Below are 57671 nucleotides of genomic sequence, written 5' to 3'. Positions count from 1 at the left end.
GAGCGGGCCGGGGGCGCGTCGGCGCAGGTGGCGGGCCTGGCGGCGGTGGACGGCGGGATGGTCGCGGTGGTCCTGTCCGACGCGGGCGGAGCGGCCTGGTTCTCGACGGACGGTGGCGGCTGGTCGCCGGTGCCGGTGCCGGCCCCGTTGCCGGTGGGGGCGGACCGGTCGGTCGCGGTGGCCGGGGCGGGGGACCGGGTGTTGCTGCTGGTGGATGGCGCGCGGGGCGCCGGGGTCTGGTCGGCACGAATGCCGGACGGGCCCGGGTGAGCGTGCCGGTGGTTTGTTTCCGGACAGTGTCGGATGTCGGCTTTTACCCGATCCTCCCGAGTGTGTGTTACAGCACTTCAGTGAATCTGGCCACTCAACGTAACGGTTAGGTCAACCCCGCTTCTCAGGTCTTACGGCGTGCCCTGCTGGTGGGATAACGTCCCGCCCCAGACCGGGTTCGCGGTCGGTTCGAAACCCCTCCAGCAAGAGCCAATTTCCACATTGCGGCGGGTGATTCGGGCCTTCGGACGGAGGAGGGTACGAGCCGTGAGGCAGAAGCTCGCACGGGTGCTCGGTGGCGTAGCCATCAGCGCGCTCGTTTTCAGTGGCACGGCCGCGTGTAAGGCCGACAGTGGCACCGAGGAGGGTGGCAGCTCCGCCGCCTGTGACCTCAAGATCGGCTTCTTCGGCCCGCTCACCGGCGACGCCGCGGGTCTCGGTATCCACATGCGCAACGGCACCAAGCTGGCGATCGACCAGTACAACAAGGAAAACGCGGACTGCAAGGTCAACCTCGAGCAGTACGACTCGCAGGGTGACCCGGCCAAGGCCCCGCCGCTGGCGCAGAAGGCGGTGGGCGACACCAAGGTCGTCGGCCTCGTCGGCCCGGCGTTCTCCGGCGAGTCCGAGGTGGGCGGCCCGATCTTCGACGAGGCCGGCCTGCCGGTCATCACCCCGTCGGCGACCAACCCGACTCTGACCACCAAGGGCTGGAAGGTTTACCACCGGGGCGTCGGCAACGACACCTCGCAGGGCCCGGCCGCCGGTCGCTACATCAAGAACGTGCTGAAGGCCGAGAAGGTCTACGTCGTCGACGACCAGTCGGCGTACGGCACGGGCCTGGTGGGCGAGGTCAAGAAGGTTCTCGGCTCGGTCACCGGCGAGGACAAGATCCAGGTCAAGCAGACCAACTTCTCCGCGGTCGTCACCAAGATCGTCGGCAGCGGCTCGACCGTCCTTTTCTTCGGTGGCTACTACACCGAGGCGGGCCTGCTGCTCAAGCAGCTCAAGGGCGCCGGCTGGAAGGGCACCATGGTCGCCGGTGACGGCGTCAACGACGCCCTCTTCATCAAGGTCGCCGGCCAGGCGGTCGCCGAGGGCACCGTCCTGACCTGCCCCTGCGCCCCGGCCACCGCGGCCAAGGGCACCTTCGTGACCGACTACAAGGCGGCCTTCGAGAACGCCGAGCCGGGCACCTACGCCGACGTGTCGTACGACATCGCCAAGATCTACCTCGAGGGCATCAAGGCCGGCAAGGTCACCCGCGCCGATCTCCTCGCCTTCGTGAAGGCCTACAACAAGGCCGGCACCGCCACCGGTGTGACCTACAAGTTCGAGGCCAGTGGCGAGCTGGACCCGGCGCAGGTGGTGGTCTGGGCGTTCAAGGTCAACGCGGGCAAGGTCGTTCCGGACATCGAGATCCCGAAGGCCTGACCGGTTCTCCGGTCCCGCCAGGGATACCAAACGATGCGGCCGGGAGTCATCCTCCCGGCCGCCTCGTTTGGCCGCACAGTTGGAGCCCCACTTGAACTTCGATGAGTTGTTCGGGAATTTCCCGGCCCTGACCATCACCGGGCTGGAACAGGGCGCGATCTACGCCTTGGTCGCCCTCGGCTACACCCTGGTCTACGGCGTCCTTCGCCTGATCAACTTTGCCCACTCCGAGGTCTTCATGGTCGGTACCTTCACCGCCTTCTGGACCTGGGAGGCCCTCGGCTACGACCAGAATTCCGCCGCGCCGGCCCTCGGCCCGCTGATCCTCGCGCTGGCGGCCGGCCTGATCGTGGCGGGGGTCGCCTCCGCGGCGACGGCGGTGACCGTGGAGCTGGTCGCCTACCGGCCGCTGCGGCGGCGCAACGCGCCACCGCTGGCCTTCCTCATCACCGCGATCGGCGCGTCGTTCGTGCTCGCCGAGTCCTTCGGCATCGGCACCTCCCGGGCGCCGTTCGGCATGCCGACGCTGCTCCCCTCCGAGACGCTGTTCACCGTCTTCGGCGCCGCCGTCACCAACGTCCAGCTGCTGATCCTCGGCGTGACGCTGGTGATGATGGTCGGCCTGGACCAGTTCGTGAGCCGCAGCCGGCAGGGCCGTGGCATCCGGGCCGTGGCCCAGGACCCGGACACCGCCGCCCTGATGGGCGTCAACAAGAACCGGGTGATCCTGCTGGTCTTCGTGCTCGGCGGCCTGATGGCCGGCGTGGCGGCGCTGCTCTGGGACGTCCGCTACGGCTACACGAAGTTCAACGTGGGCTTCATGATCGGGCTCAAGGCGTTCGCGGCGGCGGTGCTCGGCGGCATCGGCAACCTGCGCGGCGCGATGCTCGGCGGCCTGCTGCTCGGCGTGGCGGAGAACTACGCCGCCGGCCTGTTCGGCGGAGACTGGAAGGACTTCACCGGCTTCGTGCTGCTGATCGTGCTGCTGATGTTCCGCCCCACCGGCCTGCTCGGCGAATCTCTCGGGAGGGCGCGCGCATGACCGCCACCGTGGACAAGGGCCGTGTCTCGGCCTTCAAGGGCCGCTGGGCGGCCATGCCCAAGCAGATCCGGTGGGCCGCCCTCGCGGCGCTGATCGTCCTGCTCTACATCCTGCCCAACAAGTGGTTCTACGAGTACCTGGGCTTCCCGATCGGGAGCGAGTACTTCGCCCTCTACACCACCCGGTCGGACTTCGCGGGCGTGCTGTTCGACACCGCGGTCTTCGTCCTGCTGGCCGTGGGGCTCAACGTGGTGGTCGGCTTCGCCGGCCTGCTCGACCTGGGCTACTTCGGCTTCTACGCGCTCGGCGCGTACACGGTCGCGTTGCTGACCTCGCCGGAGAGCCGCCTCGGGACGGACTGGCCGTGGCTGGCGGCGGTGCCGATCGCGGTCATGGTCGCGATGATCTCCGGCGTCGTCCTCGGTGGCCCGACGCTGCGGCTGCGCGGCGACTACCTGGCCATCGTGACCCTCGGCTTCGCCGAGATGATCCGGCTCTACGCCGCCCGCAACGAGGGTGTCCTCCAGGGGCAGCGGGGCATCCCGGGAATCCCGCACCCGCCGGGCTCCGGCTCGGACGGCAAGCCGCTGTTCGGGGTGGTGGACGCCCGGCCGTACTACTGGCTCCTGCTGACGTTGATCCTCCTGGTGATCGTGCTGGTCCGGAACCTGGCCAACAGCCGGGTCGGCCGGGCCTGGGTCGCGACCCGCGAGGACGAGGACGCCGCCGAGGTCATGGGCGTGCCGACGTTCAAGTACAAGCTCTGGGCGTTCGCGATCGGGGCGGCGGTGGCCGGCCTGACCGGTGCCGTCTTCGCCGGCAAGCAGACGTTCATCAACTCCGACCAGTTCGTGCTGGAGAGCTCCATCCTGGTGCTCGCGGCGGTCATCCTCGGTGGTGTCGGCAACATCAAGGGCGCCATCGTCGGCGGCGCGATCACCTGGTACCTGCCGGAGTGGTTGCGCGGCGTCGGCGAGCTGCTGGGGGTGGAGTTCGACGCGGCGGAGTACCGGATCCTGATCTTCGGCCTGGTCGTCATCGTGATGATGATCTTCCGTCCGCAGGGTATCGTGCCCAACCGGCGGCGGGCGGCGGAGTTCGCCGACCGGCGCCAGGAGGCGGTTCCGCAGGAGAAGGTGCCCAGTGAGTGACCCGCAGATGAAGAGCGAGCGCGACGCCAGCAGCGACCGCGACGTCACCGCCGACGGCCGCAGCACGGTTGGCGTGCCGCCGGAGAAGGGCCCCGACGGGCCCACGTCCACCGCCCCGGCGGCGCGGGACTCGGCGGGGCGGGAGCCGTTGCTGGAGGTCGACGACGTCACGCTGCGCTTCGGCGGCGTGGTCGCCCTCGACAAGGTCAACTTCACCCTCTACAAGGGGGAGATCCTCGGCCTGATCGGCCCGAACGGCGCCGGCAAGACGACCTGCTTCAACGCGATGACCGGCGTCTACCGGCCCACCGAGGGCGAGATCCGGTTCAAGGGGCAGCGCACCAACGGCAAGCGGCGGTCGTGGATCACCAAGGCCGGCATCGCCCGGACGTTCCAGAACATCCGGCTGTTCCCCGAGATGACGGCGCTGGAGAACGTGATGGTGGGCGCGGACGTCCACCACAAGACCAGCGTCATCTCGGCCATGCTGCGCCTGCCGCGGCACTGGCGGGAGGAGCGGGAGGGCCGGGAGAAGGCGTACGAGCTGCTGCGGTTCGTCGGCATCGAGCGGCGCGCGAACGACCTGTCCCGCAACCTGTCGTACGGCGAGCAGCGCCGGCTGGAGATCGCCCGGGCTCTCGCGACGGACCCCGCCCTGCTCTGCCTGGACGAGCCGGCCGCCGGCTTCACCCCGGCGGAGAAGGAGGAGCTGCTCGGCCTGATCCGGTTGATCCGCGACAACGGCACGACCGTGCTGTTGATCGAGCACGACATGCGGCTGGTGATGGGCGTGACCGACCGGATCGTCGTGCTGGAGTTCGGCAAGAAGATCGCCGAGGGGCTGCCGGCCGAGGTCCGGGACAACCCGAAGGTGATCGCCGCGTACCTGGGGGTGCCGACCGATGCTGCTTGAGATCAAGGACCTAACCCTGCTGTACGGGCGCATCCAGGCGCTGCACGGGATCAGCCTGGTGGTCAACGAGGGCGAGGTGGTCGCGCTCATCGGCGCCAACGGCGCGGGCAAGACCACCACCATGCGGGCGATCTCCGGGCTGCGTCCGGTGGCCCAGGGCTCGATCGTCTTCGACGGCACGGACGTCACCCGGATGCGGGCCGACCTGCGGGTGACCCGCGGGATCGGGCAGGCGCCCGAGGGCCGGGGCGTGTTCCCCGGCATGACGGTGATGGAGAACCTGGAGATGGGGGCGTACACCCGCCGGGACAAGGCGGAGATCGCCAAGGACCTGGCGATGGTGCTGGACCTGTTCCCCCGGCTGGCGGAGCGGCGCAAGCAGGCCGGCGGCACCCTCTCCGGCGGTGAGCAGCAGATGCTCGCCGTGGGTCGGGCGCTGATGGCCCGGCCGCGGTTGCTGCTGCTCGACGAGCCGTCGATGGGTCTGGCGCCGAAGCTGATCCAGCAGATCTTCGAGATCATCACCCGGATCAACGAGCAGGGCACCACGATCCTGCTGGTGGAGCAGAACGCCCAGCAGGCGCTGTCCCGCGCCCACCGGGGGTACGTGCTGGAGACCGGCCGGATCGTCAAGGAGGGCACCGGCCGGGACCTGCTGCACGACCCGGCGGTCAAGGAGGCGTACCTCGGCGTGGCCTGACCTCGCACCACCGGCGGCCGGCCGTCCCCACCCGGGGGCGGCCGGCCGCCGGCGTCTGCCCCTTCCGGGCCCGGGGCAGACGCCGGGGCGAATCCCGGCTCCGCCGGCCGTGCCGCCCGGCGGCGATGTCGGGCGTACGGGCTAGAGTCGCGGGCGTGACAGCTACGACGCCGCGCCTGCTTCTCGTCGACGGACACTCCATGGCATACCGGGCGTTCTTCGCCCTGCCGGTGGAGAACTTCTCCACCACGACGGGGCAGCCGACAAACGCCGTCTACGGCTTCACCTCGATGCTGATCAACGCGCTGCGCGACGAGCAGCCGACCCACATCGTCGTCGCCTTCGACGTGTCCCGCCGCTCCTTCCGCACCGAGAAGTACGCGGAGTACAAGGCGGGCCGCAGCGAGACCCCGGCGGACTTCAAGGGCCAGGTCAGCCTGGTCAAGGAGGTCCTGGCCGCGCTCCAGATCCCGGTGGTGGAGATGGAGGGCTACGAGGCCGACGACGTCATCGCCACCCTCGCCTGCCAGGCCCGTGACCAGGGCATGACGGTGCTGATCTCCAGCGGTGACCGGGACGCCTTCCAGCTCATCGACGACAACATCACGGTGCTCTACCCGCGCAAGGGCGTCTCCGACCTGGCCCGGATGGACGCCGCCGCGATCGAGGCGAAGTACGGCGTCGGCCCGCAGCGCTACCGCGACCTGGCCGCCCTGGTCGGCGAGACCAGCGACAACCTGCCGGGCGTGCCCGGGGTGGGGCCGAAGACCGCCGCCAAGTGGATCAACCTGTACGGCGGGGTCGACGGCGTCATCGCGCACGCCGACGAGATCAAGGGCAAGGCCGGCGACAGCCTGCGCGAGCGGCTCGCCGACGTGATCCGCAACTACGAGATCAACTGCCTGGTCTCCGACCTGGAGCTGCCGGTCCGCCCCGAGGACACCCGCTGGGCAGGCTGGGACCGGGAGGCGGTGCACCAGGTCTTCGACACCCTGGAGTTCCGCATCCTGCGCGACCGGCTCTACCAGTACCTGGAGGCCGTGGAGCCGGAGGCGGAGGCCGGGTTCGACCTGACCGGCGAGAAGCTCACCGAGCCCGGCGCGCTGGCCGGCTGGCTCGACGCGCACGCCCCGGCCGGCGTCCAGGTCGGCGTCGCGGTGAAGACGCCGGCGAAGCCGACCACCCCCCGGGAGCGGTACGAGCCGCAGCTCGACGGCGTGGCCCTCGCGCTGGCGGCCGGCCAGGCGGCCTGGTTCGACCCGGCGCAGCTGGCCGAGGCCGACGAGCGGGCCCTGGCCGGCTGGCTGGCCGACCCCCAGCGACCCAAGGTGGTGCACGACAGCAAGCACGCCCGGCTGGCGTTCGCCGCCCGCGGCTGGGACTTGGCGGGGGTGGCCCGCGACACCGAGTTGGCCGCCTACCTGGCCCGCCCCGACCAGCGCTCCTACGACCTGACCGACCTGGCGCTGCGCTACCTGCACCGGGAGCTGCGGGTCGACGCCCCGGAGACCGGTCAGCTCACCCTCGACGGCCTCGGGGACGACGGCGAGGCCGAGCAGAACCTGATGCTCCAGGCCCGGGCCACCCTCGACCTGGCCGACGCGATCGACGCCGAGCTCTCCCGCGACGGCGAGCAGTCCGCCCGGCTCATGGCGGGGGTCGAGCTGCCGCTGTCGGAGGTGCTCGCGACGATCCAGCGGGTCGGCATCGCCGCCGACCTGGACTATCTCCAGGAATTGGAGGCGCACTTCGCGGGCGAGGTCAAGGCCGCCGCCCAGGGCGCGTACGCCGCGGTGGGGCGGGAGTTCAACCTGGGCTCGCCGAAGCAGCTCCAGGAGCTGCTCTTCGGCGAGCTGGGGCTGCCCAAGACCAAGAAGATCAAGACCGGCTACACGACCGACGCCGACGCCCTCCAGTGGCTCTACGCGCAGAACCCGCTGCCGGTGCTGGAGCACCTGCTGCGCCACCGGGACGTGGCCAAGCTCAAGTCGACCGTCGACGGCCTGCTCAAGTCGGTCTCCGACGACGGCCGCATCCACACCACGTTCAAGCAGACGGTGGCGGCCACCGGCCGGCTCTCCTCGACCGACCCCAACCTGCAGAACATCCCGATCCGCACCGAGGAGGGCCGACGGATCCGCCGGGCCTTCGTCGTGGGGCAGGGGTACGACTGCCTGCTCACCGCCGACTACAGCCAGATCGAGATGCGGATCATGGCGCACCTGTCGTCGGACGACGCGCTGATCGAGGCCTTCAACTCCGGCCGGGACTTCCACGCCGCCACCGCGTCGTCGGTGTTCGGGGTGCCGGTGGAGGCGGTCACCGCCGACCAGCGCCGCAAGATCAAGGCGATGAACTACGGCCTGGCGTACGGGCTGAGCGCGTTCGGCCTGTCCCAGCAGCTCGGGATCACCGCCGAGGAGGCGCGCGGGCTGATGGAGAACTACTTCGCCGGCTTCGGCGGCGTCCGCGACTACCTCAACGAGGTCGTCGCCCGGGCCCGGCACGACGGCTACACCTCCACCCTCCTGGGCCGCCGGCGATACCTCCCCGACCTGGTCAGCGACAACCGGCAGCGCCGGGAGATGGCCGAGCGGATGGCGCTGAACGCCCCCATCCAGGGCTCGGCGGCCGACATCATCAAGGTCGCCATGCTGCACGTCGACGCGGCGCTGCGCGACGCCGGCCTGCGATCCCGGATGCTGCTCCAGGTGCACGACGAGCTGGTCTTCGAGGTGGCCCCGGGCGAGCGGGACGCCCTGGAGGCGCTGGTCCGCAAGGAGATGGGCGGGGCGCACCCGCTGTCGGTGCCGCTGGAGGTGTCCGTCGGGGAGGGCCGCGACTGGAACAGCGCCGACCACTGACGCTCCACCGGGTCGCCGTGGCGGTCGGTCGACGTGCACCGGGGCCGCGGCCCGTCTCACTTGAGCGGGTCGTGGCCCCAGTTCATCAGCGACCACCGCCACTTCGTGTCGCGCACGTTCCCGGACGGCCGCTGCGCCATGTGCCGGCGGACGTACCCGACGACCTTGCGCATGTGCTGGTAGTCGGCCTCGGACAGCCCGGCCCGGCCGCGCCGCAGCAGGTTGATGATCTTCCGGCCGGACTCGTGTCCGACCGACTCGCCGCCGCCCGCCCGGCCGCCTTTGTGCGAGCCGACCTGCTTCGACTCGTCGGTCTCCAGCCACGTCGACAGCTCGTCCGGCTTCATGTTCACCGCCTCGGCGAACTCCCGGTACGTGTCGCGTCCCCGCTCAGCCCTGCTCACGACGCAGCGCCTCCGGCCGGTGGGCGACGTCCCGTCCCGAGTCGTCGACGCGGATGCGGTACTGCGGCTCGTCCTGCGACGCGTTCACGGCGTGCCCGCGCACGTGCGTCCGCTCGGTCAGCTCCTCCCGCACCACTCCGTGGGCGCGGCCGCTGTGGCTGGCCCAGGAGACGTGGTCGCCCCTGCGGAACTTGTTATCGGCCATGAGGCTGGCTACCCGGGGCTTCCCCGGCCAAACGGGCGGCGGCTACGCGGTGAGCTCGGCGACCGGCAGTTTGATCTCGAACGGCTCGGTCAGCTCGATCAGGTCCGCGCTGTCGGCGACCAGCTCGTACTGCCGCTCACCGCTCAGGCTGAGCTGGCCGCTGAGCCGGTACGCGTACACGTGCACCGGGTCCTGCTCGATGCGCCAGTAGAACGGAATGCCGGCGGCGGCGTACTCGCCCGGCTTGGCGAAGCGGTCGACCCGCCGGGTGCCGGGGGACACCACCTCCACCGCGAGGACGACGTCCTCCGGCAGGAGCAGGGAACGGTCGGACCGCACCTCGGCGCGGCGCAGCAGCACGTCCGGCTGTCGGCTGGTGTTCGCGTTGAGTGCCACCCCGACGGCCTGCGTGGCGCGGAGGTGGTCGGGCGCGTGTTGCAACAACCAGCGGGCCAGGAGCAGGGAGATGTCCTGATGGCCCAGGGTGGGGGAGGGTGTCACCTGGATGACTCCGTCGACGAGTTCGACGCGCGGGGCGTCGTCCGGCAAATTGGGCAGGTCTTCCAGCGTGTAGTCGGCACGCTGCTGCCGGATCGGGTCCGGACACCAGGGGCCAGGTGGTGTCGCGATCGGTTCGGCGCTCACCCGGTCAGCGTAACCCCGGCCGCTGCCCGGGGCGTCGCACCCGCTGTGCGACACCGCTCAGCCGGCGGGCTTCTCCGCGACGAAGATGGCGGTGCCGGGGAAGAGCCGGCCGCGCAGCGGGCTCCACTGCCCCCAGATCCCCTCGTGCCCCTCCGGCCACTCCGGCTCCACCAGGTCGACCAGCCGGAACCCGGCGCCGACCAGCTCGCGGACCCGGTCGCCGAGGGTGCGGTGCTGCTCGACGTACGTCGCCGCGCCCGACTCGTCCTGCTCCACGTACGGGGAGCGGTCGAAGTACGAGTGCACGGCCGTCAGGCCGCCCTGGCCCGGGTCGTCGAGGAAGACCCAGCGCATCGGGTGGGTCACCGAGAACACCCACCGGCCGCCGGGCCGCAGCACCCGGAACACCTCGCGCATCACCGCCGCCGAGTCGGCCACGAACGGGATCGCCCCGAACGCCGTGCACGCGGTGTCGAACGCCGCGTCCGCGAAGGGCAGCGCGAGCGCGTCGGCCTGCACCAGCGGCACCCGTACACCCGAGCGGTCGGCTGCCGCCGCGGCGTGCCGCAGCATGCCGATGGACAGGTCCAGCGCGACCGGTCTCGCCCCCGCCGTGGCCAGCCAGCGGGCGACGGCCGCCGCCCCGGCACCCACCTCCAGCACCCGCTGCCCGGCGACGTCGCCGAGCAACCGGGCCTCGGACTCCCGTAGCCCCTCGGGGCACCAGACGAACTCCACATCGCCGAGGAACGCGCCGTGCTCCGCCTGGTAGTCGTCGGCGTCGGCGTCCCACCAGCCACGGTTGGCCCGGCGGCTCTCCGCGTCGGTGACCGGGCGCCGCAGCACGCCCTGCGGGTCGGCGTGGTCGGCGTGGGTGGCGGCACCCGCCCGATCGTCGGTCATCGCGGCAGTCTAGTGGCCATCCGGCCTGGTCCCCGGTTCCGCGCCGAGGCGGCCCGGCGCCCGGCGCGGCGCCGGCCGGACGGGGGCAAAACACCGCCTGTCGGGACGTAAGAGACGGCGCATCGCGAAAGCGGGCTGGATCACTTATGCCCGGGGCTTGCACGCTGTGGTAATGCACACGGTAGGCTGGACGATGCGCTCGCGGATCGTGTGCCTCGGCAGGGAGCAGGTGCGCGGTCGACGGAGCTACATCAGGATCTCACTCAGCGATCGTTCGGTGTACCCGGCGACGGATCCGTTGGCGCGAACAGGTCACCGCGACACCAGCCTGCTGTGACAACCCAAAACCCATCCGACCGGAGCAACCGCCCACATGACGAGCAGCATCGAGGCCCCCTCGAGCGCCACCCGGGTCACCCACGACGATCTCGGTTCCGAGGAGGCTTTCCTCGCCGCGATCGACGAGACCATCAAGTACTTCAACGACGGCGACATTGTCGAAGGCACCGTCGTCAAGGTCGATCGGGACGAGGTCCTGCTCGACATCGGCTACAAGACCGAGGGCGTCATCCCCTCTCGTGAGTTGTCGATCAAGCACGACGTGGATCCCGCCGAGGTCGTCTCGGTCGGTGACCACATCGAGGCCCTGGTCCTCCAGAAGGAGGACAAGGAGGGTCGTCTGATCCTCTCCAAGAAGCGGGCGCAGTACGAGCGGGCCTGGGGCACGATCGAGAAGATCAAGGACGAGGACGGCGTCGTCCGCGGCTCGGTCATCGAGGTCGTCAAGGGTGGCCTCATCCTCGACATCGGGCTCCGCGGCTTCCTGCCGGCGTCCCTGGTCGAGATGCGGCGGGTGCGTGACCTGCAGCCGTACGTCGGCCGCGAGCTCGAGGCCAAGATCATTGAGCTGGACAAGAACCGCAACAACGTGGTCCTGTCCCGCCGGGCCTGGCTGGAGCAGACGCAGTCCGAGGTGCGCACCGAGTTCCTCAACAAGCTGCAGAAGGGCCAGGTCCGCAAGGGCGTCGTGTCCTCGATCGTCAACTTCGGCGCGTTCGTCGACCTGGGCGGCGTGGACGGCCTCGTGCACGTCTCCGAGCTGTCCTGGAAGCACATCGACCACCCGTCCGAGGTCGTCGAGGTGGGCCAGGAGGTCGAGGTCGAGGTCCTGGACGTCGACCTGGACCGCGAGCGGGTCTCGCTGTCGCTGAAGGCGACCCAGGAGGACCCGTGGCGGCAGTTCGCCCGCACCCACGCGATCCAGCAGATCGTGCCGGGTAAGGTCACCAAGCTGGTGCCGTTCGGCGCCTTCGTCCGGGTGGACGACGGCATCGAGGGCCTGGTCCACATCTCCGAGCTGGCCGAGCGCCACGTGGAGATCCCGGAGCAGGTCGTCCAGGTCGGCTCCGAGGTCATGGTCAAGGTCATCGACATCGACCTGGAGCGTCGCCGGATCTCGCTGTCGCTCAAGCAGGCCAACGAGGGCTTCGTCGAGGGCGAGGAGCACTTCGACCCGACCCTCTACGGCATGGCCGCGACGTACGACACCGAGGGCAACTACATCTACCCGGACGGCTTCGACCCCGAGACGGGCGAGTGGCTCGAGGGGTACGACAAGCAGCGCGAGACCTGGGAGAACCAGTACGCCGAGGCCCGTCAGCGCTGGGAGGCCCACACCAAGCAGGTGCAGACCTCCCGGGCCGCCGACGCCGAGGCCGCTGCCAACCCGGCTCCGCCGGTGTCCGCCGGTGGCACCACCACCACCTCGACCAGCTCGGCCCCGAGCCGGCAGGCCGAGGAGCCGGCCGGCACCCTGGCCACCGACGAGGCGCTCGCCGCTCTGCGGGAGAAGCTCGCCGGCGGCAAGTGACCCGCTGACGACGACGGGCCCCGTCCCCGCGATCCGGTTTCACCGGGTCGCCGGGGGCGGGGCCCTCGCCGTGCCCGGCCCTGCGGGAATGCCCGGCCCCCGCATGATCGAGCACGATCGTGGGCCACCAGCCGGTGCCGGCACCCGGCACCGGCCGTCGGGCCGGTTTGGCGCGACGCCCGCGATCCGGTTGACTGGTCCGGTGTTGATGGTGGGACTGACCGGTGGAATCGCGTCCGGCAAGAGTGCTGTCGCGGCGCGGCTGGCCGCGCTCGGCGCGGTGTTGATCGACTCCGACCGGATCGCCCGGGAGGTGGTCGCCCCGGGTAGCGAGGGACTGGCGGAGATCGTCGCCGCCTTCTCCGACCGGGTGCTCGGCCCCGACGGCGCACTGGACCGGGCCGCGCTGGGCGCGGTCGTCTTCGCCGACGAGGCGGCCCGCCGCCGGCTGGAGGCGATCACCCATCCCCGGGTCCGGGCCCGCAGCGCCGCACTCGTCGCGGCGGCGGCCCCGGACGCGGTCGTCGTCAACGACGTGCCGCTGCTGGTCGAGGTCGGGCTCGCCCCGACGTACCACCTGGTGGTCGTCGTGCGGGCGGAGCTGGCGACCCGGCTGACCAGGCTGGAGCGCGACCGGGGCATGGACCGGGCGGACGCCGAGCGGCGGATCGCCGCGCAGACCGACGACGACCGCCGCCGGGCGGCGGCCGACGTGGTGCTGTCCAACGACGGCACCCTCGACGAGCTGCACGCTGCGGTGGACCGGCTGTGGCAGGACCGGCTGCTGCCGTACGAGGCGAACGTGCGAGACCGGCGCGCGGTGCGCCCCGAGCGGGTGAGGCTGACCGAACCCGACCCCACCTGGCCCCAGCAGTACGCCCGGCTGGCGGCCCGGATCCGGCACGCGATCGCCCCCGCCGATCTGCGGATCGACCACATCGGGTCGACCGCCGTGTCCGGCCTGGCGGCCAAGGACGTCATCGACATCCAGCTCACGGTGCCGAGCCTGGCCGAGGCGGACGGTTCGCTGGCGGACCGACTCGCCGCCGCGGGGTTTCCCCGACTGCCCGGCCAGTGGTGGGACAACCCCCGGCCGGAGGGCTGCGACCGGTGGGAGAAGCGTCTGCACGGCAGCGCCGACCCCGACCGGCCGGTGAACCTGCACCTGCGTCCGGCGGGCTCGCCCGGCTGGCGCTACGCCCTGCTGATGCGGGACCACCTGCGCGCGGACCCGGACCAGCAGGCGGCGTACCTGGCGCTCAAGCGGGAGCTGGCGGCCAGCGCGCCGGACACCGTGACGTACACCACCGCCAAGGACCCGTGGTTCGACGAGGAGCACCACCTCGCCGAGGAGTGGGCCGCACGGAGCGGCTGGCGGCCCTGACCCGTCGTATCCGTGCTGTGCCCCGGTCAGGACGGCGACCGGGCGTCAGCGCCCCGGCTAGCGGGCGGGCGGGACGGGCGAGGGCAGCGCCGGCGCCCGCCCCGGCACGAGGTCGAGCTGGGCGTACGTGCCGAGCCGGGTACGCAGCTCCAACCGGCGGAGCAGGCCGGTCTTGTCGATCCAGTAGCGCAGCCGGCCGTGCCGGGCGTCCACCTCGATGACGTCGACGGTCCGGTCGGCGAGGCGGTCCCCACGGATCCGGGTGGCTGGCCGGGGCAGACTGGTCGCCGAGCCCACCCGCAGCGCGGCGGCCAGCAGCACGCCGACGTCGTCGGCGCCGGGCCTGCCGCGTTCCCAGGTGTGTCCGGCGCGTGGGGGCGGCAGCGGCGGCGCGACGAGCGTGTCCCCGGCGTACGGCGCCGACCAGACCCCGGCGGCGTCGTAGCGGCGCAGGGTCCGCCCGGCGGGTGCGTCGCGGGTGCCGACCGACAGGTACGCGGCCCGTTCGGTCCAGCTGATCCAACCCGCGCCGCGCAGGGTGACGCCTGGGGCGACGGGCGCGGTGAGGGTCGCAGCCGCGCCATCCGCGGCGCGCATCCGGGCCGCCGCTCGCGCGAACCGGTCCTCCTCGGGCCCGGTGAGCGCTCTGGGCAGCCCCGCCCGGCCGCCCAGCGCCGCCACCGGCCACAGCACCGGCCGGTTGGCCCGTTGCAGTTCCACCGTCACCGGCACGCCGCCGGGGAGGCGTCCCTCCAACCGGTGCAACCGGGCGTCCCGGTCGAGCCACCAGCGTGCGGCCCCGTCGAGGAGCGCGGTCCCGGCGGGCCTGGCGGCTGCGGCCGGCAGGCTCACCGCCGGGCCGGGCCAGCCCGCGGGCCGACCCGCGGTGCCGGATCGCGGTGGGGACGCCGTGGGCGGGCCCGTGGGGCCGGACGGGTGGGAAGCGGTGCGTGGGGTCGACGTGGCCGGTCGGCCGGCTTCCGGGGCGTCCTGCGGTCCTTGCCGGCCGGCGTCGTCGGGCAGCGGGGCCTGGAGGACGTCCACGGGCTGCCTGCCGGCCTCGGCGCGGGCCAGCCACCGGGCGGTGCCGGCAGGGATCGCCCCGGCCGGCTCGGTCCGGGGCGCGGCGAGCGCGAAGAGCAGGTCGAGGGTGGGGCGCAGGGGGCGGGCGGCGGACCCGTCGACGACCCGCCACCCGTCGACCGGGGGCACCATGGGCGGGGATGCCGGGGCCGGCACCGCCGTGGGGTCGGGCCGGGCCATCAGCAGCCCGGGGGTGGCCTGGACCAGGCCCCGGCCCCGCCCGGCCCCCGGGCCGCCGACGTCCACGTAGGCCAGCGGCCGGGACCAGTCCACCCAGCCCACCACGTCGGTGCGGGCGGCGGCGGTGCCGATCGTGATCCGCAGGCCGGACCGGACGTCCCGGTGGTTGGTGACCCGGACGGCGGCGAGCCGTTCCGCCTCGGCGGGGGTCAGCGGCCGGGCCGGCTCCGGGGCCGCCGGTGCCCAGGTCAGCAGACCGGCGGCCAGGCCCGCGGCGGAGGCGACGGCGATCACCCCGAGGGCGACCACGGTGGTACGCCGACGCTGGCTGTCGCGCCGGTCGCCTGCGCCGTCGGTTGCCGAAAGGTGACTGTTCCGGTCGGGTACGACGTCGGCGCCCGGCTTACGCGGGTCCCGGTCGAATTCGGTGCCGCAGGCGCCCGGTGGGCGGCGGTCCCGGTCGGGTCGGGGCGTCGGGTCGGGGGAGTTGTCCACGGCAGGATGAACTTCCGGCGCGGGTGACAGGTGACGCACGATTCGCCCCCTGGTGGGGCGCTCGCGGCGGCCGGTCTGCGCGTCGCGCGACCACCGGGGGTGCGCACGCCGGTGATGCCGGGTGCTGCGACCCCCTGTGCCGGGGGCGCCGGCCGTTGAGGCCAGGCCGCCGGCCCGGACGGCCGCCGCGAGCGGCCTACGGCCCATACCCTAGCGCGGTGAGATGTGCCACACAATGCGAATATTGAAGCCAATCACTGACTGACGGTGGTCGCCGCGTTGTGTCGGGCCCCCGGCGTACGGTTGGGGTCATGGCGCTCGACATTCCCCGGCTCGACGGCCGATTCCAGGTGGTCAGCGATTTCCAGCCGGCCGGCGACCAGCCGGCAGCCATCGACGATCTGGAGCGTCGGGTGCGGCGCGGAGATCGCAACACGGTCCTGCTCGGCGCGACCGGCACGGGAAAGAGCGCCACCACGGCCTGGCTCGTCGAGCGGTTGCAGCGCCCCACCCTGGTGCTCGCCCCCAACAAGACGCTCTGCGCCCAGCTGGCGAAGGAGTTCGGCGAGCTGCTGCCGCACAACGCGGTGGAGTACTTCGTCTCCTACTACGACTACTACCAGCCCGAGGCCTACATCCCGCAGACCGACACCTACATCGAGAAGGACTCCTCGGTCAACGAGGAGGTCGAGCGGTTGCGGCACTCGACGACCATGTCGCTGCTCACCCGCCGCGACGTGGTCGTGGTGGCCACGGTCTCGGCGATCTACGGCCTGGGCACCCCGGAGGAGTACCTCGACCGGGCCGTCCGGGTCGCCGTCGGGCAGGAGCTCGACCGCGACCAGCTGCTGCGTCGCCTCGTCGACATCCAGTACACCCGCAACGACATGTCCTTCCAGCGGGGAACGTTCCGGGTGCGCGGCGACACGCTGGAGATCATCCCGGCGTACGAGGAGCTGGCCGTCCGGGTCGAGCTGTTCGGCGACGAGGTGGAGAAGCTCTACTACCTCAACCCGCTGACCGGTGACGTGGTCCGCGAGGTCGACGCCCTGATGATCTTCCCGGCCACGCACTACGCCGCCGGTCCGGAGCGGATGGAGCGGGCCACCCGCGACATCGAGGCCGAGCTGGCCGAGCGGCTCGCCGAGCTGGATCGGCAGGGCAAGCTGCTGGAGGCGCAGCGGCTGCGGATGCGCACCACCTACGACCTGGAGATGATGCGTCAGGTCGGCTTCTGCTCCGGCATCGAGAACTACTCGATGCACATCGACGGCCGGCAACCCGGCAGCCCGCCGCACTGCCTGCTCGACTACTTCCCGGACGACTTCCTCACCGTCGTCGACGAGTCGCACGTGACGATCCCCCAGATCGGCGGCATGTACGAGGGCGACGCCTCCCGCAAGCGGATGCTCATCGACCACGGCTTCCGGCTGCCCAGCGCCGGCGACAACCGGCCGCTGCGCTTCGACGAGTTCCTGGAGCGGGTCGGCCAGATGGTCTTCCTCTCCGCCACTCCCGGGCCGTGGGAGCTGGAGCGGGCCCAGGGCGAGTTCGTCGAGCAGGTGATCCGCCCGACCGGCCTGATCGACCCCGAGGTGGTGGTGAAGCCCACCCGGGGGCAGATCGACGACCTCATGCACGAGATCAAACTGCGCACCGAGCGGGACGAGCGGGTCCTGGTCACCACGCTGACCAAGAAGATGGCCGAGGACCTGTCCGACTACCTGCTGGAGAACGGCATCCGGGTGCGCTACCTGCACTCCGAGGTGGACACGCTGCGCCGGGTGGAGCTGCTGCGCGAGCTGCGCAAGGGCGACTACGACGTGCTGGTCGGCATCAACCTGCTCCGGGAGGGCCTCGACCTGCCAGAGGTGTCCCTCGTGGCGATCCTCGACGCCGACAAGGAGGGCTTCCTGCGCAGCGGCCGGTCGTTGATCCAGACCATCGGCCGGGCCGCCCGGAACGTCTCCGGCCAGGTGCACATGTACGCGGACAAGATCACCCCGTCGATGGCGACGGCGATCGAGGAGACCAACCGGCGTCGGGACAAGCAGATCGCCCACAACAAGGCGCACGGCATCAGCCCCGAGCCGCTGCGCAAGAAGATTCACGACATCCTCGACGACATCTACCGGGAAGCGGAGGACACCGAGAACTCCCGGATCGGCGGGGCGGCGCGGCAGCTTTCCCGGGGCAAGGCACCGGTCAAGGAGACCCGCAGCCGCAGCCGGATCGGCGCGGCGGGCCCGTCCCGTGAGGGGATGGCCCGGGCCGACCTGGCCCAGCTCATTCAGGAGCTCAGCGACCAGATGCTGGCCGCCGCCCGGGAGCTGCAGTTCGAGCTGGCCGCCCGCATCCGCGACGAGGTCTCCGACCTCAAGAAGGAGTTGCGGGGGATGGACGCGGCCGGCGTGAAGTGACCGAGGGCGGTTGACCGGGGAAACTACCTGCGCCCGTTGCGGACGGCGAGCGAGGTATTGCAGCGTGTGATCGACCTGCGTACTCTCCGTCCTGGGAGGCGGGGATGCCGTTGCCAACGAGTCCGGTGATTCGACGTGCGCGACTCGGTGCCGAGTTGCGCCAGCTGCGTAGGCGGGAGGAGCTCACCCTTGAGCAGGTCTGCGAGCGGCTGGGCTGGGCGTCGACCTCCAAGCTGTCCCGCATCGAGCTGGGCCAGAGCCGCCCCGATCTCGCCGACGTGCTCGACCTGCTGGACGTCTACCGGGTCGCCGCCGAGGAACGCGACGCGCTGATCGTCATCGCCCGGGACGCGGCCATCGGTCGTGGCTGGTGGAAGACCCTCGGCGTGATGGGCGAGCGCCAGCGTGCGTATGCCGAGCTGGAGGCCGGGGCGGCGACCGTGGTGGAGTACCAGCCGGCCGTCGTGCCGGGCCTGTTGCAGACCCCGGCGTACGCCCGGCTGCGTCTCGGGGTCGCCCGGCTGCTGCACCCCGACGTCGACGTGGAGGCCGACGTACGGGCCCGGCTGGTTCGGCAGGAGGTCTTGCACCGGGCCGAGCCGCCGCAGTACACGGCGCTGCTGGAGTTCACCGCCTGCGGCCCGGGTGGGTTGCCGGAAGGGGTCTGGCGCGAGCAGGTCCGCCACCTGGCCCTCCTGTCCCGCAAGCCGAACGTGACGATCAGGGTGGTGCCGCCCGGCGTCACGACCGGCGGCGCCCACCCGCTGACCCCGTTCGCCCGGTATTCCTTCCCCGACCCGGCCGACCCGCGCACCGTGATGCTCGAGGCGTTGACCACCGATGTCCGGCTGGTCTCCGCCGCCGACCTCGCCTGGTACGACACCGTGGTCGACCGGATGCTCGACGCCGCCCTCCCGGCAGCCGAGACGACGGCGCTGCTGGCCCGGCTGGCCGACGATCCGGCGCTGCCGTCGCCGACCGGTCCGGGCGGCCATCCACTGGCCTTCCGGGGGCCGGAGGAGGTGGCGGCGGTGCCCCGGCCCCGCCCGCCGCAGGACTGAGCCCGGACTGTCGCCGCGCCGCCACCGGGCCCGGCGGCCCCGAGCCCGTCGGCACCGGTGGCCGGCGCGTCAGGCGCACTGTAGGCGGGGGGTACGACATTCGGCGGCGGACCGCTGCGGCGGGCGCACCCGCGGTGCCGGGGTCGCTCAGGCAGGGACGTCGACGAAGTGCTCGACCAGCGGCGGGCCGGCGAAGTGTGGGCCGATCAGCTCCCGCCACCGGGTGAACCGCTCGGTGCCCCGGAAGTTCGCCTCGTGTGCCTCGACGGAGTCCCACTCGACCAGCAGCACGAATCGCGACGGCGACTCGATGCCGCGGGTCATCCGCACCGAGCGGCAGCCGGGCGTCGTCGCGAGGATCTCGTGACCCTGCGCGTACGCGGCTGCGAACGTGTCCTCGTGTCCGGGCACCACATCGATGAGCGCGACCTCAAGCACCATGCCCCTGAGCCTGCCACGTCCCCGGCCGGGACGGACTACGCGGGGGGACTGTCCCGCCCCTCGGACCGGCCCCGGGATGGCCTCCTAGGAAGCTCTACGGGCGGAGACTTCCGTCACGCCGGACGTGGTGGGATCGTCGATGTGCGGGCCTGGAGATGCGGCCGGAGGCCTCGATGGGGAAGAATGGCGGCGAAGGAGGGGAGTATTCCCCCGTGACGGAGTCGTCAGCACGGTCGACCATCGCCCCCGGTGGCGCGACCCGGCTCCGTCGGTCAGCGGTCCACACATGGGCCGCTGGCGGAAGAGACCTCCGACAGCCACCACTGTTTCGCGTTGCCGCAACCCGCCCGCCCGCACGGGGCGTACGGTGTGCCCGACGCCGCGTGTCTGCCGGAGGATTGGATTGAACGTGTCCGGATTGGTGTGGGCGGTAACCCTCGTCGCACTGACAGCGGTTCTGGTCGTCGACCTGCTGATCATCGGTCGCCGGCCGCACGAGCCGAGCGTCCGCGAGTCAAGTCTCTGGGTCGCCTTCTACGTCGGGCTGGCCCTGGTCTTCGGCGTGGGGCTCTGGCTCGCAGCGGGCCCCGGCGTGGCCGGCGAGTTCTACACCGGCTGGCTCACCGAGTACAGCCTCTCGGTGGACAACCTCTTCGTCTTCGTGATCATCATGGCCCGCTTCGGGGTGCCCCGGCCGTACCAGCAGAAGGTGCTGCTCATCGGCATCGTGCTGGCGCTGGTCATGCGCGGCGGGTTCATCGCCGCCGGTGCGGCGCTGATCTCGCAGTTCTCCTGGGTCTTCTACTTGTTCGGCGCGTTCCTCATCTACACGGCGATCAACTTCTTCCGGCAGGGTGAGCCGAACGAGGACGACTTCTCCGAGAACCTGCTGATCCGGTGGAGCCGGCGGGCGCTGCCGATCTCCCGGGACTATGACGGCGCGAAGATGACCACGCACGAGCGCGGTCGCCGGCTGTTCACCCCGATGCTGGTCGTCATGATCGCGATCGGTACCACCGACCTGATCTTCGCGCTGGACTCGATCCCGGCGATCTTCGGCATCACCCAGGAGCCGTACCTGGTCTTCACCGCGAACGTGTTCGCGCTGATGGGGCTGCGCCAGCTCTACTTCCTGCTGGGCGGGCTGCTGGACCGGTTGATCTACCTGAGCATCGGGCTGTCCGTGGTCCTCGGCTTCATCGGCGTGAAGCTGGTGCTGGAGGCGCTGGCCGACAACAACCTGCCGTTCGTCAACGGTGGGGAGCCGGTGGGCTGGGCCCCGCACATCCCGATCTGGCTCTCCCTGGTGGTCATCCTCGGCACCCTGCTGATGGCGACCGTGGCCAGCCTGATCAAGTCGGCCCGGGACCGGCGGCGAGAGCTGACCGCCGCCCGGGGCTGACAACCCACCTGACGCCGAGGGGCGCTCCCGATGCGGGAGCGCCCCTCGGCGTCGGCGCCGGGCGCCGGGTCAGACCCGGTGCACGCCGACCAGGGTGGCGGTCCGGCCGGCCGGCATCGCCTCCTCCACCACGCCCCGATGCTGGTAGCAGGCGTGCAGGAGCCGCCGGTTCGCTGCGGCGTCCGGCTCGGCGCTGACGAAGCCGATGTGGTGGATCTGCTGGCCGGGCCGGGCGAAGAAGTACAGGTCGCCGGGTCGTTCGGCGCCCAGCGGCAGCGGGGTGGTCGCCCGGGCCTGATCGGCGGCGTCGCGGGGCAGCACCACGCCGAACCGCCGCCAGGCCAGGTGCACCAGGCCGGAGCAGTCGATCCCGTACGTCGACAATCCGCCCCAGACGTAGATCACGTCGCGCAGCCGGGCGGCGACGGCCAGCACGTCCCGGGCGGGCGGCGGCTCGGTGGGCAGGGGCACGAGGTGGCTGTCGGGAAGCCAGAGCGGCCGGTCGTGCCCGGCGGCGTGCACGGGGCGCCAGCCGTCGGCCGGCGGGCCCGCCGGGGCCAACCGGGTGCCGAGGACGATGCCGGAGACGACCGGCTCGCCGTCCGGGGCCGTACGCAGGGCGGTGACGGTCGCGTCGACGACCCAGGGGGCGTCCGGTCCCTGCGGGTCGTCGGATGCGACGGGGGCGAGCTGGGCGGTGGGCAGCCAGCCCGGGTAGCCGCGCGAGTCATGGGTGGCCGACGGCTGCTCGACGGCCACCACGTGCGCCCAGCCGTCGGGGCGCAGCGCGGTGACCAGCACCCGTTCCCCGAACAGCAGTTGGCTCAGGACGCAGTCACCCACCTGCTGTTCGGGGTCCATGCCGGAGATCCAGGCGGCGACGTCGGCTTGCGGGTCGAGGGCGGGACGGTCGACGGGGCGTACCTCCTCGGGGCTGGTCCACAGGGTCGCGACCGCGACCCGGACGACGGCCTCATGGCCCGGTTGCAGTTCCACGTCCACTCCCAGCTCCGATGTCACCTGCCGTGACCCTATGAAAGAAAGTGCCGGGCATCAACTGGGCGATCGCATCTTTGCTACAGACACGGAGGTGATGCCGAGGCCGGGGGCGTCCGGCAGCAGCACCGTCGCCCCGTCGTACCGGATGCCGCCGCGCACCGGCGACCAGGCCAGCCACCAGGCGGCGTCGAGGTCGGAGACCGCGGTGGTCCGGTACGCGGCGACCAGGCTGGCCGCGGCCCCCACCCCGACCTGGCTCTCCATCATCGAACCGACGATGGTGCCGACGCCGTGCGCGGCGGCCAGGTCGAGCAGGGTCCGGGCGGCGTGCAGGCCGCCGCACTTGGCGAGCTTGACGTTGACCATGTCGGCGGCCCGGCGGCGGATGACCTCGACCAGGTCGCGCACGCCGAACACCGACTCGTCGGCCAGGATCGGCACGCCGACCCGGTCGCTGACCCAGGCCAGCCCGTCGAGGTCCCAGTGGGCCACCGGCTGCTCCACCAGCTCCACGTCCAGCCCCGCGTCCTCGATGCCGCGGATCACCCGGACCGCCTCGCGGGGCGTCCAGCCCTGGTTGGCGTCCAGCCGGATCTGCACGCCCGGGCCGACGGCGGCGCGGACCGCGCGGACCCGTTCCAGGTCGCCCGCCGCGTCGGTGCCCACCTTCAGTTTCAGCACCGCGAATCCCTCGGTCCGCCGCTGCCGCGCAGCAGCGGCCAAGTCGGCGGCGTCGCCCGCGGCCAGGGTGACGTCCGTCGGCACCCGCAGGGCCGTGCCGCCGAGCAGCCGCACCAGGGGTACGCCGAGCCGGCGCGCGGCCAGGTCGTGCAGCGCGGTGTCCACCGCGGCCTTGGCGGCCTCGTTGCCGGCCACCGCGCGCTGCACCTCGACGCAGCGGGCCACCAGGTCGTCGGCGTCCCGCCCGACCAGGGCCGGTGCGAGCATCTCCCGGACGCATGCCTCGGCGCCGGCCAGCGACGCCCCGGTCACCTGCCACACCTGCGGCGCCTCGCCGAACCCGGACCGCCCGTCCTCGTCGACCAGCTCCACGATCAGGGTTTCCACGGTGGTGGTACGGCGCAGCGCCGTCACGAACGGGGTGTGCAGGGGCGCGGAGAGCCGGTGGGTGCGTACCACGGCGATTGTCATGTGCGGCACCCTATACGGCAGCGCACGACTACAGGGGAGGCCGGATGACGGGGCAGGGTTGGGAGCTGGTAGGCGCGCCGAACGCGCGTGACCTCGGCGGCATGGTGGGTGCGGACGGGCGGCGGGTGCGGACGGGCCGGTTGATCCGGACACCGGCGCTGGGCCGGTTGACCGACGACGACCTGTCGACGCTGGGGAGGATCGCCCCGGCCTGCGTGGTGGACCTGCGCGACGACTCGGAGATCGCGGCGGCCCCGCCGAACCGGCTGGTCGGCGAGCCCCGGGTGGTTCGACTGCCGGTGTACGACGAGGCCCACCCGGTCTTCACGGCGGTGTCGGAGGTGCTGCTCGGACACAACCTGGGCGCGGAGGCGACGCTGGCCATGCAGGGCAGCCCGGCGGCGATGGCGGGGATCTACCGGTGGTTCGTCACCGGGGAGGCGGCCCGGGCGGGCTTCGGCGCGGCGGCCCGGCTGGCCGCCGACGCGGGGAACCTGCCGCTGCTGTTCCACTGCTCGGCCGGCAAGGACCGCACGGGCTGGCTGTCGGTGGTCCTGCTCACCGCGGTGGGCGTGGACGAGGCGGCGATCAGGGCGGACTACCTGCGGACCAACGCGCAGACGGAGAGCCTCAAGGAGGTCATCCTCACCGCGATGCGGGCCCGGCAGCCGGAGCTGGCGGAGGCGGCGATCCGGCCGCTGATGGAGGTGCGCGGTGAGTACCTGGACGCCGCGTACGACGAGGTCCGCCGGGTGCACGGCTCGTTCGACCGGTACCTGCGCGACGGGTTGGGCCTGACCGACGCGCACCTGGCGGCGCTGCGGGACAGCCTGCTGGACTGAGGCCGGCGCGCGGCGGGGGTCGGAACGCCTTCGCGCCGGCCTGCCGGGCCGTGGCGGGCCGGCGCTGCGCCTGCCGGGCCGTGGCGGGCCGGCGCTGCGCCTGCCGGGGGCGTGGTGGGCCCGGCGCGCCGTCCGCCGGGTGCGGTGGTGGGCCCCGCGCGGCGTCCGCCGGGTGCGTGGTGGCGCAGTGGCGGCGCCTGCCGAAAGGCGGGTCTAGCCGGCGGGGCGCAGGTCGTGGCGGGCAGCCCAGGCCCGGGCGGAGACGTCGGCGAGCACCAGGCAGGCGTCGTCGGAGGACTCGTCGCCGGTGGCACCCCCGTCGGCGAGGTCGGTGGTGGTGCAGACGACCAGTACGTACGGCGGGGCGTCGGGCGGGTAGATCACCCCGGCGCCGTGCCGGACGCCGCGTACCCAGCCGTTCTTGTGGGCGATGCGGACCCCCTCGGGCAGCCCGGCGGCGAGGTCCTCGCGGAACTCCTGGGCGAACAGGACATCGAGCATGGCGGCGCAGCCTGCGGGGGAGGCGAGCGGCCCGGGCCGGACCGCCCCGGCGGCCAGCCCGCCGAGCAGGGCCGCCAGGTCGGCGGCGGTGACCAGGTTGGTGATCCCGGCCTCCCGGGCGGCGAAGTCCTCGATGCCGCGCCCGGTGACGCTGTGCCGGGCGCCGGCGAGGGCCCAGGCGTCGGCCACGGCGGGCAGCCCGACGTGGCCGAGGCAGACGTTGGTGGCCAGGTTGCTGGAGCGCACGATCATCCGCTCGGCGAGCCAGCGCAGGGGCGCGCCGTGGCCCTCCCGCTGCCAGACGGCCTCGTCGTTGTCGTAGTGCCGGGCGCAGGAGAATCGGGGCGCGCCGGGCCGGGCGGAGTCGAACTCGTTGCGTACGTCGACGGGGGCGGCCAGGTCGAGGGTGCCGGCCTCGGCCGCCCGGTGCAGGGCCAGCAGCACGGCGACCTTCATGGTGCTGGCCGCGTAGTGGGTGGCGTCGGGGTGGCGGGTCCAGGTGGGGGCGGCGTCGAGCCGGCCCAGGTACGCCGACACGGTGCCCGGCAGTGTGTCGAGATGCGTGTCGAGCTCGTCCCAGATCATGCCGGTGACCGTAGCGGATCCGGCCGCCGGCGGGCCGGGTGCGGGGGCCGGACGCGGAGCGGGCCGGGAGGTGGTCCCTCCCGGCCCGTCCGGTACGTCGTGCTCGGCGGTCAGCCGGCGTGCTTGCGGCGGGCGGTCGCGCGGGCGCGCTGCGTCTGGTCGAGGACGACCTTGCGGATGCGCACGGATGCCGGGGTCACCTCGACGCACTCGTCCTCGCGGCAGAACTCCAGGGCCTGCTCCAGGGACAGCTTGCGCGGCGGGATCAGCTTCTCGGTCTCGTCGGAGGAAGAGGCCCGCATGTTGGTGAGCTTCTTCTCCTTGGTGATGTTGACGTCCATGTCGTCGGAGCGGGAGTTCTCCCCGACGATCATGCCCTCGTACACCTCGGTGGTCGGATCGACGAAGAGCTGGCCGCGCTCCTGAAGGTTGATCATGGCGAACGAGGTGACCGCGCCGGACCGGTCGGCGACGAGCGAGCCGTTGTTGCGGGTGCGCAGCTCGCCGAACCACGGCTCGTAGGACTCGAAGACGTGGTGCAGGATGCCGGTGCCCCGGGTGTCGGTGAGGAACTCGGTGCGGAAGCCGATCAGGCCGCGCGCCGGGACCAGCCACTCCATCCGGATCCAGCCGGTGCCGTGGTTGACCAGCTGCTCCATCCGGCCCTTGCGGGTCGCGAGGAGCTGGGTGATCGCGCCCAGGTACTCCTCCGGCGCGTCGATGGTCAGCCGCTCCACCGGCTCACAGGTCTTCCCGTCGATCTCCCTGGTGACCACCTGCGGCTTGCCGACGGTCAGCTCGAAGGACTCGCGGCGCATCTGCTCGACCAGGATCGCCAGGGCCAGCTCGCCGCGGCCCTGCACCTCCCAGGCGTCGGGCCGCTCGGTGGGCAGCACCCGCAGCGAGACGTTGCCGACCAGTTCCTTGTCGAGGCGGTCCTTGACCATCCGGGCGGTGACCTTGGCGCCCTTGACCCGGCCGACCAGCGGCGAGGTGTTGGTGCCGATGGTCATCGAGATGGCCGGCTCGTCGACGGTGATCAGCGGCAGCGCGACCGGGTTCTCCGCGTCGGCGAGGGTCTCGCCGATCATGATCTCCGGGATGCCGGCGACCGCGATGATGTCGCCCGGTCCGGCCGACTCGGCCGGCCTGCGCTCCAGGCCCTCGGTCATCAGCATCTCGGAGATGCGGACCCGCTGGTTGGTGCCGTCGGTGCGACACCAGGCGACGGTCTGACCCTTGGCGATGGTGCCCTGTCGGACCCGGCACAGGGCCAGCCGGCCGAGGAACGGCGAGGCGTCGAGGTTGGTCACGTGCGCCTGCAACGGCGCGCCCTCGTCGTACGCGGGCGGCGGGATGGTGTCCAGCAGGGTGCGGAACAGCGGCTCCAGGCTCTCGCTGTCCTCAGGGACCGAGCCGTCGGCGGGCTGGGTGAGCGAGGCGATGCCGTCGCGGGCGCAGGCGTAGACGATCGGGAAGTCGATCTGCTCCTCGTCGGCGTCCAGGTCGAGGAAGAGTTCGTAGGTGTCGTCCACGACCTCCTTGATCCGGGCGTCGGGGCGGTCCACCTTGTTGATCACCAGGATGATCGGCATCCGGGCGCGAAGCGCCTTGCGCAGTACGAAGCGGGTCTGCGGCAGGGGGCCCTCGCTCGCGTCAACGAGCAGCACCACGCCGTCGACCATGGTGAGGCCCCGCTCCACCTCGCCGCCGAAGTCGGCGTGCCCGGGGGTGTCGATGATGTTGATGGTGACCGGGTCGGAGCCGTCCGCCGGCAGGTACCGCACGCCGGTGTTCTTGGCGAGAATGGTGATGCCTTTTTCCCGTTCCAGGTCCCCCGAGTCCATCACCCGCTCGGTCGTCTCACCGCGGGCGCCGTAGGCACCGGCCTGCCGCAACATGGCATCGACCAGGGTGGTCTTGCCGTGGTCGACGTGAGCGATGATGGCGACGTTACGGAGGTCGGTGCGAAGCTGCATGGGTTCCATCCTCCCGCCTGTGCGGATCAGGGGCGGCGTCGGGGTCACCCCGGCGTTTCCCGGATCTGTGCTGAAACCGCTGTCGCCCTGCTTATCCCGGCTGGCATGCTGGCCGCCGTGACCCCCGGGCTGTCGTGCACGATCTGTTGAACTCGGTGCGGGACCTGCCGCCCCTGCTGGTCTACCTGGCCGCCGCGGCGATCGTGGCCGGCGAGACCGCCGTGATCGTCGGGCTGCTGGTGCCCGGGGAGGCGACCCTGCTGCTGGTCGGCTTCCTCACGTACACCGGTGCCCTCCGGTTGGGACCGGCGCTGCTGGTGATGATTGTCGCAGCGGTGACCGGCGACGCGGTGGCATTCCGTGCGGGTCGCCGGTACGGGCCCCGGCTGCGGGCCTCGGGGCTGGGCGCCCGGGTGGGACCGGCCCGCTGGCGGCGGGCGGACGAGCTGCTGGAACGGCTCGGCGGGCGGGGGGTCCTCGCCGCCCGCTGGGTCGCCTTCGCCCGGACCCTGGCGCCCCGGCTGGCCGGGGCCGCCGGAATGCCGTACCGCCGGTTCGCGCCGTGGAACCTCGCCGGGGTGGCGACCTGGGTGGGCGGGTCGGTGTTGCTGGGCAACGTGGCCGGGGAGTCGTACGGGACGGTGTCCCGACTGCTCGGGCGGGCCACCGGGGCGGTGCTGGTGCTGTTCGGCGGGCTCCTCGCCGTACTGCTGGTCGGCCGCTGGCTGGGCCGTCACCCCGACCCGGCGCGGGCGCTGCTGGCCCGGGTGGCGGCGCTGCCGCCGGTGCGCTGGCTCTCCGCCCGGTACGGCGTGCTGTTCTTCGTGCTGGCCATGCGGATCGGCCCGGCCTGGACATTGTTGATCAACCTTCTGGCGGGGCTCGCGCTCCTGTTCGCCGCCGGTTTCGCCGTCGCCTGGCTGCTCGGGGCGGCGATGCGGTGGAGCGGGCTGGCCGCGGTCGACGACGCGATCGCCGGCTGGTTCACCGACCGGCGCACCGTCGGCGCGGCCGACGTCGCGTTCACCCTGGTCTCGGTGTTGCGCGGCTCGGTGCTGATCGGGCTGGTCGCGGTGGTGGCCGCCGGGTTGGCCTGGCGGCAGCGGCCGTGGCGGGCCGACCTGCTCAGCGTGGTGGGCTCGGTCGGGGCGTTCCTGCCGCTGGTGGTCCTCGCCGTGGTCACCGACCTGACCGCGCCGGGGCGGGCCGCGTCGGGGGAGGAGAGCGCGCTGTTCCCGACGCAGAACGCCGTCGTTGCGGCGAGCCTGTGCACGCTGGCCTGGCTGCTGTCCCGGAGCGCGCGCTGGCAGGTGGCGGTGGCCACCTGGACGGTGGCCGCGGCCGGCGTCTCGGCGATCGGCGGCGCCCGGCTCTACCTCGGGTTGAGCACCGCCAGCGGCACCGTCACCTCGGTGCTGCTCGGATCGGCCTGGACCGCGCTGTTCATGGTCGCCTGGGCCACCCGGGACCGGGCTGCGGGCGGCGGCGGGGGAGCGCGCGAGGTGATCCCCGAGCAGGGCACACCGCCGGCGGTCGACGGCGAGGCGCGGCCGGTTCCGTGGGCCCTTGGCCCCGGTCCGCCGGGGTGTCCTCGGGCGTCCGGCCGATCCGGCCCGGCCACCAGAAGCGTTCGCCGAGCACGAACGCGAGCGCCGGCACGAGCACCGTGCGTACCAGCAGGGTGTCGAGCAGCACCCCGATGCACACGATGATCCCGATCTGGGTCAGCGTGATCAGCGGCAGGACGCCGAGGACGGCGAAGACCGCGGCGAGCAGGATGCCGGCGCTGGTGATCACGCCGCCGGTGACGCGCAGCGCCGACAGCATGCCGTCCCGGGTGCCGGTGCGCCGGGCGTCCTCGCGGGCCCGGGTGACCAGGAAGATGTTGTAGTCCACGCCGAGGGCCACCAGGAACACGAAGGCGAGCAGCAGGACGCCGCTGTCCAGCGCGGGGAAGCCGAGTACGTGGTCGAACAGCAGCCACGCCGCGCCGAGGCTGGCGAAGAACGACGCGATGACGGTGAGCACCAGCAGCAGCGGCGCGACCAGGCCGCGCAGCAGCAGCACGAGCACCGCGCCGACGAGCAGCAGGATGATCGGCAGGATCAGCCGCAGGTCCTTGGCGTCGGCCTTGTCGGAGTCGTAGGTGGCGGCGACCGTGCCGCCGACCACGGCGCCGGTGAACGGGCCGGCGCCCTCGACGGCCGGTGGCGCGGAGCCGGGGACCGCGGCGACGGCGTCCCGCAGCGCCTCGACCACCCGGTCCGAGGCGGCGGTGCCCGGCTCGGCCTCCAGCACCACGTCGACCTGGGCGACGCTCGTGCCCGCGTCCCCCGCCCGGGCCGAGGCCACGCCGGGAACGCTCGCGGCGGCGTCGGTGACGGCCGCCACGGCGGCGGGGGTGGTGAGCACGGCGACCGGCTGGGTCGTGCCGGCGGGGAAGGCCTTCGCGAGGGTCTCCGCGCCGGCCACCGCCTCGGGCTTGACCCGGAACTGCTCGGTCTCCGACAGCCCGGTGCGGATGCCGAGCCCCCCGAGGGCGAGGCCGGCGAGCAGCAGCGTCGCGAGGGTCGCGACCGGCACGGGCCGGCGGACGACGGCGGCGCCGAGCCGGCCCCAGAGCCGGCCCTCGCGGGCGGGGCCGCCGACCCGGGGTACGAACGGCCAGAACAGCCCCCGGCCGAAGATCACCAGCACGGCGGGGAGGAGGAACAGCGCCGACAGCATGGCGAACACCACGCCGGTGGCGCAGGCCACGGCGAGGGCCCGGTTGGTCTCCTGCTCCGACAGCAGCAGGGTGAGCACGCCGAGGACCACGGTTCCGCCGCTGGCCAGGATGGGTTCGGCGGTGCGTCGCAGGGCGGCCCGCATGGCGGCGAAGCGGTCCTCCTCGCGGCGCAGCTCCTCCCGGTAGCGAGCGATGAGCAGCAGGGCGTAGTCCGTGGCGGCGCCGAAGACCAGGACGCTGGCGATGCCGGTGACCTGGCCCTCCTGGAGGTTGATGCCGAAGGCCGGGACGATGGTGTCCACGGCCCGCAGGGTGAGCTGCTCGGTGGCCGCGACGACAACGAGCGGCACGATCCACAGGAACGGGCTGCGGTAGGTGATGAGCAGCAGCAGGGCGACGACGCCGGCGGTGACGGCGAGCAGCGTGATGTCCGCGCCGTCGAAGACCTTCGTGAGGTCCGCGGAGAACGCCGGGGCTCCGGTCACCTCGGCGGTGAGCCCGTCGGGCAGGCCGTCGAGGGCCGCGCGGAGGTCGGCCACCGTCGTCGCGACGGCCTCCTGGCCGCCGGCGGTGGACAGCGGGACGGCGATGAGCGCCACGCTGCCGTCCGGGGAGACCTGCGGCGGGGCGACCCGCCCGCCGACGGCGAACCGGCCCAGCTCGCCCGAGACGCCGGTGACCTCGGCGCGGTCCGGCTCGGTGAGCGGCCCGTCGTCGGCGCGGCTGACGACGACGATCGCCGGCTCGACGTCGCTGGCGGGCAGCTCCTCCTGGAGCCGTTCGACCTGGGTCGACTGCCATTGCACCGACAATCCGGTGGACGAGACGGGGGCGGGATTGTCCGGCTCCGGGAACCCGAAGACGGCCGCGCCGAGGACGATCGCGACGGCCACGGTGAGCCAGGCGGCGAGCCGCCCCCGGGCGACGCGGGTGAACACAGACATCGGGTTCCCTCAGGGTTGCCGGGACGTGATCCCGGGTACGGCGGTGCGGTTCGACGAGGCCGTACGATTTAGCACGCCTGTCGAGTATCTTGACAGGCGAGATTATCCGTCGCTCCTCTATGCTGCAAGCGGGACCGCAACGGCAGGGGAAACGACGGCGTGACACGGCACGGCATGTATCGGCGGCGCGACAGCCGGCGCGACCAGCTCGTCGCCGAGATCGCCAACGACCTGCGCCGGTACTCCGTCGACGCCCAGCACATCGGGCACGCCTTCGCCGGGCTGCACGGGCTCAACCCCACCGACCTGCACGCCCTGATCGCCGTCATGGACGCCGAGCTGCTCGGCACGCCGATCACCCCGGGACGGCTGGGTGAGCAGCTCAACCTCTCCTCCGGCTCGGTCACCGCGCTGGTCGACCGGCTGGAGCGGGCCGGCCACATCCGCCGGGACCGGGACACCGCCGACCGGCGCAAGGTGTTCCTGCACTACGCCGACCGGGGTGCCGCGCTGGCCATGGAGTTCTTCCAGCCGCTGGGCCGGCGGACCGACCGGGTGATGGCCGACTTCGGCGACGCCGAGCTGGAGATCGTGCACCGCTTCATGGCGACGATGGTCACCGCGATGCGGGAGCACCGCGACATTGTGCGGGCCGCCCGCCCCGCCCCGCCCCGCCGCCCGGCCGGCTGACCGCGCACCCGCTGTCCGCGCCGGTCGCCGCCGGAGCGACCCCGCTGTCCGCGCCGGTCGCCGCCGGGGCGACCCCGCCGCGACAACTCCGCCCGGTTGGGCGGACCGTTGCCCCATTTTGAGAAACAGGCCGCTGACCTGGCGAAACGCCAGAAAGCCCGGCTGCTTTCGAGTCACCTGACCGACGCTGTGCACCCCGGCCGGGCTCGCTTCGGCCCAGGACCACGGGTCGCCACCGCCCGGCGGGCCCGCCACCGGAAGGGGACGCCATGCCCCGGGCCCCGACGAACCTGTTGGCAGTCCGAAGTCTCCTGCTGACCCATCTCGACCTTGATCCCGCCGCCGCACAAACCAGAGGATCTGGAGCCGGCCGAGGTCGGCATTTCGGCGACGCCACCCACGTCGGGGCTACCACTGCGGCTCCGACCGAGTCGTCGCCGGCGACTACTCGATAGTCGAGTCGCCCCGGGACGCCGCGGGGCTCACCTCGACGCCTCCGCGCTGAACGGCGGCCGGTTCTCAGCCATCTCGGGCGGAGACGTCCACGACCTGCGTTCCTTCTTCGCCTGGCGCGTCGCGCAGTGCGTCGCCGGGGCGGAAGACACCCGGGACATCCGCGAGATCATTTACTCCCCGGCGGACCACGGTCCGGCGGTGGGACCGGCTCGGCGGTGGGACCGGCTCGGCGGTGGGACCGGCTCGGGCGGCGCAGCACCGGCGATGCGAGCCACCTGGTGGCACACCCACCTGAGTTTCTGCCGCGACTCGGCCATGGGCGGGCGTGCGGCTCGCCATCCTGTCTGACAAGGACTTCACGGACGAGCCGGCGATCGTGGCCGGCGTCCTAACCTCGGAGAAGATCACCGCCGCTCAGCTGCTCAGCTTGGCAAAGCAGGTGGCCGACGAGATCGCCCGGCGGATGGCGGACTTGAGATTGGCCGGCGGCGGGGTGAATTCTCCCGGGCCGACACGCGCTGTGACGGCGGCCGGATACACCCGGCCGCCGCCACCGGCACGAAGCTAGATCGGACGGACGTTGTCCGCCTGCGGGCCCTTCTGCCCCTGGGTCACGTCGAACTCGACCTTCTGGCCCTCATTGAGTTCCCGGTAACCGCTGGACGCGATGGCCGAGTAGTGGACGAACACGTCCGGACCCCCGCCGTCCTGCTCGATGAAGCCGAAGCCCTTTTCCGAGTTGAACCACTTGACCGTGCCGGTAGCCATGCATTTCTCCCTGTTCAAAGCGGGAGACCACCGACCGCTGGCCGATGATCGCCCTGTACCTCCCTGAGACTAACTGGCGAAACCCCGATCCGCTGGTCGAAGTGCCGCAGGAAGGTCGGTAAAATAATTCACACCGGCCACGCCGGGGGGAAAGCCGCCCGGAGTTCGGGCCGCTCGGGCATGCTTGCCCGGTGGAAGGACCCGCAGCCGCCGCGCTTTCTGAGCTGGAACGCGAGGTCAGCGCGCCCGGGGACGGGCTGGACCGGCTCCGGCTGGTCGCCACCCCCTTCGTCCCCGAGGTGCGGCTGCACCTGGCCGAGGACGCCATCGTCTGGTGGGCCCGGATGGAGGCAGCCTCCGGGCACGCCCTGCCGGCGCCGTACTGGGCGTCGGTCTGGGCCGGCGGGCAGGCCCTCGCCCGGCACCTGCTCGACCACCCCGAGCTCGTCGCCGGCCGCCGCGTGCTGGACCTGGCCGCCGGCTCGGGCCTGGTGGCGATCGCCGCCGCGCTGGCCGGCGCGGACCGGGTCGTGGCCAACGACATCGACCCGTACGCCGTCGCCGCCGTCACGCTCAACGCCCAGGCCAACCGGGTCACCCTCGCCGCCACCGGCGAGGACCTGCTCGACTCCGACCCCGACGACACGGACCTGCTGGTCGCCGGGGACGTCTTCTACGACGAGGAACTGGCCGACCGGATGCTGCCGTTCCTGCGCCGCGCCGCCGCCCGCGGCAGCCACGTGCTGGTCGGCGACCCCGGCCGCGGCCACCTGCCCCGCAACCGGCTGGACCTGGTGGCCAGTTACCAGGTGCCCACCACCGAACCCGCCGTCGACACCCCGGTGCGCCGCGTCGAGGTGCTCAGCCCCCGCTGACGCCCCGGCTCAGGGGCGTACCCCGAAGAGGGATCGAAACGCGGTGGGCTGCGGCGCGCCGGCACGGGGCCAGCGCGCCGCAGCCGGGGTCACCAGCCGCGCGCCCGCCACTGGGGCAGCGACGGACGCTCCGCGCCGAGGGTGCTGTCCCCGCCGTGTCCCGGGTAGAACCACGTCTCGTCCGGCAGCCGGTCGAACAGTCGGTGCTCCACGTCGTCGACGAGCTGACCGAAGCGCTCCGGGTCCTTGTCCGTATTGCCCACGCCACCGGGAAAGAGCGAGTCCCCGGTGAACAGGTGCGGGGTCCCGGCCGGGTCGCGGTAGAGCAGGGCGATCGAGCCCGGAGTGTGCCCCCGCAGGTGGATCACCTCCAGCTCGCGGTCGCCGACGGTCACGGTGTCCCCGTCGGCGAGGGTGTCCGCCCCGATCGGCAGGCCGGCGGCGTCGTCGGCGTGCACGAGAGGACGGGCGCCGGTCTTGGCGACCACCTCCTCCAGGGCCACCCAGTGGTCCATGTGCTGGTGGGTGGTGACCACGGTGGCCAGGCCGGCGTCGCCGACCAGCTCCAACAGCCGGGGGGCCTCGTTGGCGGCGTCGATCAGCAACTGTTCGCCGGTGCCCGTGCACCGCAGCAGGTAGGCGTTGTTGTCCATCGGTCCCACCGACACCTTGGTGATGGTGAGCCCGTCGAGTTCGCGTACGGCCGGCGCGCCGCCAGGGCTGACGTCTCCGCTGTAGGTCATGGTTCTACATCCATTCCGGTGGGTTCGGCAGGGGACCGTCGGGGGCGACGGCGAGCGTCTCGCCGGCACCGCGGCCGGTCAGCCAGGCGGCGAGTTCGGGGGCGGGGCCGGTGATCGTGGGCGCGGCCCCGCGGTCCCCGACGACCAGCTCGTGGTGGCTGCCGTCGAAGCGCAGCACCATCGCCGGCGCGTCGGGCCGGCCGGACAGGCCGGTCGCGACCTCGTGCAGCAGCCGCTGGGCGAACACCTCCGACCAGTCGGCCGGGCGGTACCCGGTGGTCAGGTCCACGTGGTGCACCTCGATCTCGCGCAGCCGCCCCCAGACCAACACGGCGGCCGGCCACGGGCCGCGTCGCGTCTGCACCGTGGCCGCCCACGCCTCGACCGGCATGGCCGCGACCGCCTCGGCGAACCGCTCCGCCGAGCGGCGCAGGTCGTCCAGGTGGGCGGCGGGCGGCCGGGAGGCGCCGGCGGAGATGTCGGCGGCGCGGGCCGCGGTGCTGGCGTACATCGGGATGGGCTCGCCGGTGCGGGCGGCGGTGAGCAGGTTGACGAACCCGTCGGCGTTGCGGGCCAGGTGGGTCAGCACATGCCCCCGGGTCCAGCCGGGCAGCAGGGACGGCCCGGCGACGCCCTCGGTGTCGAGGGCGGCCGCAGTGCGTAGCAGGCGGGCCGTGGCATCGTCGAGGTCACCGGTCAGCAGCAGCGGATCCGCGGTCACGCCCCGACCCTAGCGGTCCGTTCCCGCCGCGTCGCCGTGGAAATCGCATTCGGCGCGTCGGCTCGCTCCCTGCCCGCCGTGGAAATCGCTTTCGGCGCGTCGGTCCGCCCCCTACCGTCGGCGTCGTAGGCGGCACCCGGGACATCGGAGGAGGTGGTGCCCATGCCGGTCGTAGCACGCGAGTCGCGCCACTGCTCACCCCGACACCGGAGAGGTTCCGATGACCATCGACCTGATCGCCCTCGGCTGGGACGCCGAGTGGGCGGCCCACGTACGTAATCGCACCCACCAGCGGCCGGGCCGGGTGGCCCGGGTCGACCGGGGCGTGTGCACCGTGCTCGGCGCCGACGGCCCGGTCCGCGCCACCCTGGGCGCGGCGGTGCTGGCCGCCGCCGCCCGTGACCTGACCCGGCTGCCCTGCGCGGGGGACTGGGTGCTCCTGCACACCTGGCCGGACGGGCCGGTCACCATCGAGGCCGTGCTGCCCCGGCGCACCGCGCTGGTGCGCCGCACCGCAGGCAAGGACGCCAGCGGGCAGGTGCTCGCCGCCAACCTGGACGCCGCCGCCGTCGTCGAGCCGGTGCACCCGGAGCCGGACGTCGCCCGCGTCGAGCGGCTGCTCGCCCTGGCCCACCTCTCGGGCGCCACCCCGCTGGTGGTGCTCACCAAGGCCGACCTCGCCGCCGACCCGGCTGCGATCGCCCGGCAGTTCGCCGGGGTCGCGCCCGGGGTGCCGGTGCTGCCGGTCAGCGCCGAGCGGGGCGTCGGCCTCGACCCGCTGCGCGCCCACGTCGTCCCGGGCCGCACCCTGGCCCTGCTCGGGCCGTCCGGGGCCGGCAAGTCGAGCCTGGTCAACGCCCTGGCCGGGGCGGTGGTGATGCCGACCCAGGCGATCCGTCGGGTCGACGGCAAGGGGCGGCACACCACCACCTGGCGGGCGCTGGTCCCGGTCCCCGGCGGCGGCGCGGTGCTGGACACCCCGGGGGTGCGGGCGGTCGGTCTGCTCGACGCCGCGGTCGGGCTGGACCGGGCCTTCGCCGACATCGCCGAGCTGGCCACCGGCTGCCGGTACGCCGACTGCGCGCACGACGCCGAGCCGGGCTGCGCGGTCCGCGACGCCCTCGCCGCCGGGGAGCTGACCGCCCGCCGGTACGACAGTTGGCGCAAGCTGCAACGGGAGGTGGCCTTCGAGACCCGGCGGCGGGAGACCCGGCTGGCCGCCGAGCGCCGGGGCGGCTGGCGCGGCGGGCGCCGCCGGACGGGCCGACCGTGACGCGGAATGTCCGCACGGCCACTCCGTCCGCACCTCGACAGTGAGGCCGACCGGCGTGCGGGGGCACGGTGTCGTGACGCACGGTTGCCGCGGCGTCGCCCCGCGCGCTCCGGTGGGCCGGGTTGCCCGGGCGAGGCCGTGGCCGGGGTCACGCCGCCGCCGGTGGCTGCCCACAGGGCGGGGCGGCGGTCCGGCGCGACCGGCATGAGCTGGGGGAATGTGCGGGCGCGGGAAGTTGTCGTACCTCGGGGCTAGAGTTGCCGAGGCGCTTCTTCTGCGCCCGCACAACCGCTCAGGGCCGTCCCGGAAGCCTCCGGACCGCCCCGGAGCGGACAGATTCTCCTCGCCTTCTTCTCCCGGGAGTACACGGACCGTGGCCGACCGACTGATCATCCGTGGCGCGCGCGAGCACAACCTGCGTGACGTCAGTCTCGACCTGCCCCGGGACGCCCTGATCGTCTTCACCGGGCTCTCCGGCTCCGGCAAGTCGAGCCTGGCCTTCGACACGATCTTCGCCGAGGGGCAGCGCCGGTACGTGGAGTCGCTCTCCTCGTACGCCCGGCAGTTCCTCGGCCAGATGGACAAGCCGGACGTCGACTTCATCGAGGGGCTCAGCCCCGCCGTGTCCATCGACCAGAAGTCCACCTCGCGTAACCCGCGCTCGACCGTCGGCACCATCACCGAGGTCTACGACTACCTGCGCCTGCTCTACGCCCGGGTCGGCGAGCCGCACTGCCCGGTCTGCGGCGAGCGGATCTCCAGGCAGAGCCCGCAGCAGATCGTCGACCGGGTGCTGGCGATGGCCGAGGGCACCAAGTTCATGGTGCTCGCCCCGGTCGTGCGGGGCCGCAAGGGCGAGTACGTCGACCTGTTCGCCGAGCTCCAGGGCAAGGGGTACGCCCGGGCCCGGATCGACGGCGTGGTGCACCCGCTGACCGAGCCGCCGAAGCTCAAGAAGCAGGAGAAGCACACCATCGAGGTGGTGATCGACCGGCTCACCGTCAAGCCCAGCGCCAAGCGGCGGCTGACCGACTCGGTCGAGGCCGCGCTCGGCCTCTCCGGCGGCCTGGTGCTGCTCGACTTCGTCGACCTCGCCGAGGACGACCCCGACCGCGAGCGTCGCTACTCCGAGCACCTGGCCTGCCCCAACGACCACCCCCTGGCGATCGAGGACCTGGAGCCCCGGGTCTTCTCCTTCAACGCCCCGTACGGCGCCTGCCCCGAGTGCACCGGCCTGGGCACCAGGAAGGAGATCGACCCGGAGCTGGTCGTCCCCGACCCGGAGCGCAGCCTGCGCGAGGGCGCTATCCAGCCCTGGTCCACCGGGCACAATCTGGAATACTTCCTGCGCCTGCTGGAGGCCCTCGGCGAGGCCGAGCACTTCGACGTCGACACGCCGTGGCGGGCCCTGCCGGCGCGGGCGCAGAAGACCATCCTGCACGGCTCCGGCGACCAGGTGCACGTGCGCTACCGCAACAAGTTCGGCCGCGAGCGTTCCTACTACACCGGCTTCGAGGGCGTGGTGCAGTGGATCGAGCGCCGGCACACCGACACCGAGTCGGAGTGGTCGCGGGAGAAGTACGAGGGCTACATGCGCGACGTGCCCTGCGCGGCCTGCGGCGGGGCCCGGCTCAAGCCGGAGGTGCTCGCGGTCACCCTGGCCGGCAAGAGCATCGCCGAGGTCTGCAACCTGTCGGTGGGCGAGTGCGCCGAGCTGCTGGCCGGCATCGAGCTGACCGACCGGCAGAAGATGATCGCCGAGCGGGTGCTCAAGGAGATCAACGCCCGGCTGAAGTTCCTGCTCGACGTCGGGCTGGACTACCTCTCCCTGGACCGCCCGGCCGGCACCCTCTCCGGCGGCGAGGCGCAGCGCATCCGGCTGGCCACCCAGATCGGCTCCGGCCTGGTCGGCGTGCTCTACGTGCTCGACGAGCCGTCCATCGGCCTGCACCAGCGGGACAACCACCGGCTCATCGAGACCCTGATCCGGCTGCGCGGTCTGGGCAACACGCTGATCGTGGTCGAGCACGACGAGGACACCATCCGCGCTGCCGACTGGATCGTCGACATCGGCCCGGGCGCGGGCGAGCACGGCGGCCGGATCGTGCACTCCGGCTCGGTGCCCGCCCTGCTGGAGAACCCGGAGTCGGTCACCGGGGCGTACCTGTCGGGGCGCCGGGAGATCCCGACGCCGAGCCGGCGTCGGCCGCAGACGCCGGAGCGGGAGCTGGTGGTGCACGGCGCCCGCGAGCACAACCTGCGCAACCTGACCGTGTCGTTCCCGCTGGGCCAGCTCATCGCGGTCACCGGGGTCAGCGGCTCGGGCAAGTCGACGCTGGTCAACGACATCCTGCACGCGGTGCTGGCCAACCAGATCAACGGGGCCCGGCACGTGCCGGGCCGGCACACCCGGATCACCGGCCTGGAGCACGTGGACAAGGTCGTCGGCGTCGACCAGTCGCCGATCGGCCGCACCCCACGCTCCAACCCGGCCACCTACACCGGGGTCTGGGACCACGTCCGCAAGCTGTTCGCCGAGACCACCGAGGCCAAGGTCCGGGGGTACGGGCCGGGCCGGTTCTCGTTCAACGTCAAGGGCGGCCGGTGCGAGGCGTGCTCCGGTGACGGCACGATCAAGATCGAGATGAACTTCCTGCCCGACGTGTACGTCCCGTGCGAGGTCTGCAAGGGCGCCCGGTACAACCGGGAGACCCTGGAGGTGCACTACAAGGGCAGGACCGTCTCCGACGTGCTGGAGATGCCGATCGAGGAGGCGGCGGAGTTCTTCTCCGCCATCCCGGCCATCCACCGGCACCTCAAGACGCTGGTCGACGTGGGCCTGGGCTACGTCCGGCTGGGCCAGTCCGCGCCGACGCTGTCCGGCGGCGAGGCGCAGCGGGTCAAGCTCGCCTCCGAGCTGCAGAAACGCTCCACCGGCCGGACGGTGTACGTGCTCGACGAGCCGACCACCGGCCTGCACTTCGAGGACATCCGCAAGCTGCTGATGGTGCTGGAGGGCCTGGTCGAAAAGGGCAACACCGTCATCACCATCGAGCACAACCTCGATGTGATCAAGACGGCCGACTGGCTGATCGACATGGGGCCGGAGGGCGGCCACCGGGGCGGCAGCGTGCTGGCCACGGGCACCCCGGAGGAGGTCGCCGAGGTGCCCGAGAGCCACACCGGCCAGTTCCTGCGCCAGGTGCTCAGGCTCGACGGCGAGGCCAAGGGCGCCAAGGCGGCCACCGGCCGGGCCGCAAAGGCCAACGGCACCACCCGCGCCCGGCCCGGCCGGAAGGCCACCGCCGGGGCGCGCTGACCCCTGGACCGGCTCCGGGCCGGCGACGCGGCGGTCTCCCGGCGACGGGCACCGCCGCGTCGCCGACCCGAAGCGATCACGGTGGTCTATTCGTTGAACCGTCAGGCGCCGTGATCCGTGGACAGCGGGTACGGCCGCGGATCGTGACGGCGGCGGCAGTCGACAGAGAGGCCAGACATGAGTGACGAGCAGACGCAGACTCCTCCGGGCACGCAGACACGCCGCGTCCTCCTCGCCGGTGCCGGCGCGGTGGGTGCGGCGGTCGTCCTGTCGGCCTGCGGGAGCGACGACGACACCGCAGGCGGCTCCGCCCCGACCAGCGGCGGCCCGGGCGCGACCGGCGTGGGCGATGCCGAGGGCGGCAACCGGGACACGTCCGCCCCGCTGGCCCGCACCGCCGACATCCCGGTCGGCGGTGGCGCGGTGTACGCGAGCAAGGGCGTGGTGATCACCCAGCCCGAGGCCGGCACGTTCAAGGGCTTCGACCCGATCTGCACCCACCAGGGCTGCCCGGTGTCGAACGTCGACGGCGGCACCATCAACTGCACCTGCCACAACAGCAAGTTCTCCATCACCGACGGCTCGGTGAAGCAGGGCCCGGCGACGAAGCCGCTGGCGGCCAAGGAGATCAAGGTCGACGGCGACCAGATCACCCTCGCCTGACGGCGGCGGCCGGCACGGATGATCCGTGCCGGCCGCCGCGCGGGGGGTCAGCGGGCGTACACCGACATCTCCCACAGCGAGAAGCCGTACTCGGTGCCCCGGGTCAGGCCGCGCATCCGCACGTACCGGGCGTTCCCGGCCGGGAACGCCGCCACGTCGGTGCCGCCGTCGCCGGCCGTGGTCGACCAGGCCGTGCGCCAGGTCGTCCCGTCGGCGGACACCTCGATCCGGTACGACCGGGCGTACGCCGCCTCCCAGTCCAGCACCACCCGGCCCACGGCTCGGGCGGAGCCCAGGTCGACGGTGAGCGTCTGGTCGTCGTTGCGGGAGCTGGCCCATCGGGTGCCGAGGTCCCCGTCGACCGCCTTGCCCGCGGGGTAGAGGAACTGGGTGCTCGACGCGGTCACCGCCTTCCCGGCGGCGAGGTTGGTCACGTCGTCGCCGCGCTTCGCGGGGAACGAGACCACCTGCTGGTAGGTGGGCCGGTTCTGCCAGGCGATCGTGGCGTGCTTGATCCCGCCCAGCGGCGACTGGATGATCGCGTCGGCGCACCACTGGTCGCCGGCCGAGCAGGTGCCGTCGCCGGGGTAGACCTGGGCGGCCGGGGTGGCCGCCGCGCCGCGCAGCGTGTCGAGCAGGACCTGCCGGCAGCCGGCGAGGGTTCCGCCGCCGCAGTACGTGCGGCCGAGGCCGCCGGCGACCGGGTCGCCGAGCACCGCGCGCAGGTCCTTGTCGACGTACCCCCACCAGCCGTACTGGAACGACGAGCCCTTGTGCGACTGGGCCTCGGAGGGGGCCTCGTTGATCTGGAGGGTGTTGACCAGCGCCTGGTAGAGGTCCGGGCCGAGCGGCGCGGAGAACATCCCCCGGACCAGCAGCGGCCACCAGGCGTCGAACGTGCGGATCGCGTCGGCGTGCTGGTACACCTTCGAGCCCTTGGCCGTCTCCACCCGCAGCGCGCCGGCCTGCCGCCACGCCTTGAGCCGGCCGATCTCGGCGGCCAGGGCGGCGTCGCCGACGGGCTGGCTCTCCAGCACCCGGATCAGCTCGTCGAGCACCTCGGCCCCACGCAGGTCGGTCAGCCCGGCCTGCTCCACGAGGCTGGTCAGCGACGCCCGGTCGAACTTCTTCCCCGTCGCGAGGGCCGCCTTGAGCGGCCGGTCGAGCAGGTTGCCCCGGTGCACGGCGCCGAAGCTGAAGTTGCCGTCGGCCCCCCCGAAGTCCTTGGCCTGCTTGTTGTTCCAGCTCACGTAGTAGTCCTGGTCGACCGAGCGGGGGTGGGCGGCCAGCGGGGCATACGTCGCGGTGTTCGTCGCCGGCTGGTAGCCCTGCCACTCGTACGCGGCCTCGGCCTTCATCGGCAGGTTCGGGTTCGACCCGGCGGCGCGCATCGGGTTGAGCCCGGAGTTGAAGTACGCCGACTGGGTGGAGTTGACGTAGAACCAGTTGAACGCGTACTCGACGTTGTTCGCCGAGGCGGTGAAGGCGTCGGCGGAGCCCATCTGGGACGGGTCGTTGAACATCTGGAAGCCGATCGCGGAGTCGGCCTCGTGCCGGTAGGTGGAGCGGAGCTGGGTGAAGGCGTGCGGCTTACCGCCGACGGTCCCACGCCAGGCGACCAGGCCGAGCTTCGTCCGCCAGGCGGTGAGCTTGTACGACCCGGCGGGCGTGCTGTCGGCGGTCGTCGGGTTCCACTTGTTGGTGTGCGCGAGCTGCTCCATCGCCAGGCACTGGCCCCGGTAGAGGTAGTTGGCGCTGGCCAGGGTGGGCGCGCTGCCGTCGGTGGTGCACAGCGGCACCGCGTACGTGTCGGTGATGTCGTGGGTCGACGAGGTGGCGCTCCAGGCGTAGTCCTGGCCCCGGCCGAGCAGCACGTAGAGGTTCAGGCCGGCGAACGCGGCGCCCCGGGCGCTGATCCCCGGGCCCTGCAACTCCTGGATCATCAGGAGCTGCGGGGAGAAGTAGCCGGTCTGCGGCCCGAACACGGCGACCGGGTGACCGGTCGCGGAGTTGGCGGCGGAGACCAGAGCCGCGTTGGACATGCCCCGGTGCGCCGGGTCGATGGTCAGCCCGGACAGCGCGGCGGCCAGCTCGGAGCCCTTGCCGGCGGTGGTGGTGGCGGAGCCGGTGGGGTCGGTGAAGACCGGTTCGACCTTGGTGGAGCCGGCGTCGGGCAGCGCCACGCTGGCCGCGTCCGGGGAGGCGTTGCCGTACGGGAAGCTCTGCCCGTTGTGCAGGGTCAGCACCGTCTCGGGGTCGTTCTGGTTGCGGAAGGCCGCCCACACCTTGTCGCCCTCGACGGGGCCGTACTTGGCCCGGGCGGCGATGCGGACCAACGCGGACTGCATCTCGTTGCCGCCCCCGCCGCCGAACAGGCCGCCGACCACGCCGGCGATGGCGATCAGGTCGGTCATCCGGAACGGCTCGGGGCCACCCTTGTTGGTGATCGCGTCGAGGTGCCCGGTCAGCACGTACTCGCCGGGGCAGTTGCGGTTGGCCATGCAGACGCCGATGTAGGCGTTGATGCCGGCGATGTACTCCTGCACGTCGGTGTAGAGCTGCGCGCCGCGCGGGCCCTTCGTGCGCAGCGCGTCGACCTGCGTCTGGAGGTCCGCGTCGGTGTAGGGCGAGTTGCGCCAGACGCTCTGCTCCAGGGCCCGGTTGCCCGGCGACCCGCCGGCGAACGGGGTGAGGGTTCCCCGGCCTACGTGGCGCAGCAGGTCCATGGTGAACAGCCGGTCCTCGGCGCCGGCGTACCCGGCGCCGTACATGGTGCCGCCGCGGGTGGTGCCGGTGACGTGCGGGACGCCGGTCGCCCTGTCCCGCAGGATGCGTACGTCCGAGCGGGGCGAGTAGTCGCGTTCGACCTGTCCGGCCGGTACGCCGAAGGAGGCGTCGTTGAAGAAGTTGCCGATCTGCTCCTCGCGCAGCCCGGCGTAGCCGTAGACCAGGTCGGCGTACTTGCCGAGCTGGTCGGCGGAGTGCCGGGGCAGGGTGCCCAGGGTCTGGTTGGCGAGGATCTCGACGAGGGTGGCGTTGCCGTTCTGGCCGGGCGGCACGATGTCGCCGCACTCGCCAAGGCAGTAGTCGTTGGCGGCGAACGCGCTGGTGGTGGCGGTGACGGCGGTGTTGGCCGGCGCGCCCACGGCGGGAGTCGGGGTGGGGGAGGCGACGAGCAGGGCCGCGACGCCGACGGCGGCGGTCGCGCCGGCCAGCAGGCGGCGCGTGGTGGTGGGACGGGACATGGTGATCCTCCGGGGGGATGGGGATCATGGCGAGGGACGGGTGCCGATCATTACGTGAAGAACATTCAGTTACCGGATGGTAATCTCCGCGCCCCGATATTGGAAGATGGCAATCCGTGGATCGGCCGTCGTCGCCCGCGAGTGTTGAGTCGGCCGGAATCATTCGATACCCTTCGATCCCCCGAGCCGGTGCCGGCCGGACCCGGTCCCGCTGTCGAGAAGGGACGTCGGATGAGAACCGCCCGCCTGCTCGTCCCCGTGGCGCTGCTCGCCGTTCTGCTGCCCCCGCCCGCGCCCGCCGTCGCCGGGCCCGCCGCGGCATCCGCGCCGGCGCCGGCCGCCGTCACGTCCGGCGCGTTCTCGGTGCTCACCTACAACGTCGCCGGCCTGCCCGAACCGCTGTCCGGCAGCAAGCCGGCGGTCAACACCCGGCCCATCGGCGAGCGGGTCAACGCGTACGACATCGTGCACGTCCAGGAGGACTTCAATTACCACGCGGACCTGTACGCCACCGACCGGCACCCGCACCGCACGCCGACCAGCGGCGGGGTGCCCATCGGCGACGGCCTCAACACGATGTCCAACTACCCGGTGTCGGACTTCGTCCGGGTCAAGTGGGACGACTGCAACGGCTTCGACTGCCTCACCCCGAAGGGCTTCAGCCGGTCCCGGGTCCGGCTCGCCGAGGGCGCCTTCGTCGACCTCTACGACGTGCACACCAACGCCGGCACGACCGAGGCCGACCTCACCGCCCGCCGGTCCAACGTCAGCCAGCTCTCCGCGTACGTCGCGGCCAACTCCGCCGGCAACGCGGTGATCGTGATGGGCGACCTGAACTCCCGCTACACCCGGGTCGGCGACAACGTCCGCGAGCTGCTGTCCGCCAACGGCCTCACCGACGCCTGGGTGCAGCAGGAACGCGGCGGGGTGCCCCCGGTGCTCGGCAGCCCGGCGTTGACCTGCGACCCGGCGAACGTCACCAACGCCTGCGAGGTGGTCGACAAGATCCTCTACCGGGGCAACCGGCTGGTCCGGCTCGGCCTGACCCGCTACCACAACGAGCACGCCCGGTTCCTGGACCCGGCCGGCGACCCGCTGTCCGACCACTACCCGCACGCCGCCTGGTTCGGCTGGACCCTGACCGACGGGCTGCGGGCCAGCGACACCTGGGGCGGCCCGTACGGCACCCCGTTCACCGACGCCGACCGGGTCGGCCCCCGGGTCACCGCCGTCTCGCTGCGCGGGGGCGCCCGCCTCGACCAGGTCGGCGTCGGCCTCGCCGGTGGCGCCACCCTCACCCACGGCGGCACGGGCGGCACCCCGGCCACCCTCGCCCTGGCCGAGGGCGAGCACGTCACCCAGGTCACCCTCACCCAGGGGAAGAAGGACGGCAAGCTGCGGATCTTCTCCGCCCGGTTCACCACCAACCTCGGGCGCACCCTCTCCGGCGGCACGCCGACCGCGGACGCGGTGACCTTCACCGCCCCGCCCGGCGGGCGGCTCGCCGGCTTCTTCGGCCGCTCCGGCAGCGAGGTCGACCAGCTCGGCGTGATCTGGGCTGTCGGGGCCGGGGGCTAGTCTTCCATGCGTGGCTGATCCCTCCACCTACCGTCCCGCGCCCGGCACGATCCCCGACTCCCCGGGGGTCTACCGGTTCCGCGACGGCACCGGCCGGGTGATCTACGTCGGCAAGGCGAAGAGCCTGCGCAGCCGGCTCAACTCCTACTTCGCCGACCTGTGGGGCCTGCACCAGCGCACCCAGCAGATGGTCACCACCGCCGAGTCGGTCGACTGGGTCACCGTCGGCACCGAGGTCGAGGCCCTCCAGCTCGAATACACCTGGATCAAGCAGTACGACCCCCGGTTCAACGTCCGCTACCGCGACGACAAGTCGTATCCGTACCTCGCCGTCACGGTCGACGAGGAGTTCCCCCGGTTCCAGGTGATGCGCGGCGCCAAGCGCAAGGGGGTGCGCTACTTCGGGCCGTACTCGCACGCCTGGGCCATCCGCGAGACGCTCGACCTGCTGCTGCGGGTCTTCCCCGCGCGCACCTGCTCGGCCGGCGTGTTCAAGCGCGCCGGCCAGGTGGGCCGCCCCTGCCTGCTGGGCTACATCGGCAAGTGCTCCGCGCCCTGCGTGGGCAGCGTCTCCGCCGAGGAACACCGGCGCATCGTCGACGGCTTCTGCGACTTCATGGGCGGGCGCACCGACACCATGGTCCGCCGGCTCGAACGCGAGATGACCGAGGCCAGCGAGGCGTTGGAGTTCGAGAAGGCCGCCCGGCTGCGCGACGACGTCGCGGCCCTGCGCCGGGCCATGGAAAAGCAGACCATGGTGCTCGGCGACGGCACCGACGCCGACGTGGTCGCGTTCGCCGACGACCCCCTGGAAGCCGCCGTCCAGGTCTTCCACGTCCGCGACGGCCGGGTCCGGGGCCAGCGCGGCTGGGTGGTGGAGAAGACGGAGGACCTGACCGCCGGCGACCTGGTGCACCACTTCTGCACCCAGGTGTACGGCGGGGAGCAGGGCGAGGCCGACGTGCCCCGCGAGCTGCTGGTCCCCGCCCTGCCCGCCGACGCCGACGCGTTGGCCGACTGGCTGTCGGGTCGCCGGGGCAGCCGGGTGTCCCTGCGGGTGCCGCAGCGCGGCGACAAGCGGTCCCTGCTGGAGACGGTGGAACGCAACGCCAAGGACGGCCTGGCCCGGCACAAGCTCAAGCGCGCGGGCGACCTGACCACCCGCGGCCAGGCGCTCGACGAGATCAGCGACGCGCTCGGCATGCGCACCGCGCCGCTGCGCATCGAGTGCTTCGACGTCTCCCAGATCCAGGGCACCGACGTGGTGGCCAGCATGGTCGTCTTCGAGGACGGCCTGCCCCGCAAGGGCGAGTACCGCCGGTTCATCGTCCGGGGCGCCACCGACGACCTGTCCGCCATGTCGGAAGTGCTGCGCCGGCGCTTCGCCCGCTACCTCGACGCCCGCGCCGAGACCGGCGAGCTGGGGGAGGAGACCGCCTCCGACCCGGACCGGCCGGGCATCGACCCGACGACCGGGCGGCCACGGAAGTTCGCGTACCCGCCGCAGTTGGTGGTGGTCGACGGCGGCGCGCCGCAGGTCGCGGCGGCGGCCCAGGCCCTCGCGGAGCTGGGCATCGACGACGTGGCGCTGTGCGGCCTGGCCAAGCGGCTGGAGGAGGTGTGGCTTCCCGACGACGAGTTCCCGGTCATCCTGCCGCGCACCTCGGAGGGGCTCTACCTGCTGCAACGGGTGCGCGACGAGGCGCACCGCTTCGCCATCACGTTCCACCGGCAGCGCCGCTCCAAGCGGATGACCGAGTCGGCGCTGGACAACGTGCCCGGGCTCGGCGAAGTGCGGCGCAAGGCGCTGCTGCGCCACTTCGGCTCGCTCAAGCGGCTCGCCGCCGCGTCGGTGGAGGAGATCATCGAGGTTCCCGGCGTCGGCCGGCGCACCGCCGAGGCCATCACCGCCGCCCTCAACCCGACCCCGGACGCGCCGCCCCCCGCGCCCCCCGAATCAGACACGCTGAGTAACGTCTAGTTCCCGTTCCCCAGCCTTGCCCGTCGCCCCGTCGCCCCGTCGCCCGTCGCGCGTCGCCCCGTCGCCCGTCGCGCGTCGCCCCGTCGCCCCGTCGCCCGTCGCCCGTCGCCCCGTCGCCCGTCGCCCGTCGCGCGTCGCGCGTCGCCCGTCGCGCGTCGCGCGTCGCGCGCAGATTCACGGAATCAGTGGCTATTCCGCGCGAGGAGGCCACTAATTCCGTGAATTTGCGCGGTGAGCTTGCCTTCGCAGGGCAGGCCGGGCGGTTGTCGGAGCGGTCAGGCTGGGTCCACGTCATGCGGGGGTGGGTCACCGGCATTGGTTACCCCTCGTCGCCGTCGCCCCAGCAGAGCCCGCCGATGCCGGCCGCGCTGTGGAAGCCGGGGTGGCCCGTGACGTCCATGCAGACCTCGTTGTCCGGGCCGATCCGGCCGCAGAAGACCGGCTCGACGTGGTTCCAGGCGTCGGCCCGCGACGGCAACGCGGCGCTCGCGGCCAACTCGGGGCGCAGGATCGTCAGCCCCTCCGCGTAGACGACCGCCTGGCCCCGGACCTCCCGCAGGTCGTTCGCCAGGTAGTTCAGGTGCAGCGTCCAGCGGCGAGGCATCCCGTACGCCCCCGGCGGGCGGCGCGGGACTCCAAGGACCCGGAGGGGCCTGCGCTCCTCCTCGATCGGGGCGCGTGGTCGTCGTTCGTCGTCGGCCTGCGGCGTGGCCTGCACGACTGACGCCCTCGGCGAGGTGGTCGCAGCCCTGATGCCGACGGCATCACCCACACCCGCTTAGATGGCCGGATGGCGGTACGCATCGACATCGAAGCCCTTCGGGACGCGGCCGGGTCCGCCGCCTGTGAAGCGGCGGACAAGTTCCAGGCAGCCGGTCAGCCGGTGGAGATCATGGCGGTCGGCGGGGGAGCGTCCTGCGTGATCCGGGAGGCCGGGCAGCCGCCGTACGAGGTCTGGGTGGGGGCCACGGCGGACGGCTTCACCGTCGAGTGCGACTGTCCGGCCGGTGAGGAACTGTGCGGGCATGCGGTGGCCCTCACTGCCGCTGCCCTGGAAGACGGATTCGCGTGGTCCTCGGCGGCCACCCCACCGTCGACCGTGGAGGTCGATCCCAGACTCGCCGAGCTGGGCGAACTCGCGCGCAGCATCCCCGCCCGGCGACTGGCGTTGCTGGTCGCCGAGTGGGCGGCCACGGATCGCGTGTTGGAGAACAGGTTGTTGGCGTACGCGGACCGGCTCTCGTCTCTCACCGCCGTCGAGTTGGATGACGCCTGCCAGACCATCGACAATCTCGCCCGCGAGGCGACCAGCGGCCACCGTTGGGACCTGCCCGACGTGGTGAAGGCTGGCCGGGCAATCGTCGAGGAGGTACGGGTGTTGGCCGAGCGACCGGCGACGGAGGGAAGCCTGCTGGTGGTCGAGCGGGCCGCCCGCGCCTGGGACGGCCTCGCGGGCTACCTCTACGACGCCTGGGAGACGTACGAGGATGAGCCGGGCGAGATCGGCGGCGCGTTGCGAGCGGCCCACGTCCAGCTTTGTGAGCAGGTGCAGCCGGACCCCGATGCACTGGTCGCCCGGCTGGCCGACATCATCGGATCAGCCGAGGTCGACTCCTGCCTTGACGAGCCGTGGGACTACCTCGGCGTGCTCGGCCGCGACCGCGTCAAGACGCTGCGGAGTCGCCGCTGACGGCCGTCACGATGCGCGTCGCGACCTCGACCCGGCTCTGTCCCGGCCGGTTCCCGCCGCTGGTGGCCGAGGCTCCGGTCACCAGCGGCGGCGTGCCGGGTCAGGCCCAGGGGGCCAGCGGATACCAGGGGATGATCTCGCGGCGGGCGAGCAGCCGTACGTCCCAGTAGAGGAACGTGAACGCGCCGGCGACGATGAACGCGACCGCGGTCAGCACCGCCAGCCGGGTCGGCCGCTCGGTGAACCACCGTTGCAGTCGGGAACCGGCGAGCCAGGCCAGCAGCAGGAACAGCACCGCCATGATGACGATGTTGCCGATGGACTGGAGCGTGAACGCCGCCGCCCCGTACAGCGGGTTGCCGCTCTCCGCGGCGTCGCGGAACATCTGCCGGAACAGCCCGAACGGCCGACCGATCAGGAAGCCTGCGATCAACACGCCCATGAAGATCATCGGGGCGTTGGGGTACCGGCGGGCGAGCCGGGCGAACGGGTCCCGCACCACACCGATCGAGGCCAGTCCGAGATAGACCATCACCAGCCCGATCACGCCGAAGACGACCATCGACTGGATGCTTCTCGGCGACAGGCCGCCGGGTGTGGTGGGGGCGGTGGAGAACTGCGGCATGGAGGTGCCGACGATGCCGACGATCGCGCCGTAGACGGCCGACACCGCGATCATGCCCACCGACATCCAGCCCAGCGGCTTCAGCGGCTGGACGAACCTGCTGAACCTGCCTCCGGTGGTGGTGCCGGTCAGCGGGGCGAGGGCGCCGAAGGCGGCGATGTTGCAGGCGGTGAACGTGCCGGCGATCCCGGAGACGAAGGCGAACACGATGCCCGCCGCGATCCCCTGGATCGGGGTCTCCTTGGCGTCGTGGCCGAGGAGGGTGTTGGCCACGTTGTCGCCGATGGTCTGGTCCACGAACTCCGCCGACCAGATCACGGTCAGCAGGAAGCCGCCGAGCACGCTGAGCAGGACGATCAGCGCCCGCCGTCGGGGGAAGTGCCCGTTGACGAAGGCGGACGTCCCCTCCTGCCCGGTGTCCGGCCGGAGCCCTGCCGGCATTTCGGGCCGTCGGGGGGAATTGTGGGTCTGCGTCACGCTGCGCTCCTCACGCTGGGGGGACGAGACCCGGGCGCGGGCGCGACGGCGACGTTGGCGACGACGCCCGGACCGGGAGGCCGGTGACCGCCGGCCGCGTGGACGCACCCGCCCAACCCACCGAAACGCAGTCGATTGACACGGATCAATGTCCAATCGCAGTGTGGCGCGGCTTTCCCCGACTGCCTTCTTCCATCGTGCCCAATTCCGCCACCCCCGCCCCCCGCCGCCCCCGCCGCCCCCGCCCCCGTCCCCGCCCGCCCCCCCGCAACCGCGATCTTGCACTTGCGGCCCTCGATATGTCGCTCATGCGCCCTATGCCTGGGCCGCAAGTGCAAGATCGGCGTGGAGCGGGGCTTGGGGTGGGGAGCCTGGGGTGGGGCGTGGAGCCGGGCGTGGGGTGGGGAGCGTGGGGTGGGTGGGGGAGCGGGGTGGGGTGGGTGGGGGCGTTGGGTGTGGGCTGCGCCGGGGGGCGGGGGTCGGCGGGATAGAGTCGCAGATTGGCCGTGCGCGGTCATCTCGACCGTGGCGTCACCCGTGGGGGAGTAGGCAGTGAACGAGGCGCGGACGCCCGAGGTTCCGGTGACCAGCGATCCGACATCGGAAGCGGAGACCACCCTGGTGGTGGTGACCGGCGTGTCCGGCGGTGGTCGCAGCACCGTGGCGCGGGCGCTGGAGAACGTCGGCTACTACGTGGTCGACAACCTGCCCCAGGCGCTGATGCTCGACATGGCCGAGCTGGCCGTCAAGGCCGGCGGCGCGGCCCGGCGTACCGCGATGGTGCTGGACGTCCGCTCGCGCGCCTTCTCCACCGACCTGGTCGGGGCGATCCGGGAACTGAAGGAGCGGGGCTTCTCCCCCCGGGTGGTCTTCGTCGACGCCGACGACGAGGTGCTGATCCGCCGGTTCGAGAGCGTCCGGCGCTCGCACCCGTTGCAGGGCGACGGGCGGCTCGCCGACGGCATCGCCGTGGAGCGGGGCCTGCTGGAGGAGGCCCGGGACCAGGCCGACGTGATCATCGACACCAGCCACCTGAACGTCAACCAGCTCCGCCGCCGGATCGAGGAGCTGTTCGGCGGCGAGGACAGCCGCCGGCTGCGGGTCACCGTGCTCTCCTTCGGCTTCAAGTACGGCCTCCCGCCCGACGCCGACTTCGTCCTCGACGCCCGGTTCCTCCCGAACCCGTACTGGGTGCCGGAGCTGCGCGAGCACACCGGCCGGGAGGAGGCCGTCAGCGCGTACGTGCTCGGCCAGGAGGGCGCGGACGCCTTCGTCGGCACGTACGCGGACCTGGTCAACGCCACCACCGCCGGCTTCGAGCGGGAGGGCAAGCGCTACCTCACCGTGGCGGTCGGCTGTACCGGCGGCAAGCACCGCAGCGTCGCCATCGCCGAGGAGCTGGCCGCCCGGCTGCGTCACGCCGGCCTCGCCGCCAAGGCCCAGCACCGCGACCTGGGGCGGGAATGACGCCGACGCGGGTGGTCGCGTTCGGCGGCGGGCACGGCCTGTCGGTGTCCCTGCGGGCGCTGCGCCGCTGCGCGCCCGAGCTCGACCTGGACATCACCGCCGTGGTCACCGTCGGCGACGACGGCGGCTCCAGCGGGCGGCTGCGGGCCCGGCGCGGCGGCCTGCCGCCGGGGGACCTGCGTCAGGCGTTGGTGGCCCTCGCCGGCGACCACCCGGCCACCAGGCGCAGCGCGACGCTGTTCCAGCACCGCTTCGCCGGCACCCCCGGTGACCCGGAGGACACCGACGACGGGATCGCCGGGCACGCCGTCGGCAACCTGGTCCTGTGCGGGCTGATCGAGCTGCTCGGCGACCCGGTCGCCGCGCTGGAACACGCCGGGGCGATGCTCGGCGCGGTGGGCCGGGTGCTGCCGATGTCCCGCCAGCCGGTCGGCATCGAGGCCCGGGTACGCGGCGTCGACCCGGCGTGCCCGGACGAGGCGCGCACGGTGAGCGGGCAGCACCAGGTGGCGGTCACCACCGGGCGGGTGGAGGCGCTGCGACTCACCCCGACCGCCCCGGCGGCCTGCGCGGAGGCCGTTGCGGCCACCGCCGAGGCGGACTGGTTGATCTTCGGGCCGGGGAGCTGGTACACCAGCCTGCTGCCGCACCTGCTGGTGCCGGGGCTGGCCGCCGCCATCGTGGCCAGCCCGGCCCGCCGGCTGGTCACCCTCAACCTGGCGGCGGAGAAGGAGACCCTCGGGCTCTCCCTGGCCGACCACCTGGCCACCCTGCGGCACTACCTGCCCGAGTTGACGGTGGACGTCGTGCTGGCGGACTCCAAGGTGGTGGGCGATCCCGGCCCCGTCGAGCGTGCGGCAGAATCGCTGGGTGCCCGGCTGCTCCTCGCCCCGGTCGCCGTCACCGACGGCGGGCCCCATCACGATCCGGCAGCCCTGGGCGCAGCCCTGGTGCCTGTCCTGGGCGCCGATCGTTAAGCACGTACGTAATCTCCGGCGACACGCCGGAACCGGTCCGTGAGGGGGCGCACAATGGCGATGACGGCTGCGGTCAAGGACGAGCTGAGCCGGGTCGACGTGCCCAAGCCCTGCTGCCGGCGGGCAGAGATGGCGGCGCTGCTGCGCTTCGCCGGCGGGCTGCACATCGTCTCCGGCCGGGTGGTGGTGGAGGCCGAACTCGACACCGGCGCGGTGGCCCGGCGGCTGCGCCGGGAGATCGCCGAGGTCTACGGCTATTCCAGCGAGATCCACGTGCTGGCCTCCGGCGGGCTGCGTAAGGGCAGCCACTTCATCGTCCGGGTGGTCAAGGACGGCGAGGCCCTGGCTCGGCAGACCGGGCTGCTCGACGTCCGGGGCCGGCCGGTGCGAGGGCTGCCCCCGCACGTGGTGGCCGCGAACGTCTGCTGCGCGGTGTCCGCGTGGCGGGGGGCGTTCATGGCGCACGGCTCGCTGACCGAGCCGGGCCGCTCCAGCGCCCTGGAGATCACTTGCCCCGGCCCGGAGTCGGCCCTGGCGCTGGTGGGCGCGGCCCGCCGGCTCGGCATCACCGCGAAGAACCGCGAGGTGCGCGGCGTGGACCGGGTGGTGGTCAAGGACGGCGACGCGATCGCCGCGCTGCTCACCCGGGTGGGAGCACACTCCAGCGTGCTGGCCTGGGAGGAACGCCGGGTGCGCCGTGAGGTGCGGGCGACGGCCAACCGGCTGGCCAACTTCGACGACGCCAACCTGCGCCGCTCGGCGCGGGCCGCGGTGGCCGCCGCCGCGCGGGTGACCCGAGCCCTGGAGATCCTCGCCGACGACGCCCCGAACCACCTCACGTCCGCCGGCCAGCTGCGCCTGGAGCACCGGCAGGCGTCCCTGGAGGAACTGGGCGCGCTCGCCGACCCGCCGCTGACCAAGGACGCCATCGCCGGGCGGATCCGCCGGCTGCTGGCGCTGGCCGACAAGCGGGCCCGTGACCTGGGCATCCCGGATACGGAAGCGGCCGTCACGCCCGACATGCTCGTGGTCTGATAGGACGGTGGCGGTAGGCGGACGGCGGCGCGCGCGGCGGCGGGCGCCGGCCCGCCCCGCCGCACGTCCCCGGGCCGGGACCCGGGCCGGGAACGCGAAGCGGATCACCACCCGGCGCAGCACGCCGCCACGCGCTCGGATAGGGTCGCTGCATACGGCAAGGGGGCCGGCACCGGCACTCCTCGCCGTGCTCACCGCCTCGGGCGGTCATGGTCCTGCGGACCGCGGCGGGGTGGCCGACATGAACTGTCAACGGCCGGCTCCAACGGCCGGCGCACATCACCTCGCCGGCCGAAGCTGACGCCGGCGGATCAGAACGCGAGGAGACGGGACCTGTGACCATCCGGGTTGGCATCAACGGCTTCGGCCGCATCGGCCGTAACTTCTTCCGGGCCGTGCTGGCGTCCGGCGCGGACATCGAGGTCGTGGCCGTCAACGACCTGACCGACAACGCGACGCTCGCTCACCTGCTCAAGTACGACAGCATCCTGGGTCGCCTGCCGCACGAGGTCAAGGCGACCGCCGACGAGATCATCGTGGGCGGCAAGGCCATCAAGGCGTACGCCGAGAAGGACCCGGCGAAGCTGCCGTGGGGCGAGGCCGGCGTGGACGTGGTCATCGAGTCCACCGGCTTCTTCACCGACGCCAACAAGGCGAAGGCGCACGTCGCCGGCGGGGCCAAGAAGGTCATCATCTCCGCCCCGGCGAAGAACGAGGACGTCACGGTCGTCATGGGCGTGAACCAGGACCAGTACGACCCGGCCAAGCACACGATCATCTCGAACGCCTCCTGCACCACCAACTGCCTCGCTCCGATGGCGAAGGTGCTGCACGACACGTTCGGCATCCAGCACGGCCTGATGACGACGATCCACGCGTACACCCAGGACCAGAACCTCCAGGACGCGCCGCACTCCGACCTGCGTCGCGCCCGGGCCGCCGCGCTGAACATCGTCCCGACCTCCACCGGCGCCGCGAAGGCCATCGGCCTGGTGCTGCCGGAGCTGAAGGGCAAGCTCGACGGGTACGCGCTGCGAGTGCCGATCCCGACCGGCTCGGCCACCGACCTCACGGTCAACGTCAACCGGGAAACCACGGTGGACGAGGTCAACGCCGCGCTGAAGGCCGCCGCCGAGGGCCCGCTCAAGGGCATCCTGGTCTACAACGAGGACCCGATCGTCTCCTCGGACATCGTCACCGACCCGGCGTCGTGCATCTTCGACGCGCCGCTGACCAAGGTCGTGGGCAACCAGGTCAAGGTCGTCGGCTGGTACGACAACGAGTGGGGCTACTCCAACCGCCTGGTCGACCTGGTCAAGCTGGTGGGTTCCTCGCTGTGAGTGCGAGGAGTGAGCTTGCGAGCCCCGCAGTCACGAACGGAGGGTTAGCTCGGTGACCATCCGCAACCTCGACGACCTGCTCGCCGAGGGGGTGACAGGTCGGCGCGTGCTCGTGCGCGCCGACCTGAACGTCCCACTCGACAAGCAGACCGGCGCGATCGCCGACGACGGACGGATCCGCGCGGTGCTGCCGACGCTGACCGCCCTGACCGGGGCGGGCGCGAAGGTCGTGGTGTTCTCGCACCTGGGCCGCCCGAAGGGCTCGCCCGACCCGCAGTTCAGCCTCCGCCCGGTCGCGGCCCGCCTCGGCGAGCTGCTCGACGCGCAGGTGCGGTTCGCCGAGGACACCGTCGGCGACTCCTCCCGGGCCACGGTCGACGCGCTCGCCGACGGCGAGGTCGCCCTGCTGGAGAACCTCCGCTTCAACAAGGGGGAGACCAGTAAGGACGACGCCGAGCGGGGCGCGTTCGCCGACCAGCTCGCCGCGTTGGGCGAGGCGTACGTCGACGACGCGTTCGGCGCGGTGCACCGCAAGCACGCCAGCGTCTTCGACGTGCCGGCCCGGCTGCCGCACGTCGCCGGCCGGCTGGTGCTGCGCGAGGTGGAGGTGCTGGCGAAGCTCGCCGGCGAGCCGGCGCGGCCGTACGTGGTGGTGCTCGGTGGCTCTAAGGTGTCCGACAAGCTCGCGGTGATCGAGGCGCTGCTGCCGAAGGTCGACCGGCTGCTCATCGGCGGCGGGATGTGCTTCACCTTCCTCAAGGCCCAGGGCCACGAGGTGGGCACCTCGCTGCTGGAAAAGGAGATGGTGGAGACCTGCCGCAACCTCCTGGAGCGGTCCGAGGGCAAGATCATGCTCCCGGTCGACGTGGTGGTGGCGGACGCCTTCGCCCCCGACGCGGCACACGACACGGTCCGCGCCGACGCCATCCCCAGCCACCGAGTGGGCCTGGACATCGGCCCGGAGACGGTGGCCGGCTTCGCGGCGGCCCTGGCCCCGGCGAAGACGATCTTCTGGAACGGGCCGATGGGCGTGTTCGAGATGCCGGCCTTCGCCAACGGCACCCGGGGCGTCGCCGAGGCGATCGCGAAGTCCGACGCGTTCAGCGTGGTCGGCGGCGGCGACTCCGCCGCGGCGGTCCGTGCGTTGGGGCTGGACGAGTCCGCCTTCAACCACATCTCCACCGGCGGCGGCGCCTCCCTGGAATACCTGGAGGGCAAGACCCTCCCCGGCATCGCGGCGCTGGAGGACTGATGGCAGTGATCAACCGCCGGCCGCTGATGGCCGGCAACTGGAAGATGAACCTCAACCATTTCGAGGCCAACGCGCTGGTGCAGAAGCTGGCCGCGAGCCTGACCGAGAAGCAGCTCACCGACGTCGAGTGCGTCGTGCTGCCGCCCTTCACCGACCTGCGCAGCGTGCAGACCGCGGTGGACGGCGACAAGGTGCGGATCGGCTACGGCGGGCAGGACCTGTCGCCGTACCAGTCGGGGGCCTACACCGGGGACATCTCCGGGACGATGCTGGCGAAGCTCGGCTGCACGTACGTGTTGGTCGGCCACTCCGAGCGGCGGCAGTACCACCACGAGGACGACGCGCTGGTCAACGACAAGGTGTCCGCCGCGCTGGCCAACGGGCTCACCCCGATCCTGTGCATCGGGGAGGGTCTGGAGGTCCGTGAGCAGCTCCGGCACGTGCCGCACTGCTGCGACCAGCTCGACGGTGCGCTGCGCGGGCTCAGCCGCGATCAGGTCACCAAGATCGTCGTGGCGTACGAGCCGGTCTGGGCGATCGGGACGGGCAAGACGGCCACCCCCGAGGACGCCCAGGAGGTGTGCGGGGAGGTCCGCAAGCGGCTGGTCGAGACCTTCGACCAGACGACCGCGGACCAGGTCCGGATCCTCTACGGCGGGTCGGTGAAGTCCTCGAACATCGCCTCGATCATGGCCAAGCCGGACGTGGACGGTGCCCTGGTGGGCGGCGCGAGCCTGGACGGCGAGGAATTCGCCAAGATCTGCCGGTTCCCGGAGCACATCACCCGCTGACGGCTCGCTATCCTTGACTCCGCCCGTCCGTCGGCCGGTGCCGCAGTGCCCGACCTGTCCGGGCGAGGATCGCTACGAGAGGACTGACCCCAGCCATGCCGATCTGGTTCGCATACACGTTGATCGTGTTGCTGGTCATCACGAGCGTCATGCTCACCTTGCTCATCCTGCTGCACCGCGGTAAGGGCGGTGGGATGTCGAGCATGTTCGGCGGTGGGGTCAGCTCCAGCCTCGCCGGCTCCTCGGTGGCCGAGAAGAACCTCGACCGCTACACGGTCCTGGTGGGCATCGTCTGGTTCGCCTGTATCGTCGGGCTGGGGCTCTGGCTGCGACTCCAGCTCAGCAGCGGGGCCTGAGAGCGAGCCCGCCGAGTCGTACAATCTGCGCGCGGTCCGTCACCGACGGGCCGCGCGCAGTTGTTTTTCCCGCTGCACCGCGTCGCCCGCCGCCCGCCCGAGCGGCGGTCCCCTCCGATGACAGGAGCGAGCAGCCGTGGCGAGTGGCAACCTGATTCGGGGTGCCCGGACCGGATCCGGCCCGGAACGCTTCAACGAGCGGCACGCGCCGGCCCCACGCCGGTCGGTCACCTACTGGTGCCGCAACGACCACCGGATCGACGTCCCGATCGCGGCGGATGCCGAGCCGCCGCCGCAGTGGGACTGCCCCCGTTGCGGGGTTCCGGCCGGCCAGGACCAGGGCAACCCGCCGGGCCGGGCGCGCCCGGAGCCCTACAAGACCCACCTGGCGTACGTGAAGGAACGGCGCACCCCGGAGGAGGGGGAGGCCCTGCTGGCCGAGGCCCTGGCCGCCCTGCGCCGCCGCCGGGGCCGGGCCTGAGCGCCGGGCCGGGCCTGAGCGGCCGAGGGCCCGGGCCTGAGTAGCCGGGGTAGGGCCTGAACGACCGGGCCGGGGGGCACCCGCCGGACACAAGGAAGGGCCCCCGCGGGGGCCCTTCCGGAGGGTTCAGCGCAGGCTGCGCAGCCGGGGCGGGATGTCGGCCGCCGCCGCCCGGTCCAGCAGCCAGAGGGTGCGCCCGACGCCCTGCGCCCCGGCCGCCGGGAGCTGCACCTGGCCGGCCCCGGCCAGCGCCATGGCGACCGCGCGGGCC

47 protein-coding genes and 2 pseudogenes (2 of these 49 cut by a window edge) are annotated in these 57671 nt (G+C 72.5%); 32 read left to right on the top strand and 17 right to left on the bottom strand.

Translation table 11 applies throughout. The features are described 5' to 3' along the window. The 7 genes from ACH4T9_RS10705 to polA all read left to right on the top strand — a co-directional run. Positions 1–270, top strand: partial view of a hypothetical protein gene (locus ACH4T9_RS10705; RefSeq protein ID WP_396670862.1) — the end only. 930 nt of this gene lie to the left of the window's left edge; the window shows 270 of its 1200 coding nt (coding positions 931–1200); the start codon falls outside the window, past its left edge; the stop codon is at positions 268–270. 267 nt (positions 271–537) lie between these two features. Then, on the top strand, positions 538–1704 hold the full coding sequence (locus ACH4T9_RS10700; RefSeq protein ID WP_396670861.1) for a branched-chain amino acid ABC transporter substrate-binding protein: 1167 nt from the start codon (positions 538–540) through the stop codon (positions 1702–1704). A gap of 91 nt (positions 1705–1795) precedes the next feature. Continuing rightward, entirely contained in the window at positions 1796–2746 is a 951-nt protein-coding gene (locus tag ACH4T9_RS10695; RefSeq protein ID WP_396670860.1) for a branched-chain amino acid ABC transporter permease, read from the top strand. Continuing rightward, complete coding sequence (locus tag ACH4T9_RS10690) at positions 2743–3897, top strand: branched-chain amino acid ABC transporter permease (protein WP_396670859.1); 1155 nt, start codon at positions 2743–2745, stop codon at positions 3895–3897. Before ACH4T9_RS10695 ends, ACH4T9_RS10690 begins: the two co-directional genes overlap by 4 nt. 7 nt (positions 3898–3904) lie before the next feature. Further along, complete coding sequence (locus ACH4T9_RS10685; RefSeq protein WP_396671448.1) at positions 3905–4810, top strand: ABC transporter ATP-binding protein; 906 nt, start codon at positions 3905–3907, stop codon at positions 4808–4810. Next, positions 4800–5510: an ABC transporter ATP-binding protein gene (locus ACH4T9_RS10680; protein ID WP_387023810.1), complete on the top strand. Its 711-nt coding sequence runs from the start codon at positions 4800–4802 to the stop codon at positions 5508–5510. The genes ACH4T9_RS10685 and ACH4T9_RS10680 overlap by 11 nt, the downstream gene beginning before the upstream one ends. A 155-nt stretch (positions 5511–5665) precedes the next feature. Next, positions 5666–8374: a DNA polymerase I gene (gene polA, locus ACH4T9_RS10675; RefSeq protein WP_396670858.1), complete on the top strand. Its 2709-nt coding sequence runs from the start codon at positions 5666–5668 to the stop codon at positions 8372–8374. A gap of 59 nt (positions 8375–8433) precedes the next feature. On the opposite strand, the pseudogene ACH4T9_RS10670 reads toward polA, so the two are convergent. From ACH4T9_RS10670 to ACH4T9_RS10655, 4 genes and pseudogenes are all read right to left on the bottom strand, one after another. Further along, positions 8434–8778, bottom strand: a pseudogene (locus ACH4T9_RS10670) (DUF3140 domain-containing protein); the annotation flags it as partial. Beyond that, the gene (locus tag ACH4T9_RS10665; protein WP_396670857.1) at positions 8765–8983 is read right to left on the bottom strand and encodes a DUF2945 domain-containing protein; all 219 of its coding nucleotides are present in this window, start codon (positions 8981–8983) and stop codon (positions 8765–8767) included. The pseudogene ACH4T9_RS10670 and the gene ACH4T9_RS10665, both read right to left, overlap by 14 nt. Positions 8984–9025: 42 nt before the next feature. After that, positions 9026–9628: a Uma2 family endonuclease gene (locus ACH4T9_RS10660; RefSeq protein ID WP_396670856.1), complete on the bottom strand. Its 603-nt coding sequence runs from the start codon at positions 9626–9628 to the stop codon at positions 9026–9028. 57 nt (positions 9629–9685) lie between these two features. Continuing rightward, positions 9686–10531, bottom strand: coding sequence for a class I SAM-dependent methyltransferase (locus ACH4T9_RS10655; protein WP_396670855.1), 846 nt, complete (start codon positions 10529–10531; stop codon positions 9686–9688). Between the two features lie 373 nt (positions 10532–10904). Here ACH4T9_RS10655 and rpsA point away from each other — a divergent pair, with 373 nt between their 5' ends. Both rpsA and coaE read left to right on the top strand, forming a co-directional pair. Continuing rightward, positions 10905–12401, top strand: a complete 1497-nt coding sequence (gene rpsA, locus ACH4T9_RS10650; protein WP_396670854.1) for a 30S ribosomal protein S1 — start codon at positions 10905–10907, stop codon at positions 12399–12401. Between the two features lie 202 nt (positions 12402–12603). Further along, positions 12604–13785, top strand: coding sequence for a dephospho-CoA kinase (coaE, locus tag ACH4T9_RS10645; RefSeq protein ID WP_396670853.1), 1182 nt, complete (start codon positions 12604–12606; stop codon positions 13783–13785). A 57-nt stretch (positions 13786–13842) separates the two neighbouring features. On the opposite strand, the gene ACH4T9_RS10640 is transcribed toward coaE, so the two are convergent. Next, on the bottom strand, positions 13843–15543 hold the full coding sequence (locus tag ACH4T9_RS10640) for a hypothetical protein (protein WP_396670852.1): 1701 nt from the start codon (positions 15541–15543) through the stop codon (positions 13843–13845). Positions 15544–15854: 311 nt separating this feature from the next. On the opposite strand from ACH4T9_RS10640, the gene uvrB reads away from it, so the two are divergent. Then, a complete protein-coding gene (gene uvrB / locus ACH4T9_RS10635) occupies positions 15855–17963 on the top strand; it encodes an excinuclease ABC subunit UvrB (protein WP_396670850.1) in 2109 nt (702 codons plus the stop codon). A 104-nt stretch (positions 17964–18067) separates the two neighbouring features. Then, positions 18068–19024 carry a helix-turn-helix domain-containing protein gene (locus ACH4T9_RS10630; protein WP_396670849.1) on the top strand — a complete coding sequence of 319 codons (957 nt, stop codon included), beginning with the start codon at positions 18068–18070 and terminating at the stop codon, positions 19022–19024. Between the two features lie 147 nt (positions 19025–19171). Here the strand turns inward: ACH4T9_RS10630 and ACH4T9_RS10625 are convergent, their stop codons facing one another. After that, on the bottom strand, positions 19172–19465 hold the full coding sequence (locus ACH4T9_RS10625; RefSeq protein ID WP_396670848.1) for an antibiotic biosynthesis monooxygenase family protein: 294 nt from the start codon (positions 19463–19465) through the stop codon (positions 19172–19174). A gap of 403 nt (positions 19466–19868) precedes the next feature. Between ACH4T9_RS10625 and ACH4T9_RS10620 the strand changes: the two genes are divergently transcribed. Further along, the gene (locus ACH4T9_RS10620; RefSeq protein WP_396670847.1) at positions 19869–20867 is read left to right on the top strand and encodes a TerC family protein; all 999 of its coding nucleotides are present in this window, start codon (positions 19869–19871) and stop codon (positions 20865–20867) included. 69 nt (positions 20868–20936) lie between these two features. Here ACH4T9_RS10620 and ACH4T9_RS10615 read toward each other — a convergent pair whose 3' ends face one another. Both ACH4T9_RS10615 and ACH4T9_RS10610 read right to left on the bottom strand, forming a co-directional pair. Continuing rightward, positions 20937–21887, bottom strand: a complete 951-nt coding sequence (locus ACH4T9_RS10615; RefSeq protein ID WP_396670846.1) for an NlpC/P60 family protein — start codon at positions 21885–21887, stop codon at positions 20937–20939. A gap of 33 nt (positions 21888–21920) precedes the next feature. Next, positions 21921–23018, bottom strand: a complete 1098-nt coding sequence (locus ACH4T9_RS10610; protein ID WP_396670845.1) for a mandelate racemase/muconate lactonizing enzyme family protein — start codon at positions 23016–23018, stop codon at positions 21921–21923. 44 nt (positions 23019–23062) lie between these two features. On the opposite strand from ACH4T9_RS10610, the gene ACH4T9_RS10605 reads away from it, so the two are divergent. Further along, on the top strand, positions 23063–23860 hold the full coding sequence (locus tag ACH4T9_RS10605; RefSeq protein ID WP_396670844.1) for a tyrosine-protein phosphatase: 798 nt from the start codon (positions 23063–23065) through the stop codon (positions 23858–23860). 213 nt (positions 23861–24073) lie between these two features. On the opposite strand, the gene ACH4T9_RS10600 is transcribed toward ACH4T9_RS10605, so the two are convergent. Together ACH4T9_RS10600 and typA are read right to left on the bottom strand one after the other, a co-directional pair. Continuing rightward, complete coding sequence (locus ACH4T9_RS10600) at positions 24074–24946, bottom strand: serine hydrolase (protein WP_396670843.1); 873 nt, start codon at positions 24944–24946, stop codon at positions 24074–24076. Positions 24947–25056: 110 nt separating this feature from the next. Next, on the bottom strand, positions 25057–26925 hold the full coding sequence (typA, locus tag ACH4T9_RS10595; protein ID WP_396670842.1) for a translational GTPase TypA: 1869 nt from the start codon (positions 26923–26925) through the stop codon (positions 25057–25059). 134 nt (positions 26926–27059) lie between these two features. Here typA and ACH4T9_RS10590 point away from each other — a divergent pair. Further along, positions 27060–28478, top strand: a pseudogene (locus tag ACH4T9_RS10590) (DedA family protein); the annotation flags it as partial. Here the strand turns inward: ACH4T9_RS10590 and ACH4T9_RS10585 are convergent. Further along, a complete protein-coding gene (locus ACH4T9_RS10585) occupies positions 28369–30597 on the bottom strand; it encodes an MMPL family transporter (RefSeq protein WP_396686828.1) in 2229 nt (742 codons plus the stop codon). The pseudogene ACH4T9_RS10590 and the gene ACH4T9_RS10585 overlap by 110 nt on opposite strands. A gap of 174 nt (positions 30598–30771) precedes the next feature. Here ACH4T9_RS10585 and ACH4T9_RS10580 point away from each other — a divergent pair, with 174 nt between their 5' ends. Next, complete coding sequence (locus ACH4T9_RS10580) at positions 30772–31287, top strand: MarR family winged helix-turn-helix transcriptional regulator (RefSeq protein ID WP_396671447.1); 516 nt, start codon at positions 30772–30774, stop codon at positions 31285–31287. A 781-nt stretch (positions 31288–32068) separates the two neighbouring features. Next, complete coding sequence (locus ACH4T9_RS10575) at positions 32069–32311, top strand: hypothetical protein (protein ID WP_396670839.1); 243 nt, start codon at positions 32069–32071, stop codon at positions 32309–32311. Here the strand turns inward: ACH4T9_RS10575 and ACH4T9_RS10570 are convergent. Further along, a complete protein-coding gene (locus ACH4T9_RS10570; protein ID WP_161690055.1) occupies positions 32308–32511 on the bottom strand; it encodes a cold-shock protein in 204 nt (67 codons plus the stop codon). The genes ACH4T9_RS10575 and ACH4T9_RS10570 overlap by 4 nt on opposite strands. Positions 32512–32702: 191 nt before the next feature. Between ACH4T9_RS10570 and ACH4T9_RS10565 the strand changes: the two genes are divergently transcribed. Then, positions 32703–33386, top strand: coding sequence for a class I SAM-dependent methyltransferase (locus tag ACH4T9_RS10565; RefSeq protein WP_396670838.1), 684 nt, complete (start codon positions 32703–32705; stop codon positions 33384–33386). 89 nt (positions 33387–33475) lie between these two features. Here ACH4T9_RS10565 and ACH4T9_RS10560 read toward each other — a convergent pair whose 3' ends face one another. Both ACH4T9_RS10560 and ACH4T9_RS10555 read right to left on the bottom strand, forming a co-directional pair. Beyond that, positions 33476–34129 carry an MBL fold metallo-hydrolase gene (locus ACH4T9_RS10560; RefSeq protein ID WP_396670837.1) on the bottom strand — a complete coding sequence of 218 codons (654 nt, stop codon included), beginning with the start codon at positions 34127–34129 and terminating at the stop codon, positions 33476–33478. A gap of 4 nt (positions 34130–34133) precedes the next feature. Further along, complete coding sequence (locus ACH4T9_RS10555) at positions 34134–34850, bottom strand: maleylpyruvate isomerase family mycothiol-dependent enzyme (protein ID WP_396670836.1); 717 nt, start codon at positions 34848–34850, stop codon at positions 34134–34136. 220 nt (positions 34851–35070) lie between these two features. On the opposite strand from ACH4T9_RS10555, the gene rsgA reads away from it, so the two are divergent. The 3 genes from rsgA (at position 35071) to ACH4T9_RS10540 (ending at position 40105) form a co-directional block, all read left to right on the top strand. Then, positions 35071–36123: a ribosome small subunit-dependent GTPase A gene (gene rsgA, locus ACH4T9_RS10550; protein WP_396670835.1), complete on the top strand. Its 1053-nt coding sequence runs from the start codon at positions 35071–35073 to the stop codon at positions 36121–36123. 373 nt (positions 36124–36496) lie between these two features. Beyond that, entirely contained in the window at positions 36497–39442 is a 2946-nt protein-coding gene (uvrA, locus tag ACH4T9_RS10545; protein WP_396670834.1) for an excinuclease ABC subunit UvrA, read from the top strand. Positions 39443–39619: 177 nt separating this feature from the next. Beyond that, complete coding sequence (locus ACH4T9_RS10540; protein WP_396670833.1) at positions 39620–40105, top strand: Rieske (2Fe-2S) protein; 486 nt, start codon at positions 39620–39622, stop codon at positions 40103–40105. 47 nt (positions 40106–40152) lie between these two features. Here the strand turns inward: ACH4T9_RS10540 and ACH4T9_RS10535 are convergent, their stop codons facing one another. After that, positions 40153–43350 carry a penicillin acylase family protein gene (locus ACH4T9_RS10535; RefSeq protein WP_396670832.1) on the bottom strand — a complete coding sequence of 1066 codons (3198 nt, stop codon included), beginning with the start codon at positions 43348–43350 and terminating at the stop codon, positions 40153–40155. 231 nt (positions 43351–43581) lie between these two features. Here ACH4T9_RS10535 and ACH4T9_RS10530 point away from each other — a divergent pair, with 231 nt between their 5' ends. The 4 genes from ACH4T9_RS10530 (at position 43582) to ACH4T9_RS10515 (ending at position 48599) form a co-directional block, all read left to right on the top strand. Next, positions 43582–44928, top strand: a complete 1347-nt coding sequence (locus ACH4T9_RS10530) for a jacalin-like lectin (protein WP_396670831.1) — start codon at positions 43582–43584, stop codon at positions 44926–44928. A gap of 10 nt (positions 44929–44938) precedes the next feature. Next, entirely contained in the window at positions 44939–46909 is a 1971-nt protein-coding gene (uvrC, locus tag ACH4T9_RS10525) for an excinuclease ABC subunit UvrC (protein ID WP_396670830.1), read from the top strand. Between the two features lie 301 nt (positions 46910–47210). Further along, positions 47211–47633: a DUF397 domain-containing protein gene (locus ACH4T9_RS10520; RefSeq protein WP_396686827.1), complete on the top strand. Its 423-nt coding sequence runs from the start codon at positions 47211–47213 to the stop codon at positions 47631–47633. Between the two features lie 66 nt (positions 47634–47699). Next, positions 47700–48599 (top strand): hypothetical protein, encoded by a 900-nt coding sequence (locus ACH4T9_RS10515; RefSeq protein WP_396670827.1) that lies wholly within the window; start codon positions 47700–47702, stop codon positions 48597–48599. A gap of 100 nt (positions 48600–48699) precedes the next feature. Here ACH4T9_RS10515 and ACH4T9_RS10510 read toward each other — a convergent pair whose 3' ends face one another. Further along, positions 48700–49701, bottom strand: coding sequence for a hypothetical protein (locus tag ACH4T9_RS10510; RefSeq protein ID WP_396670826.1), 1002 nt, complete (start codon positions 49699–49701; stop codon positions 48700–48702). 552 nt (positions 49702–50253) lie between these two features. On the opposite strand from ACH4T9_RS10510, the gene rapZ reads away from it, so the two are divergent. The 8 genes from rapZ to ACH4T9_RS10470 all read left to right on the top strand — a co-directional run bounded on the left by rapZ (position 50254) and on the right by ACH4T9_RS10470 (position 57400). Then, on the top strand, positions 50254–51168 hold the full coding sequence (gene rapZ, locus ACH4T9_RS10505; protein ID WP_396670825.1) for an RNase adapter RapZ: 915 nt from the start codon (positions 50254–50256) through the stop codon (positions 51166–51168). Further along, complete coding sequence (gene yvcK, locus ACH4T9_RS10500; protein ID WP_396670824.1) at positions 51165–52145, top strand: uridine diphosphate-N-acetylglucosamine-binding protein YvcK; 981 nt, start codon at positions 51165–51167, stop codon at positions 52143–52145. Before rapZ ends, yvcK begins: the two co-directional genes overlap by 4 nt. 54 nt (positions 52146–52199) lie before the next feature. Beyond that, positions 52200–53180 (top strand): DNA-binding protein WhiA, encoded by a 981-nt coding sequence (gene whiA, locus ACH4T9_RS10495; RefSeq protein ID WP_350888106.1) that lies wholly within the window; start codon positions 52200–52202, stop codon positions 53178–53180. 335 nt (positions 53181–53515) lie between these two features. Beyond that, the gene (gene gap / locus ACH4T9_RS10490; protein WP_396670823.1) at positions 53516–54520 is read left to right on the top strand and encodes a type I glyceraldehyde-3-phosphate dehydrogenase; all 1005 of its coding nucleotides are present in this window, start codon (positions 53516–53518) and stop codon (positions 54518–54520) included. 52 nt (positions 54521–54572) lie between these two features. Further along, positions 54573–55772, top strand: coding sequence for a phosphoglycerate kinase (locus ACH4T9_RS10485; protein ID WP_396670822.1), 1200 nt, complete (start codon positions 54573–54575; stop codon positions 55770–55772). Beyond that, positions 55772–56563, top strand: a complete 792-nt coding sequence (gene tpiA / locus ACH4T9_RS10480) for a triose-phosphate isomerase (RefSeq protein WP_396670821.1) — start codon at positions 55772–55774, stop codon at positions 56561–56563. Before ACH4T9_RS10485 ends, tpiA begins: the two co-directional genes overlap by 1 nt. A gap of 95 nt (positions 56564–56658) precedes the next feature. Beyond that, complete coding sequence (gene secG, locus ACH4T9_RS10475; protein WP_396670820.1) at positions 56659–56919, top strand: preprotein translocase subunit SecG; 261 nt, start codon at positions 56659–56661, stop codon at positions 56917–56919. Between the two features lie 136 nt (positions 56920–57055). After that, entirely contained in the window at positions 57056–57400 is a 345-nt protein-coding gene (locus ACH4T9_RS10470) for an RNA polymerase-binding protein RbpA (RefSeq protein ID WP_396670819.1), read from the top strand. Positions 57401–57526: 126 nt separating this feature from the next. On the opposite strand, the gene pgl is transcribed toward ACH4T9_RS10470, so the two are convergent. Further along, a protein-coding gene (gene pgl / locus ACH4T9_RS10465) for a 6-phosphogluconolactonase (RefSeq protein ID WP_396670818.1) crosses the window boundary here: on the bottom strand, positions 57527–57671 show its 3' end. The gene runs 626 nt beyond the window's last position; the window shows 145 of its 771 coding nt (coding positions 627–771); its start codon lies beyond the right edge, outside the window; its stop codon occupies positions 57527–57529.

Origin of the sequence: Micromonospora sp. NPDC020750 (genome assembly GCF_044334565.1) — a bacterium.
Classification (GTDB): Bacteria; Actinomycetota; Actinomycetes; order Mycobacteriales; family Micromonosporaceae; genus Micromonospora.
This window is presented reverse-complemented; position numbering and strand designations above follow the sequence as displayed.

Bases quoted from the DNA above. Each gene is read 5' to 3' on its own strand.
- uvrB (WP_396670850.1), top strand. From the start codon at position 15,855: ATGGCGCTCGACATTCCCCGGCTCGACGGCCGATTCCAGGTGGTCAGC.
- ACH4T9_RS10680 (WP_387023810.1), top strand. From the start codon at position 4,800: ATGCTGCTTGAGATCAAGGACCTAACCCTGCTGTACGGGCGCATCCAG.
- ACH4T9_RS10585 (WP_396686828.1), bottom strand. From the start codon at position 30,597: ATGTCTGTGTTCACCCGCGTCGCCCGGGGGCGGCTCGCCGCCTGGCTC.
- ACH4T9_RS10625 (WP_396670848.1), bottom strand. From the start codon at position 19,465: ATGGTGCTTGAGGTCGCGCTCATCGATGTGGTGCCCGGACACGAGGAC.
- ACH4T9_RS10665 (WP_396670857.1), bottom strand. From the start codon at position 8,983: ATGGCCGATAACAAGTTCCGCAGGGGCGACCACGTCTCCTGGGCCAGC.
- ACH4T9_RS10630 (WP_396670849.1), top strand. From the start codon at position 18,068: ATGCCGTTGCCAACGAGTCCGGTGATTCGACGTGCGCGACTCGGTGCC.
- ACH4T9_RS10515 (WP_396670827.1), top strand. From the start codon at position 47,700: ATGGCGGTACGCATCGACATCGAAGCCCTTCGGGACGCGGCCGGGTCC.
- ACH4T9_RS10580 (WP_396671447.1), top strand. From the start codon at position 30,772: ATGTATCGGCGGCGCGACAGCCGGCGCGACCAGCTCGTCGCCGAGATC.
- ACH4T9_RS10685 (WP_396671448.1), top strand. From the start codon at position 3,905: ATGAAGAGCGAGCGCGACGCCAGCAGCGACCGCGACGTCACCGCCGAC.
- rpsA (WP_396670854.1), top strand. From the start codon at position 10,905: ATGACGAGCAGCATCGAGGCCCCCTCGAGCGCCACCCGGGTCACCCAC.
- ACH4T9_RS10690 (WP_396670859.1), top strand. From the start codon at position 2,743: ATGACCGCCACCGTGGACAAGGGCCGTGTCTCGGCCTTCAAGGGCCGC.
- ACH4T9_RS10570 (WP_161690055.1), bottom strand. From the start codon at position 32,511: ATGGCTACCGGCACGGTCAAGTGGTTCAACTCGGAAAAGGGCTTCGGC.
- ACH4T9_RS10655 (WP_396670855.1), bottom strand. From the start codon at position 10,531: ATGACCGACGATCGGGCGGGTGCCGCCACCCACGCCGACCACGCCGAC.
- ACH4T9_RS10610 (WP_396670845.1), bottom strand. From the start codon at position 23,018: ATGACAATCGCCGTGGTACGCACCCACCGGCTCTCCGCGCCCCTGCAC.
- ACH4T9_RS10540 (WP_396670833.1), top strand. From the start codon at position 39,620: ATGAGTGACGAGCAGACGCAGACTCCTCCGGGCACGCAGACACGCCGC.
- tpiA (WP_396670821.1), top strand. From the start codon at position 55,772: ATGGCAGTGATCAACCGCCGGCCGCTGATGGCCGGCAACTGGAAGATG.
- ACH4T9_RS10560 (WP_396670837.1), bottom strand. From the start codon at position 34,129: ATGACCTACAGCGGAGACGTCAGCCCTGGCGGCGCGCCGGCCGTACGC.
- ACH4T9_RS10605 (WP_396670844.1), top strand. From the start codon at position 23,063: ATGACGGGGCAGGGTTGGGAGCTGGTAGGCGCGCCGAACGCGCGTGAC.
- secG (WP_396670820.1), top strand. From the start codon at position 56,659: ATGCCGATCTGGTTCGCATACACGTTGATCGTGTTGCTGGTCATCACG.
- ACH4T9_RS10535 (WP_396670832.1), bottom strand. From the start codon at position 43,350: ATGTCCCGTCCCACCACCACGCGCCGCCTGCTGGCCGGCGCGACCGCC.
- yvcK (WP_396670824.1), top strand. From the start codon at position 51,165: ATGACGCCGACGCGGGTGGTCGCGTTCGGCGGCGGGCACGGCCTGTCG.
- whiA (WP_350888106.1), top strand. From the start codon at position 52,200: ATGGCGATGACGGCTGCGGTCAAGGACGAGCTGAGCCGGGTCGACGTG.
- ACH4T9_RS10530 (WP_396670831.1), top strand. From the start codon at position 43,582: ATGAGAACCGCCCGCCTGCTCGTCCCCGTGGCGCTGCTCGCCGTTCTG.
- rsgA (WP_396670835.1), top strand. From the start codon at position 35,071: ATGACCATCGACCTGATCGCCCTCGGCTGGGACGCCGAGTGGGCGGCC.
- ACH4T9_RS10600 (WP_396670843.1), bottom strand. From the start codon at position 24,946: ATGATCTGGGACGAGCTCGACACGCATCTCGACACACTGCCGGGCACC.
- typA (WP_396670842.1), bottom strand. From the start codon at position 26,925: ATGCAGCTTCGCACCGACCTCCGTAACGTCGCCATCATCGCTCACGTC.